This window comes from Tenacibaculum crassostreae (genome assembly GCF_964512405.1).
Lineage (GTDB): Bacteria > Bacteroidota > Bacteroidia > Flavobacteriales > Flavobacteriaceae > Polaribacter > Polaribacter crassostreae.
Genome location: NZ_CAZELE010000002.1, coordinates 1 through 57,671, shown reverse-complemented (window position 1 = coordinate 57,671; position 57,671 = coordinate 1). Strand labels below are relative to the sequence as shown.

The 57,671-nt window shown below is 32.8% G+C and carries 57 protein-coding genes and 2 tRNA genes (1 of these 59 running past the window's edge); 29 read left to right on the top strand and 30 right to left on the bottom strand.

The window, feature by feature from the left end; translation table 11 throughout:
• The 10 genes from ACKTST_RS01230 to ACKTST_RS01185 all read left to right on the top strand — a co-directional run.
• A protein-coding gene (locus ACKTST_RS01230) for a hypothetical protein (RefSeq protein WP_408045974.1) crosses the window boundary here: on the top strand, positions 1-194 show its 3' end. 1,135 nt of this gene lie to the left of the window's left edge; 194 of the gene's 1,329 nt are visible here — the last part of the coding sequence; its start codon lies beyond the left edge, outside the window; the stop codon is at positions 192-194.
• A 4-nt stretch (positions 195-198) separates the two neighbouring features.
• Positions 199-960 carry an MbnP family protein gene (locus ACKTST_RS01225; protein WP_408045973.1) on the top strand — a complete coding sequence of 254 codons (762 nt, stop codon included), beginning with the start codon at positions 199-201 and terminating at the stop codon, positions 958-960.
• A gap of 1 nt (position 961) precedes the next feature.
• The gene (locus ACKTST_RS01220) at positions 962-2,026 is read left to right on the top strand and encodes a cytochrome-c peroxidase (RefSeq protein ID WP_408045972.1); all 1,065 of its coding nucleotides are present in this window, start codon (positions 962-964) and stop codon (positions 2,024-2,026) included.
• 136 nt (positions 2,027-2,162) lie between these two features.
• Positions 2,163-2,492 carry a HesB/IscA family protein gene (locus ACKTST_RS01215; protein WP_115899898.1) on the top strand — a complete coding sequence of 110 codons (330 nt, stop codon included), beginning with the start codon at positions 2,163-2,165 and terminating at the stop codon, positions 2,490-2,492.
• A 33-nt stretch (positions 2,493-2,525) separates the two neighbouring features.
• A complete protein-coding gene (sufB, locus tag ACKTST_RS01210) occupies positions 2,526-3,974 on the top strand; it encodes a Fe-S cluster assembly protein SufB (protein WP_408045971.1) in 1,449 nt (482 codons plus the stop codon).
• 15 nt (positions 3,975-3,989) lie between these two features.
• Entirely contained in the window at positions 3,990-4,847 is an 858-nt protein-coding gene (locus ACKTST_RS01205) for an N-acyl homoserine lactonase family protein (RefSeq protein WP_408045970.1), read from the top strand.
• 10 nt (positions 4,848-4,857) lie between these two features.
• Positions 4,858-5,607: a Fe-S cluster assembly ATPase SufC gene (sufC, locus tag ACKTST_RS01200; protein WP_408045969.1), complete on the top strand. Its 750-nt coding sequence runs from the start codon at positions 4,858-4,860 to the stop codon at positions 5,605-5,607.
• Between the two features lie 47 nt (positions 5,608-5,654).
• Positions 5,655-6,968 carry a Fe-S cluster assembly protein SufD gene (gene sufD, locus ACKTST_RS01195; protein ID WP_408045968.1) on the top strand — a complete coding sequence of 438 codons (1,314 nt, stop codon included), beginning with the start codon at positions 5,655-5,657 and terminating at the stop codon, positions 6,966-6,968.
• A 38-nt stretch (positions 6,969-7,006) separates the two neighbouring features.
• Positions 7,007-7,210: a hypothetical protein gene (locus ACKTST_RS01190; RefSeq protein ID WP_408045967.1), complete on the top strand. Its 204-nt coding sequence runs from the start codon at positions 7,007-7,009 to the stop codon at positions 7,208-7,210.
• Positions 7,211-7,353: 143 nt separating this feature from the next.
• The gene (locus tag ACKTST_RS01185; protein WP_408045966.1) at positions 7,354-8,067 is read left to right on the top strand and encodes a DUF547 domain-containing protein; all 714 of its coding nucleotides are present in this window, start codon (positions 7,354-7,356) and stop codon (positions 8,065-8,067) included.
• A 60-nt stretch (positions 8,068-8,127) separates the two neighbouring features.
• Here the strand turns inward: ACKTST_RS01185 and ACKTST_RS01180 are convergent, their stop codons facing one another.
• From ACKTST_RS01180 to ACKTST_RS01165, 4 genes are all read right to left on the bottom strand, one after another.
• Positions 8,128-8,499, bottom strand: a complete 372-nt coding sequence (locus tag ACKTST_RS01180; RefSeq protein ID WP_408045965.1) for a VOC family protein — start codon at positions 8,497-8,499, stop codon at positions 8,128-8,130.
• 11 nt (positions 8,500-8,510) lie between these two features.
• A complete protein-coding gene (locus tag ACKTST_RS01175) occupies positions 8,511-8,957 on the bottom strand; it encodes an SRPBCC family protein (protein WP_408045964.1) in 447 nt (148 codons plus the stop codon).
• 167 nt (positions 8,958-9,124) lie between these two features.
• On the bottom strand, positions 9,125-10,333 hold the full coding sequence (gene odhB, locus ACKTST_RS01170; RefSeq protein ID WP_408045963.1) for a 2-oxoglutarate dehydrogenase complex dihydrolipoyllysine-residue succinyltransferase: 1,209 nt from the start codon (positions 10,331-10,333) through the stop codon (positions 9,125-9,127).
• 34 nt (positions 10,334-10,367) lie between these two features.
• Positions 10,368-13,094, bottom strand: coding sequence for a 2-oxoglutarate dehydrogenase E1 component (locus tag ACKTST_RS01165; protein ID WP_408045962.1), 2,727 nt, complete (start codon positions 13,092-13,094; stop codon positions 10,368-10,370).
• 257 nt (positions 13,095-13,351) lie between these two features.
• Between ACKTST_RS01165 and ACKTST_RS01160 the strand changes: the two genes are divergently transcribed.
• The 3 genes from ACKTST_RS01160 (at position 13,352) to ACKTST_RS01150 (ending at position 14,745) form a co-directional block, all read left to right on the top strand.
• A tRNA-Asn gene (locus ACKTST_RS01160) sits at positions 13,352-13,428 on the top strand.
• A gap of 58 nt (positions 13,429-13,486) precedes the next feature.
• Positions 13,487-13,560: transfer RNA gene (locus ACKTST_RS01155), tRNA-Asn, on the top strand.
• Between the two features lie 45 nt (positions 13,561-13,605).
• Positions 13,606-14,745: an aminotransferase class I/II-fold pyridoxal phosphate-dependent enzyme gene (locus ACKTST_RS01150; protein WP_408045961.1), complete on the top strand. Its 1,140-nt coding sequence runs from the start codon at positions 13,606-13,608 to the stop codon at positions 14,743-14,745.
• A 237-nt stretch (positions 14,746-14,982) separates the two neighbouring features.
• On the opposite strand, the gene ACKTST_RS01145 is transcribed toward ACKTST_RS01150, so the two are convergent.
• The gene (locus tag ACKTST_RS01145) at positions 14,983-15,387 is read right to left on the bottom strand and encodes a hypothetical protein (protein ID WP_408045960.1); all 405 of its coding nucleotides are present in this window, start codon (positions 15,385-15,387) and stop codon (positions 14,983-14,985) included.
• 308 nt (positions 15,388-15,695) lie between these two features.
• Here ACKTST_RS01145 and ACKTST_RS01140 point away from each other — a divergent pair, with 308 nt between their 5' ends.
• The 3 genes from ACKTST_RS01140 to bioA are packed head-to-tail and all read left to right on the top strand — an operon-like array spanning position 15,696 to position 17,943.
• The gene (locus tag ACKTST_RS01140; protein WP_408045959.1) at positions 15,696-16,076 is read left to right on the top strand and encodes a putative signal transducing protein; all 381 of its coding nucleotides are present in this window, start codon (positions 15,696-15,698) and stop codon (positions 16,074-16,076) included.
• Entirely contained in the window at positions 16,073-16,681 is a 609-nt protein-coding gene (gene bioD, locus ACKTST_RS01135) for a dethiobiotin synthase (protein WP_408045958.1), read from the top strand. The genes ACKTST_RS01140 and bioD overlap by 4 nt, the downstream gene beginning before the upstream one ends.
• Positions 16,678-17,943: an adenosylmethionine--8-amino-7-oxononanoate transaminase gene (gene bioA, locus ACKTST_RS01130; RefSeq protein WP_408045957.1), complete on the top strand. Its 1,266-nt coding sequence runs from the start codon at positions 16,678-16,680 to the stop codon at positions 17,941-17,943. The genes bioD and bioA overlap by 4 nt, the downstream gene beginning before the upstream one ends.
• Here the strand turns inward: bioA and ACKTST_RS01125 are convergent.
• Complete coding sequence (locus ACKTST_RS01125; protein ID WP_408045956.1) at positions 17,929-18,366, bottom strand: cytochrome c oxidase assembly factor Coa1 family protein; 438 nt, start codon at positions 18,364-18,366, stop codon at positions 17,929-17,931. The two genes, bioA and ACKTST_RS01125, sit on opposite strands and share 15 nt — an antisense overlap.
• Positions 18,367-18,448: 82 nt before the next feature.
• Between ACKTST_RS01125 and ACKTST_RS01120 the strand changes: the two genes are divergently transcribed.
• From ACKTST_RS01120 to bioB, 4 genes are all read left to right on the top strand, one after another.
• Positions 18,449-19,591 carry a beta-ketoacyl synthase N-terminal-like domain-containing protein gene (locus ACKTST_RS01120; RefSeq protein ID WP_408045955.1) on the top strand — a complete coding sequence of 381 codons (1,143 nt, stop codon included), beginning with the start codon at positions 18,449-18,451 and terminating at the stop codon, positions 19,589-19,591.
• Between the two features lie 59 nt (positions 19,592-19,650).
• Complete coding sequence (locus tag ACKTST_RS01115) at positions 19,651-20,223, top strand: hypothetical protein (protein WP_408045954.1); 573 nt, start codon at positions 19,651-19,653, stop codon at positions 20,221-20,223.
• Positions 20,224-20,244: 21 nt separating this feature from the next.
• The gene (locus ACKTST_RS01110; protein ID WP_408045953.1) at positions 20,245-21,660 is read left to right on the top strand and encodes a flotillin family protein; all 1,416 of its coding nucleotides are present in this window, start codon (positions 20,245-20,247) and stop codon (positions 21,658-21,660) included.
• A 65-nt stretch (positions 21,661-21,725) separates the two neighbouring features.
• Positions 21,726-22,823 (top strand): biotin synthase BioB, encoded by a 1,098-nt coding sequence (bioB, locus tag ACKTST_RS01105; protein WP_408045952.1) that lies wholly within the window; start codon positions 21,726-21,728, stop codon positions 22,821-22,823.
• 84 nt (positions 22,824-22,907) lie between these two features.
• Here bioB and ACKTST_RS01100 read toward each other — a convergent pair whose 3' ends face one another.
• Positions 22,908-23,522 carry a methyltransferase domain-containing protein gene (locus ACKTST_RS01100; RefSeq protein ID WP_408046164.1) on the bottom strand — a complete coding sequence of 205 codons (615 nt, stop codon included), beginning with the start codon at positions 23,520-23,522 and terminating at the stop codon, positions 22,908-22,910.
• A gap of 82 nt (positions 23,523-23,604) precedes the next feature.
• Between ACKTST_RS01100 and ACKTST_RS01095 the strand changes: the two genes are divergently transcribed.
• Positions 23,605-24,474 carry a cupin-like domain-containing protein gene (locus tag ACKTST_RS01095; protein ID WP_408045951.1) on the top strand — a complete coding sequence of 290 codons (870 nt, stop codon included), beginning with the start codon at positions 23,605-23,607 and terminating at the stop codon, positions 24,472-24,474.
• A gap of 44 nt (positions 24,475-24,518) precedes the next feature.
• Here the strand turns inward: ACKTST_RS01095 and ACKTST_RS01090 are convergent, their stop codons facing one another.
• From ACKTST_RS01090 to panB, 9 genes are all read right to left on the bottom strand, one after another.
• Complete coding sequence (locus ACKTST_RS01090; protein WP_408045950.1) at positions 24,519-24,896, bottom strand: hypothetical protein; 378 nt, start codon at positions 24,894-24,896, stop codon at positions 24,519-24,521.
• A gap of 12 nt (positions 24,897-24,908) precedes the next feature.
• Positions 24,909-25,214, bottom strand: a complete 306-nt coding sequence (locus ACKTST_RS01085; protein ID WP_408045949.1) for a TM2 domain-containing protein — start codon at positions 25,212-25,214, stop codon at positions 24,909-24,911.
• Positions 25,215-25,246: 32 nt separating this feature from the next.
• Positions 25,247-25,636 carry a VOC family protein gene (locus ACKTST_RS01080; protein WP_408045948.1) on the bottom strand — a complete coding sequence of 130 codons (390 nt, stop codon included), beginning with the start codon at positions 25,634-25,636 and terminating at the stop codon, positions 25,247-25,249.
• A 1-nt stretch (position 25,637) separates the two neighbouring features.
• Entirely contained in the window at positions 25,638-26,096 is a 459-nt protein-coding gene (locus ACKTST_RS01075) for a DUF1801 domain-containing protein (RefSeq protein WP_408045947.1), read from the bottom strand.
• A 3-nt stretch (positions 26,097-26,099) separates the two neighbouring features.
• Positions 26,100-26,606 (bottom strand): DUF4199 domain-containing protein, encoded by a 507-nt coding sequence (locus ACKTST_RS01070; protein WP_408045946.1) that lies wholly within the window; start codon positions 26,604-26,606, stop codon positions 26,100-26,102.
• Positions 26,607-26,700: 94 nt separating this feature from the next.
• Positions 26,701-26,829, bottom strand: coding sequence for a LuxR C-terminal-related transcriptional regulator (locus ACKTST_RS01065; protein ID WP_408046163.1), 129 nt, complete (start codon positions 26,827-26,829; stop codon positions 26,701-26,703).
• 32 nt (positions 26,830-26,861) lie between these two features.
• Positions 26,862-27,122 carry a hypothetical protein gene (locus ACKTST_RS01060; RefSeq protein ID WP_408045945.1) on the bottom strand — a complete coding sequence of 87 codons (261 nt, stop codon included), beginning with the start codon at positions 27,120-27,122 and terminating at the stop codon, positions 26,862-26,864.
• An 88-nt stretch (positions 27,123-27,210) separates the two neighbouring features.
• On the bottom strand, positions 27,211-28,161 hold the full coding sequence (locus ACKTST_RS01055; protein ID WP_408045944.1) for a 2-hydroxyacid dehydrogenase: 951 nt from the start codon (positions 28,159-28,161) through the stop codon (positions 27,211-27,213).
• Positions 28,162-28,212: 51 nt separating this feature from the next.
• Positions 28,213-29,031: a 3-methyl-2-oxobutanoate hydroxymethyltransferase gene (gene panB / locus ACKTST_RS01050; protein WP_408045943.1), complete on the bottom strand. Its 819-nt coding sequence runs from the start codon at positions 29,029-29,031 to the stop codon at positions 28,213-28,215.
• A 163-nt stretch (positions 29,032-29,194) separates the two neighbouring features.
• On the opposite strand from panB, the gene ACKTST_RS01045 reads away from it, so the two are divergent.
• From ACKTST_RS01045 to ACKTST_RS01030, 4 genes are all read left to right on the top strand, one after another.
• Positions 29,195-29,671 (top strand): nuclear transport factor 2 family protein, encoded by a 477-nt coding sequence (locus ACKTST_RS01045; RefSeq protein ID WP_408045942.1) that lies wholly within the window; start codon positions 29,195-29,197, stop codon positions 29,669-29,671.
• 1 nt (position 29,672) lies between these two features.
• Positions 29,673-30,596: a TolB family protein gene (locus ACKTST_RS01040; protein ID WP_408045941.1), complete on the top strand. Its 924-nt coding sequence runs from the start codon at positions 29,673-29,675 to the stop codon at positions 30,594-30,596.
• A gap of 15 nt (positions 30,597-30,611) precedes the next feature.
• Complete coding sequence (locus ACKTST_RS01035; protein WP_408045940.1) at positions 30,612-31,184, top strand: sigma-70 family RNA polymerase sigma factor; 573 nt, start codon at positions 30,612-30,614, stop codon at positions 31,182-31,184.
• Between the two features lie 370 nt (positions 31,185-31,554).
• Entirely contained in the window at positions 31,555-32,196 is a 642-nt protein-coding gene (locus ACKTST_RS01030; RefSeq protein WP_408045939.1) for an O-methyltransferase, read from the top strand.
• A 34-nt stretch (positions 32,197-32,230) separates the two neighbouring features.
• On the opposite strand, the gene ACKTST_RS01025 is transcribed toward ACKTST_RS01030, so the two are convergent.
• The 8 genes from ACKTST_RS01025 to ACKTST_RS00990 all read right to left on the bottom strand — a co-directional run bounded on the left by ACKTST_RS01025 (position 32,231) and on the right by ACKTST_RS00990 (position 42,088).
• Positions 32,231-32,512 (bottom strand): Sec-independent protein translocase subunit TatA/TatB, encoded by a 282-nt coding sequence (locus ACKTST_RS01025; protein WP_408046162.1) that lies wholly within the window; start codon positions 32,510-32,512, stop codon positions 32,231-32,233.
• Between the two features lie 93 nt (positions 32,513-32,605).
• Positions 32,606-32,899 (bottom strand): FoF1 ATP synthase subunit delta/epsilon, encoded by a 294-nt coding sequence (locus ACKTST_RS01020; protein ID WP_408045938.1) that lies wholly within the window; start codon positions 32,897-32,899, stop codon positions 32,606-32,608.
• A 12-nt stretch (positions 32,900-32,911) separates the two neighbouring features.
• Complete coding sequence (gene atpD, locus ACKTST_RS01015) at positions 32,912-34,423, bottom strand: F0F1 ATP synthase subunit beta (RefSeq protein WP_408045937.1); 1,512 nt, start codon at positions 34,421-34,423, stop codon at positions 32,912-32,914.
• A gap of 179 nt (positions 34,424-34,602) precedes the next feature.
• A complete protein-coding gene (locus tag ACKTST_RS01010; RefSeq protein WP_408045936.1) occupies positions 34,603-35,967 on the bottom strand; it encodes an OmpA family protein in 1,365 nt (454 codons plus the stop codon).
• 119 nt (positions 35,968-36,086) lie between these two features.
• Complete coding sequence (kbl, locus tag ACKTST_RS01005) at positions 36,087-37,280, bottom strand: glycine C-acetyltransferase (protein ID WP_408045935.1); 1,194 nt, start codon at positions 37,278-37,280, stop codon at positions 36,087-36,089.
• Between the two features lie 48 nt (positions 37,281-37,328).
• Positions 37,329-40,454: a UvrD-helicase domain-containing protein gene (locus tag ACKTST_RS01000; protein ID WP_408045934.1), complete on the bottom strand. Its 3,126-nt coding sequence runs from the start codon at positions 40,452-40,454 to the stop codon at positions 37,329-37,331.
• A 124-nt stretch (positions 40,455-40,578) separates the two neighbouring features.
• The gene (locus ACKTST_RS00995; RefSeq protein WP_408045933.1) at positions 40,579-41,415 is read right to left on the bottom strand and encodes a ZIP family metal transporter; all 837 of its coding nucleotides are present in this window, start codon (positions 41,413-41,415) and stop codon (positions 40,579-40,581) included.
• 13 nt (positions 41,416-41,428) lie between these two features.
• A complete protein-coding gene (locus ACKTST_RS00990; protein WP_408045932.1) occupies positions 41,429-42,088 on the bottom strand; it encodes a metal-dependent transcriptional regulator in 660 nt (219 codons plus the stop codon).
• 109 nt (positions 42,089-42,197) lie between these two features.
• Between ACKTST_RS00990 and ACKTST_RS00985 the strand changes: the two genes are divergently transcribed.
• From ACKTST_RS00985 to ACKTST_RS00975, 3 genes are all read left to right on the top strand, one after another.
• Complete coding sequence (locus ACKTST_RS00985; protein WP_408045931.1) at positions 42,198-44,528, top strand: TonB-dependent receptor; 2,331 nt, start codon at positions 42,198-42,200, stop codon at positions 44,526-44,528.
• A 134-nt stretch (positions 44,529-44,662) separates the two neighbouring features.
• Positions 44,663-47,479: a TonB-dependent receptor gene (locus ACKTST_RS00980; protein WP_408045930.1), complete on the top strand. Its 2,817-nt coding sequence runs from the start codon at positions 44,663-44,665 to the stop codon at positions 47,477-47,479.
• 41 nt (positions 47,480-47,520) lie between these two features.
• Entirely contained in the window at positions 47,521-48,708 is a 1,188-nt protein-coding gene (locus tag ACKTST_RS00975) for a multidrug transporter (RefSeq protein WP_408045929.1), read from the top strand.
• 48 nt (positions 48,709-48,756) lie between these two features.
• On the opposite strand, the gene ACKTST_RS00970 is transcribed toward ACKTST_RS00975, so the two are convergent.
• From ACKTST_RS00970 to rimP, 5 genes are all read right to left on the bottom strand, one after another.
• Positions 48,757-49,182, bottom strand: coding sequence for a hypothetical protein (locus ACKTST_RS00970; RefSeq protein WP_408045928.1), 426 nt, complete (start codon positions 49,180-49,182; stop codon positions 48,757-48,759).
• 85 nt (positions 49,183-49,267) lie between these two features.
• The gene (locus ACKTST_RS00965) at positions 49,268-50,239 is read right to left on the bottom strand and encodes a M43 family zinc metalloprotease (RefSeq protein WP_408045927.1); all 972 of its coding nucleotides are present in this window, start codon (positions 50,237-50,239) and stop codon (positions 49,268-49,270) included.
• A 359-nt stretch (positions 50,240-50,598) separates the two neighbouring features.
• The gene (gene infB, locus ACKTST_RS00960; RefSeq protein WP_408045926.1) at positions 50,599-53,451 is read right to left on the bottom strand and encodes a translation initiation factor IF-2; all 2,853 of its coding nucleotides are present in this window, start codon (positions 53,449-53,451) and stop codon (positions 50,599-50,601) included.
• Positions 53,452-53,581: 130 nt separating this feature from the next.
• On the bottom strand, positions 53,582-54,838 hold the full coding sequence (nusA, locus tag ACKTST_RS00955) for a transcription termination factor NusA (protein WP_408045925.1): 1,257 nt from the start codon (positions 54,836-54,838) through the stop codon (positions 53,582-53,584).
• A gap of 12 nt (positions 54,839-54,850) precedes the next feature.
• Positions 54,851-55,312: a ribosome assembly cofactor RimP gene (gene rimP / locus ACKTST_RS00950; protein WP_408045924.1), complete on the bottom strand. Its 462-nt coding sequence runs from the start codon at positions 55,310-55,312 to the stop codon at positions 54,851-54,853.
• A gap of 158 nt (positions 55,313-55,470) precedes the next feature.
• Between rimP and ACKTST_RS00945 the strand changes: the two genes are divergently transcribed.
• Positions 55,471-56,301, top strand: coding sequence for a universal stress protein (locus tag ACKTST_RS00945; RefSeq protein WP_408045923.1), 831 nt, complete (start codon positions 55,471-55,473; stop codon positions 56,299-56,301).
• 138 nt (positions 56,302-56,439) lie between these two features.
• On the opposite strand, the gene ACKTST_RS00940 is transcribed toward ACKTST_RS00945, so the two are convergent.
• A partial coding sequence (locus ACKTST_RS00940) for a T9SS type A sorting domain-containing protein (protein WP_408045922.1) occupies positions 56,440-57,671 on the bottom strand: 1,232 nt, incomplete at its 5' end.

Here is a 57,671-nt window from a genome sequence, read left to right as displayed (position 1 = left end):
TAATCATGAAAATTGATACAAACGGAAAATTGCTTTGGCAAAAAACGGTAGGTGGTTCAGAAATAGATTTTTGTTACGACGCAACAGAACTAACTAGCGGAAGCATTATCGCAGTTGGTGAAAGTAATAGCAACAATCAAGATATAACAACAAACAAAGGTTTTTCCGACCTTTTAATCATAAAATTAAAATAAACAGATGAAGCATTTTTTAGCTCTTTTTGTAAGTATCCTTCTTTTTTCATGCAGTTCAGATAATGATGAACCTATAAAAGAGGTTTCGGTAAAATTAAAATTTACTCAAAATTGGGATAATACCACTATTGAAAAATCTGACCTAAACAATACAGAATTCACTAATAAACTAGGAACAAAAGTTTCAATTACAAGACTACGTTATTTAGTTTCTAGAATAACATTAACCAATGGTGCAGATGAAAAAACTGTTTTTGATGGTTATAAGTTAGTAGATATTAGCAACCCTGAAAGCTTACTACATGAATTACCTCAAAAAGTATCTGAAGGCTCTTACAAACTTACTTTTACTTTCGGTTTTGTTAATGATGATAACCAAAGTAATATTTATCAAGATTTAAACACAGCTTCTTGGAGTGTTGGCGAAATGATGGGTGGTGGTTATCATTTTATGCAATTAGACGGAAATTATAAAGACAAAGATGGTAATAAACAACCATATAACTTTCATGTTATTCGAGCTTACGACGCAACAACTATGACATCTGAAGACACTTCAATAACTATAGAAGTCAGTAATACAATTACTTTAAAAAACAATGCTACTATTGAAATTAAAATGAATGTAGCAGGATGGTTTAAATCACCTAACGACTGGGATTTAAACGAAAAGAATATCGATTTAATGGAAGATTTCGAAGCTCAAAAATTAATGTTTGAAAACGGAAAAAGTGGCGTGTTTAGTATAGGCACAATCAACCAATAACATGAAACGACAAAGCATATACATTTTTCTATTCTTTTTTCTTTTGTTAAGCTGTTCTTCAAAAGAAGAAGTAGATGTATATACTCCTATTCCAGCGAGCTTAAAAGTTCCTGAGATTTTTCAACAGAGGCTGATTGCACCTTTAGTTCCAACAAATAATCCATTAATTGAAGAAGGCATTTCTTTAGGGAAGAAATTATTTTTTGATAAAATTTTATCAAAAGACAACACCCAATCGTGTGCTAGTTGTCACGACCCAAAAAGAGCATTTACCGATGAAACTCGTTTTAGCGACGGAGTAAATGGGCAGTTTGGAAATCGAAATTCTATGCCGCTTTTTAACCTTGCTTGGAATTTTGATGAGCGATTTATGTGGGATGGCAAAGAACTAAGTATCGAACGACAAGCTTTTGCACCTGTTCGCAACCCTATCGAAATGCATAGTGATTGGAAAAATGTTGCTAAAAAATTACAAGATCACGCTGAATACCCAACACTATTTAAAAAAGCATTTGGTACTACAAAAATAGATTCTGTTTTGGTTACTAAAGCCATCGCTCAATTCGAGCGAACATTAATTTCAGGAGATTCAAAATTTGATCAATATTTACTAAAAAAAGTTGATTTGACTCCTGAAGAACTCAACGGATTCAACATTTTTATGGATGAAACTCGTGGCGACTGCTTTCATTGTCACGGAAGTGATAGCAATCCACTTTGGACAGACAATAAATTCCACAACAACGGATTGGATGCAACTTTTACCGACTTAGGTTTAGGAAAAGTAACTGGAGACCCTAACGATAATGGGAAGTTTAAAACACCTTCTCTTCGAAATTTAAAATTCACAGCTCCGTTTATGCACGATGGGCGATTTGCAACTATTGAAGAAGTGATTAATCACTATTCTGAAGGATTGAAACAATCTTCAACCATAGATCCTTTGATGAAAAAAGTTGGTCAAGGTGGTGTACAACTTTCCGATAAAGACAAAGCCGATTTAAAAGCTTTTCTTTTAACACTTTCTGACAACAATTTTGTAAACAACCCTGATTTTCAAGAGTAATCTAGTAATAATAAACGTGGCTTTTTAAGATATAAACAAATCTTATAGCTCAATAGCTTTATTCATTTCAAAATACTATCTAAGTCATATTTTGTCATTATCTTTGCACTTCATTTAGATTTAATCTATTTAAACGATGATAAAAGTTTCAGACACAGCAAAAAAGAAAGTCATTGAATTAATGACAGATGATGGATTTGATACTACAACCGATTTTGTTCGTGTTGGAGTAAAAAGTGGCGGTTGTTCAGGATTATCATACGACTTAACTTTTGACAAAACCCAGCAAGAAAATGATAAAGTTTTTGAAGACAATAATGTAAAAATTGTAGTTGACAAAAAAAGCTTTTTATACTTAGTGGGAACTACTTTAGAATATTCTGGAGGCTTAAACGGTAAAGGGTTTGTATTTAACAATCCTAACGCTAACAGAACCTGTGGTTGCGGAGAAAGTTTTTCTCTATAACACCAATACACCAAAAAGAAGACTTAAAGACTGATGAGTAAATATACCGAGGACGATTTAAGAGAAGAATTAAAAACCAAAGAATACGAGTACGGTTTTTATACTGATATTGAAAGTGAAAAGTTTCCTAATGGAATAAACGAAGATATTGTTCGTGCCATTTCAAAAAAGAAAAATGAGCCAGAATGGATGACTGAATGGCGTTTAGAAGCTTTTAGAATATGGGAACAAATGGAAGAACCAGAGTGGGCAAATGTCACTTACAAAAAACCAAGCTTCCAAGAAATATCATACTACTCAGCTCCTAAACAAAAACCAAAATTAAATAGTTTAGATGAGGTTGATCCTGAATTATTAGCAACTTTTGAAAAACTAGGAATTTCTTTAGAAGAGCAAAAGAAATTAGCCAACGTAGCAGTAGATATTGTTATGGATTCTGTTTCGGTAGCAACTACCTTTAAAGAAACATTGGCTGAAAAAGGAATTATTTTTATGCCTATTTCAGAAGCTATTCAAGAGCATCCAGAATTGGTGAAAAAATACATTGGTTCTGTTGTACCACCAACCGATAATTTTTATGCAGCATTAAATTCGGCAGTATTTTCTGACGGATCTTTCTGTTACATTCCAAAAGGAGTTCGTTGCCCGATGGAATTATCAACATACTTCCGTATTAACGAAGGAGGTACTGGTCAGTTTGAGCGTACTTTAGTAGTTGCCGATGAAAGCAGTTATGTTTCTTATTTAGAAGGATGTACTGCACCGCAACGTGACGAAAACCAATTACATGCTGCTGTAGTTGAATTAATCGCTTTAGATGATGCTGAAATAAAATATTCAACAGTACAAAACTGGTTCCCTGGTGATTCTGAAGGAAAAGGTGGAGTTTTCAACTTTGTAACCAAAAGAGGATTGTGCGAAACCAACGCTAAAATTTCTTGGACACAAGTTGAAACAGGATCAGCAATTACTTGGAAATACCCAAGTTGTATCTTAAAAGGAAACAACTCAGTAGGTGAATTTTATTCAATTGCTGTAACCAACAACTTCCAACAAGCAGATACGGGTACTAAGATGATTCACTTAGGAAAAAATACGAAGTCGACTATTATTTCTAAAGGAATTTCAGCAGGAAAATCACAAAATAGCTACCGTGGATTAGTGCAAATAGGGTCGAGAGCTGAAAATGCGCGTAACTTCTCACAATGTGACTCTTTATTAATGGGTAACGAATGTGGGGCACACACATTTCCTTACATTGAAGCTAAAAACAAATCTGCACAAATAGAACACGAGGCAACAACTAGTAAAATTGGTGAAGACCAGTTATTTTACTGTAATCAACGTGGTATAGATACCGAAAAAGCAATTGCATTAATTGTAAACGGATTTAGTAAAGAAGTACTAAATAAATTACCAATGGAATTTGCTGTTGAAGCTCAAAAACTATTAGAAATTAGTTTAGAAGGTAGTGTAGGATAATACAAACGAAACACCATGAAAAAATTAGTATTCATACTTTTAGCAGTTATTAGTTTCAGCTGTAAAAACACTGAAAAGAAACCTTCTTCAGAAGAAAAAGTAACTGAAAAACCTCAAGTAAAACTTCATGTTTTAAACGGAGGGTCAATTTTAGTAAATAAATTAGAAGTTTTTTCACAAGACACAACATATACGGGTCAATCTAAACAATTTACCGATGCGTATTATGTGATTTCACATCCAAAAGGAAATTTAATGTGGGATGCTGGTTTACCTGAAGGGTTAGTTTTAGATGAGCCTTACACTGAACCTAGTGGTACATTTACCATTCAAAGACCAGACTCTTTACAAAATCAATTAAAATCTATCGGGTTTACAATTGATGACTTCAAATATATTGCGTTATCTCATTCACATTTTGATCATACAGGTCACGCTAATTATTTTAAAAACGCTACATGGTTAGTTCAAGAAAACGAATACGATTTTATCACTAACGATTCGGCAAAAGTTAAAAATGCTGATGTATACAACTCGGTTAGAGAGCTTACCAATGTTAAAAAATTAAACGGTGATTACGATGTTTTTGGTGACGGTACAGTTGTAATTAAGTACATGCCAGGACACACTATAGGTCATCAAGCTTTATATATAGAAGCTGGTTTAGAAAAACCTATTTTATTAACTGGTGATTTATACCACTTTGAAGAAAATAGAGAAACCAAAGGTATTCCTTCTTTCAATTATAATGTTGAGCAAACATTAGAAAGCATGGATAAATTCGAAGCTTTCGCTAAAGAAAAAAATGCTGAAGTAATTATTCAGCACTCACCAAAGGATTTCAAAAAATTAGAAAACTTATTAAAAAAGTAACCATACAGTAATGTTAAAAATAGAAAACTTACACGCACAGGTAGAAGATAAAGATATTCTTAAAGGAATTAATTTAGAAGTAAAAGCAGGAGAGGTTCATGCAATTATGGGACCTAATGGTGCAGGTAAAAGTACCTTATCATCGGTAATTGCTGGTAATGAAAACTATGAAGTAACTTCAGGAAACATTGAGTTAGATGGAGAAGACATTAGCGAATTAGCTCCTGAAGAAAGAGCGCACGCAGGTGTTTTTATGTCTTTCCAATATCCAGTAGAAATTCCTGGTGTTACTGTTACAAACTTTATAAAAACAGCTATTAACGAATCTCGTAAAGCAAAAGGTTTAGAAGAAATGCCTGCTAAAGACATGCTAAAAAAGATTCGTGAAAAATCTGAATTGTTAGAAATCGACCGTAAATTCTTATCACGTTCTTTAAACGAAGGTTTTTCTGGTGGAGAAAAGAAACGTAACGAGATTTTTCAAATGGCAATGTTAGAACCAAAATTAGCCATCTTAGATGAAACAGATTCTGGTTTAGATATCGACGCATTACGTATTGTTGCTAATGGTGTAAACAAGTTAAAATCTAAAGACAATGCTGTTGTAGTTATTACGCACTACCAACGTTTATTAGATTATATTGTACCTGATTATGTTCACGTTTTACACGACGGAAAAATCGTTAAAACTGGCGATGCTTCTTTAGCTTTAGAACTAGAAGAAAAAGGATACGATTGGATTAAAAACGAATTAGCTTAATTTGATATAAACTATCAACGCTGAGTAGTAATGACAGTAAGAATATAATGGAGTTAAAAGAAAAAATATTATCATCATACGTAGCCTTTGAAAACGGTGTAAACATTAATTCAGATTTACACGATATTAGAACCAAAGCGCTTCAAAATTTTGAAAAACTAGGTTTCCCTACAAAAAAACTTGAAGCTTGGAAATACACTTCTTTAAATTCAGTTTTAAAAGAAGATTATAGTATTTTTCCTAATCGAGAAGTAGCGGTAGAGTTGGCTGATGTAAAAAAGTATTTCATTCATGAAATAGACAGCTACAAAATTGTTTTTGTTGATGGAAAATACAGCTCATTTTTATCAAACACTACACACGATGGTAAAGATGTATGTTTATTATCTGCTGCTTTTTCGAAAGATAAATACAAACCAATAATTGAAAAGTATTTCAATAAAATAGCAAAACAAGATAATTTAACTTCTTTAAATACTGCTTTTGCTACTGAAGGTGCTTTTATTCATATTCCTAAAAATGTTGAGGTTGAAAAACCAATTCAAATCATCAATTTTAATACAGGAAAAGAAAATGCAGCAATGCTTCAACCCCGTAATTTAATTGTTGTTGAGCAAAATGCACATGTTCAAATTATAGAGCGTCATCAAAACCTTAACGACAATGCTGTATTAACCAATGCAGTAACAGAAATTTACACGGATACTCATGCTACGGTAGATTATTATAAAATCCAAAATGATAATGACAACGCTTCTTTAGTTGATAACACGTATATCGAGCAACAAAAAGAAAGTACTTGTTCTGTACACACGTTTTCATTTGGAGGAAATATTACACGTAACAACCTAAACTTTTATCAAAAAGGAGAACATATCAACTCTATTTTAAAAGGGATTACAATTATTGAAAGTAAACAGCATGTAGATCATCATACTTTAGTAAATCATATTGAACCTAACTGTGAAAGCCATCAAGATTATAAAGGTATTTATGCTGATCGTTCTACAGGTGTGTTTAACGGAAAAGTTATTGTTGAAAAAGAAGCTCAAAAAACCAATGCTTATCAACAAAACAACAACATTTTAATCAGCGATAAAGCAACGATTAACGCAAAACCTCAATTAGAAATTTTTGCAGACGATGTAAAATGTTCTCACGGTTGTACTATTGGGCAATTAGATGATCAAGCATTATTTTACATGCAGCAAAGAGGTATTCCTAAAAAAGAGGCAAGAGCATTATTAATGTATGCTTTTGCAAATACTGTTTTAGAGAGTGTTAAAATACCTGAAGTAAAAGGAAGAATCACTAAATTAATTGCTAACAAGCTTGGTGTAAATATCGGTTTTGACTTGTAATTCGTTTTTTTTCATATATTTATGAAAAACTATTAATTATGAATAAAAATATCAAAACTGTATTATTGGTTGCTGGAATAGTAATTTTAGGATACGGAATTTACACACTAATTCAACCAGAAGCGCAAGTTTCAATAGGTGATGTAGATTTAGTAAAAGCACAAGACAATACTAACTCTTATATTACTATGGCAATAGGTATTGTCGCAATTGCTTTGAGCTCGTTTGCAAGTAAAAAATAAATCAATTTATTATATACATTTTCAAGACCACTTTTTAAGTGGTCTTTCTTTTTTAGCTAAAATTTAAATGTTTTGTGTAATGTTTTAAAAAAGCATTCGTCAAAAGTTAGTAAATCAACCTATTTACTCAAAAACTTAAAAAAATGCGAAAAACAATTACAATACTTAGTTTAGTTTTATTTATTAGTTTTCAATCTCAAGCTCAGACTGACGTATACGACGCTTTATTAAAAACCTATGTAGGTACAGACGGAAGTATAGATTACAAAGGTTTGCATAAAAATCGCGCATTACTAGACATTTATTTAAAACACTTAGAAGAAACTATACCTGGTAAAAAATGGTCTTCAAATAAAGCAAAAGCTTTTTGGATAAATGCTTACAATGCATATTCTATTAAATTGATTTTAGATAGTTATCCATTAAAAAATATAACCGCAATAAAACGTCAAGGAAAAAATGCTTGGAAACTTCCAATAGCTAAAATTGGTAAAAAAACATACACTTTAGATTATATTGAACATAAAATCTTAAGGAGATGGCATGATGATGAAAGAATTCATGTCGGATTAAATGCTGCGTCTAAATCGGGTCCTTGCTTTCCAAATGTTGCCTTTACTGAAAAAAATATTGACACTAAACTTGAAGCTTTAATGAAGAAATTTATTAATGATAGTAACAAGAATAAAATAACTTTAAATAAAGTTGAAGTGTCTAAAGTTTTTGAATGGTATCAAGAAGACTTTACCTCAAAAAACAGCTTAGTTTACTATATAAATAAGTATTCTGATGTAAAAGCTAATGACAATGCTGAAGTAGTATATTTAGAATACGATTGGACGTTAAACGATAAATAACCCCTATATATTCCTCCCCTTACAGTTAAAAACGGAAAGTATTTCTACTTTCCGTTTTTTTTATACATGTTGATCTATCAATATTGTGTTCCCATCTGGATCAAAAAAAACAATGTTTTCTGGTCCTGAAGTATTCTCATCAGCTTCTCTTTCCAACTTTATGTGATTAGCTTTTAAATGTTGCTGAATTGTTCTTACATCATCATAATCATCAAGAGTATTTGCACTTTCATCCCAACCGGGGTTGAACGTTAAAATATTGTTTTCAAACATTCCTTGAAACAGTCCTATTAAAGAATTACCATTTTTCATTATTAAATAATTCTTTTCTAACTGACCTGCAAAAACAGTAAAACCTAAGGTTTCGTAGAACTCTTTTGATTTTTGGATGTTTTTAACCGCTAAACTAATTGAGAATGCTCCTAATTTCATATTATTTGTTTTTAATTTCTTTCTTCAAAAGGTATAATAATTCCTTTTTCAACATAATTTTTAAGTCCGTTTAACAACATTGCCCAACAAAATGATGAATGCTTAAAATGATCGTTTTGCTTTTTCCAACCTTTATGAAAAAAATGTACCCAAGTAACTCCATCTTCTTTTTCAAATAAATCAAAACCGAACGTCGTTGTATTCCAATCATCATCAGATTTCGTCATTTTTATATGAAAAGAACTATTCTCTTTACAAGTAACTACTTTACCATACCAATTATACGGTTCACCAAAAAACAAATTATATTCTTCTCCTAGTTTTGCAGATCCTGAACACTTTAAAGGCCACCAATGTTCTAAATCATCTGGGTTACTTATTGCTTTAAAAACTTTATTAGACAACGCTTTAATAGGAAAGTTATGATATACTGCGAATTCTTCTTCTGTAGTTTTCATTGGTATGGAATTAAACGGCTTTTAAAGTTAGTAAAAATTCTAAACAAAAAATCCCGTACAAATAGTACGGGATTTAAATATTTATTTGTCATTGCGAACTAAGTGAAGCAATCTATAAATTAAACAAAAGATTACTTCGTCATTCTCTTCCTCGTAATGACGAAGTTTTACATTTCTAATGCTTTCTTAGGATTGTTGTCCATTAACAATTCTACTGGATTTTCTAACGCTTCTTTAACTGCTACTAAGAATCCAACAGACTCACGACCATCAATAATTCTATGGTCATACGATAATGCAACATACATAATTGGTTGAATAACCACTTCACCATTTACAGCCATTGGACGATTAACAATGTTATGCATTCCTAATATTCCACTTTGCGGAGGGTTGATAATTGGAGTAGATAACATAGAACCAAACACACCACCGTTAGTGATTGTAAAAGTTCCACCTGTCATTTCATCAACAGTAATTTGTCCGTCACGAGCACGTAAAGCTAAACGCTTCACTTCGCTTTCAACACCTCTAAATGTTAAGTTTTCAGCATTTCTAATTACAGGAACCATTAATCCTTTAGGTCCTGAGACTGCAATAGAAATGTCTTGGAAGTCGTGACTTACTTTATAATCTCCATCAATCATAGAGTTCACATCTGGATACATTTTTAAGGCTCTTACTACTGCTAAAGTAAAGAAAGACATAAACCCTAAACCTACACCGTGTTTTGCTTTAAACGCTTCTTTATATTCGTTACGTAAGTCAAAAATTGGTTGCATATTAACTTCGTTAAATGTAGTTAACATTGCGGTTTCATTCTTAACAGAAACCAAACGCTCTGCCACCTTACGACGTAACATTGATAATTTTTTACGCTCAGAAGTACGAGACCCCATTCCTGGAGTTCCCATTGAAGGCACTGCATTTACAGCATCTTCTTTAGTAACACGACCATCTTTACCAGTTCCTTTAACATCAGCAGCATTCATTCCTTTTTCAGCTAATACTTTTTTAGCTGCTGGAGATGCTGTACCTGTTGCATACGTTTCTTTAGCTGGTTCAGCTTTTGGAGCTTCTTTTTTCTCCTCAACTTTTGGAGCTTCTGTTTTTTCTGAACCTCCTTCTGGTTTTGCAGCGCTCATATCAATATGACATACTACAGCACCTACAGCCACTGCATCACCTTCTTCAGCTTTTAAAGTGATAATTCCACTTTCTTCCGCAGGCAATTCTAACGTAGCTTTGTCAGAATCTACTTCAGCAATTGGTTGATCTTTTTCAACATAATCGCCATCCTCAACTAACCAAGTTGCGATTTCTACTTCTGTAATTGATTCCCCCGGAGAAGGAACTTTCATTTCTAAAACACTCATGTTTTTTATTTTTATTCTGAAATACTTTCTTTAATTAATCAAAAACTTTATCTAATACTCGTTGATGACGACGCTTGTAACGTGCACTTGAACCTGCTGCTGGTGCTGAGTGATAATCTCTCGAAGCACATTCTAATTTAGCCAATTCAAAACGCTCTAACATATACCCCCAAGAACCCATATTTTTTGGTTCTTCTTGCGCCCAAACATAACGTTCTACATTCGGGTACTTATCCATCACTTCTTTAATCTTATTATTATGTAATGGGAATAATTGCTCAATTCTTACTAAGGCTACGTCTTCTCTTCCTAAACGCTCGCGTTCTTCTAACATATCGTAGTAGAACTTACCTGTACAGAACACCATTTTCTTTACTTTAGAAGTATCAATCGTATCGTCTATTACTTCTTGGAAAGTTCCTGCTGCTAATTCTTCAATAGTATTTACAGCACGTGGTAAACGTAGTAAACTCTTAGGTGTAAATACAATTAATGGTTTTCTAAACTCACGCTTCATTTGACGACGCAAAATATGGTACATATTTGCTGGTGTAGAACAGTTAGCTACCGTCCAGTTATCAATAGCTGATGATTGTAAAAAACGTTCAATTCTTGCTGAAGAGTGCTCTGGACCTTGACCTTCGTAACCGTGAGGTAATAACATTACCAATCCGTTTTGCAATTTCCATTTATCTTCTGCTGAAGAAATATATTGGTCGAACATGATTTGTGCTCCGTTGGCAAAATCACCAAATTGTGCTTCCCAAATAGTTAAAGTGTTTGGAGCTGCCATCGCATATCCATAATCGAAACCTAACACACCGTACTCCGATAAATGAGAATTGTAAATCGTCATTTCTCCTTTATTCTTCGGATTTGTATTTAATAAGTTAACACGTTCTAACGTATTCTCATCACGCATAATTGCATGACGGTGAGAGAACGTTCCTCTTTCTACATCTTCACCTGAAATACGAATATTATAACCTTCTTCTAATAAGGTTCCGTATGCTAAATTTTCGGCAGTACCCCAATCTAAAGAGTTTTCTTCAAAAACCATCTTTTCACGTCCTTGTAAAATACGCTCTGCTTTACGAACAAACTTATGCCCTTGTGGTGTTTTTGAGATTACCTTAGCAATGTCTTTTAATGCTTCAACCGAATATGTAGTATCAGTTGGTTGCAACATGTGCTCTAACTGCTTACGAACAAAACCTTTCCAAACATCAGGCATAAAATCTTGAATCTTAGATGTTTCTTTTTTCTTAGACTCTGTGAATTCTACTTCTAAATGTGCTTTAAAGTCATCCGTAGCTTGCTTAACATATTCAGCAGTAACACTACCTTCAGCTATTAGTTTTTCAGCATAAATATCACTAGGATTCTTATGCTTTTTGATTAATTTATATAAATCTGGTTGCGTAAATGTAGGTTCATCTCCTTCATTATGTCCGTATTTACGGTAACCTAATAGATCAATAAAAATGTCTTTTTTGAATTTCATTCTATATTCAACAGCCATTTCCATTGCGTGACATACCGCCTCAGCATCATCTGCATTTACATGCAATACTGGTGACAATGTTACTTTAGCGACATCGGTACAATAAGTACTTGAACGAGCATCTAAATAGTTGGTTGTAAAACCTACTTGATTGTTCACCACCACGTGTAATGTACCCCCAGTTTTATATCCGTTTAATTGCGCCATTTGTACCACTTCGTACACAATTCCTTGACCTGCAATTGCTGCATCACCATGAACTAATATAGGAAGTATTTTACTATCGTCTCCGTTATAATCTAAATCTACCTTAGCACGGACAATACCTTCAGCAACTGCATCGACAGTTTCTAAGTGAGATGGATTTGGCACCAAATTCATCTTCATTTTTTGTCCGCCTTTATACTCTTTGCTTAACGTTAATCCTAAGTGATACTTAACATCTCCGTCAATATCTTGGTCTTCAAAATCTTTTCCTTCAAACTCACTAAATAAATCGCGAACTGGCTTTTTAAAGATATTTACCAATGTATTTAAACGACCACGGTGCGCCATACCAACCACACATTCTTCTACTCCGTATTTTTCAGCAGCATCTCTTAAAGCAACACTTACTCCAGGTATTAATGTTTCCCCTCCTTCAACAGAGAATCTTTTTTGACCAACATATTTTGTTTGTAAAAAACTCTCGAAGGTAGATGCTTGATTTAATTTTGTAAAAATGTATTTTTTTGCATCTACAGAATAATTAGGGTGATTATCGTTTTGATTTAAACGATTTTGCCACCATTTAATTTCTTCTGGGTTTCTAAGATACATATACTCTACCCCAATACTATCGCAATAGATAGATTTTAGGTGCTCTATAATTTCAGCTAAAGTTTTAGGTCCTATCCCTAAAAACTCTCCTGCATTAAAAACAGTATTTAAATCTTGTTGAGATAAACCAAAGTTTTCAATATCTAAGGTTGGAGAATATTTTCTACGCTCACGAACTGGGTTTGTTTTGGTAAACAAATGTCCTCGCGTACGATACCCGTTAATTAAATCGATTACTAAAAACTCCTTTTGAACTTCTCTAGGTATTTCTACTGAAACTTCTTCATCAGTTAGCGAATAATTCTCATTCGCTAAATCATACCCTTGAAAAAAGGCTCTCCAACTTGGTTCTACCGCATCAGGGTTGCTTTGATATTGTTCATACAAATCACTTATAAACTCTGCGTGCACTGCGTTTAAGAACGAAAACTTGTCCATATATTTTATGATACTTTTCTGTATAAGAATAATGACGACAAAAGTACAACTTTTAATAAAAACAGCTCTTTTTTTTACGCTATTTTTAACCCTATAAACACAAAAAAGGAGAATTGTTTTTATTTAAACATTCCTAATAACTTTTTGATTTTCAAACCCAACATGGTTTTTATTGATTTTTTTGCAAAAAATAATTTGTAGATATGAAAAAAGAACTTAAATTTGCACTCGCATTTTAAGACAAGTATGTTTTAAATTCCTCAATAGCTCAGTTGGTTAGAGCATCTGACTGTTAATCAGAGGGTCCCTGGTTCGAGTCCAGGTTGAGGAGCCAAAGGCAACGTAGAAGCCGATAATTTCTACAACATATATAGATTGTTCTACAAGAACATTCCTCAATAGCTCAGTTGGTTAGAGCATCTGACTGTTAATCAGAGGGTCCCTGGTTCGAGTCCAGGTTGAGGAGCAAAAAAGACTTACAATATTGTAAGTCTTTTTTTATTTTTACACCATGCAGTTTCCTAAAAAATTACATCAAAAACTACAGCAACGAATCGCTCAAAACTCTTTAAGAAGTCTTGGTGAAGAAAATTCACTTATCGATTTTTCTTCTAATGATTATTTAGGATTTGCTAAATCGGAAGTTATTTTTGATAAAACGCATGAGTATTTACTTGAAAATACGTTGAAAATTAACGGAGCAACAGGCTCCCGTTTACTTTCTGGAAATCACAACCTATATACTATCGTTGAAAAAGAGCTAAATACAGTTCACAAAACTGAAGCTTCGTTGCTATTTAATTCTGGCTACGACGCTAACCTTGGGTTTTTTTCATCTGTACCTCAACGTGGAGATATTATTTTATACGATGAGTTTATTCACGCCTCTATTCGAGATGGAATTCAACTTTCTAACGCTAAACCGTATAAGTTTAAACACAATAACATTGAGGAATTAGAAAAATTAATTACACGTCATTCTGAACTTGTTTCAGAATCTCACTCCTCAATATATGTAGTTACAGAAAGTGTTTTTTCTATGGATGGTAACTCGCCAGATTTGACAACGATGTCACAACTCATAAAAAAATACACAAATACATATTTAATCGTTGATGAAGCGCATGCTTTGGGTGTTTTTAACTATGGATTGATTCAAGAATTGAATTTAGAAAAAGAGATTTTTGCTCGTATTATGACTTTCGGAAAAGGTTTAGGCTGCCATGGTGCTGCAATTTTAGGCAGTCAACAACTTATAGATTATTTAGTGAATTTTGCAAGAAGCTTTATTTACACTACAGGTTTGTCTCCTCATGCCTTAACCACCATAAAAATTGCTTATGAGGAGTTAACCACTACTGATTCAAAAGAAAAACTTCAAGAAAATACTCAGCATTTTATCTTAGAATCAAAAAGACTGAAATTGAACTTTATAGAAAGTAATTCAGCAATTCAATGTTGTGTTATTCCAGGAAATGAAAAGGTAAAAAACATTGCTGCTCAATTACAAAAAGAAGGTTTTAACGTAAAACCTATTCTTTCTCCAACCGTTGCAGAAAACCATGAACGTTTGCGCTTTTGCTTACACTCTTATAATTCAAGAGAAGAGATTACTGATGTTTTAGAAAAATTAGTTTTTTATTCAAACTAATCGTCATTGCGAACGAAGTGAAGCAATCTTTTAAATAAGAACTCAAAAGTTAATTATAAACTACGAACAAACAGATTACTTCGTCGTATAGCTAACTCCTCGTAATGACGAATAAGAAGTTTGTTGTGTAAACTCATGTAACTTTTGTTATTCTTTTGTATCAAGACAAAAGAATAACAAAATCAAGACTTAGATTCTCTGCGGTCAAAGTATAATTTTGATGTTTAAACTTAAAAACTACCATGGTGGCTTTTCCCAATAACAATTAGTACAATTAGATAAACTATCTGGTACAGGCTTATCGAAATAAATTTCACTATAAATAGGCTTCTCTTTACTATACTTTACAAAAAAAATTTTACCAATATACTTTTCCTTTATGAATACATAAGGTTTTTTTGCGTCCTTTATATCAAAGAAAGTCCTAGCTTCAATTTTTTTGTTATCGTTAGCAAGAAAAAAATTATAATATATAGACAATCCTGAACGAGATGTAGATTTAAGTTGAGTAGTAGTCCCTAAAGTGTATACAGTTTCTCCTTTTTTTAACAACGTTTCTCTTCTATTATTGTTATAAAAAACATAAACTAACAACAGTATTGCGAATAATACAGGAAATAATTTTAGAATTTTATTTTTCATTATACTTTTCTTTTGTTTTATTCTAAAGTTCATTAGTTCAGAAAATGGATGCTTTATCTAAATTATGATTTAGATAACTCATAAGTCTTATTCTAAAACTTACTGTTACAAAAATAAATCTATTCATAAAATGTCCTAAGTTTATTCATTAATTTTGACATTCCTTAAAAGCAGAAACAATATTCTATACTTTAACTATTCTATAAAATCATAAACACACCTATTTTTTGCTTACACTCTTATAATTCTAAGAAGGAAATTACCGATGTTTTAGAGAACCTTGCTACTTTTGCTTAAAATCTAAGCAGATGAGAGATGACTTTACCATTTTAGCTCTTTTTGAATATTCTACTGAAGCCCAAGTAATCAAAGCTAAATTAGATTCGGAAGGAATAAACACCATGTTAATGGATGAAAAAACTGTTGATTCTGACCCATTAATTAGTCAAGCTATTGGAGGGGTAAAGCTACTTGTTCATAACTCAGATTTAGAAAGAGCAATCACCATTTATAACGACATTAGAAATTATCACAAAGACGAGAATGGAAACGATATTCATTGCCCTAAGTGTAATTCGACAAAAATACTCGTTGCTGATTTACAACGAAAAAATCTATTTTTTATGCTTTTCCCATTTTTTGAAAGCAGAAAATTTATATGTAACGATTGCAAAACAATCTTTAAATGAAAAAATATTTTATTACAGGAATCTCAACAGAAGTAGGCAAAACTATCGCTTCTGCCATTATAACGGAAGCTTTAGAGGCTGATTATTGGAAACCCATACAATCGGGTGATTTAGCCTATTCCGATACACATAAAGTAGAAAAACTAATTTCTAATCAAAAAACTATTTTCCATCCGAATGCATACGGGTTGCAAACACCTATGAGTCCGCATGCTTCCGCAGAAATAGATGGAATTAGAATTGAAATTGATAATATAAAAGAACCTTCAACAAAAAACAACTTAGTTATTGAAGGTGCTGGTGGATTGTTAGTCCCTTTAAATGATAAAAACACTTTATTAGATATTCTTAAACCAGATTATAAAATCATCGTGGTTTCTCGTCATTATTTGGGAAGTATCAACCATACTTTATTAACGGTAAATTACTTAAAAGAAAGAGGTTTTGATGTTGTAATACTTTTTTCAGGAAATGAACATCCAACAACAGAAGACATTATTAAAAAGATGACAAATGCTCCTGTTATTGGGCGTATTGATGAAGAACCATATTTTGATAAAAATGTAATTAAAGAGTATGCCAACCTTTTTAAAGACAAATTATGACCTTACAAGAAAGAGATAAAAAGCACTTGTGGCATCCTTTAAAACAACACCAAACCCACCCCAATAGTTTAGGAATTGTAAAAGCAAAAGGATGCATACTTACCGACGAACATGGCAACGAGTATATCGATGCTATTTCTTCTTGGTACACCAGTATGTTTGGGCATTGTAATGATTTTATTACAAGTCGTGTTTACAACCAAATGCAAACGTTAGATCAAATAATGTTTAGCGATTTTACACATGAACCTGCTGTAAAACTTTCTGAAGAACTGATTAAAATTCTTCCAGAAAATCAGAATAGAATCTTTTTTAACGACAATGGTTCTACTGCAGTTGAAGCTGCAATTAAAATGGCGTTACAATACCATTTTAACAAAGGCGAAAAAAGAAGTTTATTTATAGCTTTAGAAGACGGATTTCACGGTGACACCTTTGGCGCAATGTCTGTTTCAGGACTTTCGGTTTACAATGGTCCGTTTGAAGATTTTTTAATGCATGTAGAACGTGTTCCTGTTCCGAATGGAGAAAATAACCATGCTATTATAGAGCAGTTAAAAAAGATTATTACTAAAGAAAAAGTAGCAGGGTTTATATACGAACCTTTGGTTCAAGGAGCTGCGGGAATGAAAATTCATAATGCCAAAGATATAAACGAAATTCTTCAATTTTGTAAAGACAACGACATCTTAACTATTGCTGATGAAGTAATGACGGGGTTTGGAAAAACTGGAAACAATTTTGCTTCTGATGAAATTACTACCAAACCAGATATTATTTGTTTAAGTAAAGCCTTAACAGCAGGATTGGTTCCTATGGCAATTACCTCTTGTACCGAAGAAATTTATGCTGCTTTTTTAGGAGATTCAATTGCTGAAGGATTTATGCATTGTCATACCTATTCTGCAAATCCAATCGCGTGTCGTGCAGCTTTAGCAAGTATCGAACTACTACAGTCTGAAGAAATTCAACAAAACATCCAACGAATTTCGTCAGCTCATGTTAACTTTTTAAATAAAGTAAAAAACCATCCTAAAGTAACTGAAGTACGTTCAAAAGGGGTGATTTTAGCGATTGATTTAAAAACAAATTCTAGCAGATATGGTAGTTTAAGAGATCAACTCTTAGCATCTTTTATGAATGAAGGAGTATTTTTGCGTCCGTTAGGAAATACGATTTACATCCAACCTCCGTATGTAATTACCCAAGAACAACTGAACAAAATATATACAACTATTGAAAAGGTTCTAGATACTTTCTAGAATCTTTTCATTTGCTAACAAATTAATTTCTTCTTGAGTTTCTTTTACGCGAACATATAAGTCTTCATACACCCAAACACCATCCGTTTTAATTCCTCTTACCACTAAAATTCCTTCTCCTTTTTCTCCTCTAATTGGGATAGAAAAATCCACATCTCCATCATCATTACTCAAAGAAATATTCCCTGAAGGAATGCCATACTTTTCAATCTCAGCTCCTAAATTTTCAATAACATATTCATTCTTAGAAGCTTTTTCAATCGCATATTCTACAGGAGTTGAATTGGTTATCATTTTTGAAACCCCAAAAATTGCTGCACCTATTCCAAATACGAAAAGAAAAATAATTCCTAAACATCCTGTTAAAGGGATAAACCATAACCAATTTCTACGAAACCAACTTTTTTGATGCTGTTCACTCATAATTTTTTTATTAGCAAGATAACTAATTTATTTTCTTCTGAATCCCCTTAAGAAGCCTTATTTTTGCCAAAATTTTATCGTGTTGAACAAACCTATTTCAATAACATCTTTTGCATCTATTTCTGCTTTAGGAAGCAATCCAAATACTATTTGGAGTAACTATTTGTTACCTCAGCATTTTTTATCGAAAAAGAACAATGCTTGGGTTGCTCAGCTTTCATTAGAAGACAAAAAGAAGATTGAGAAAATAAGGCTTTCTGACAACAAGTATAAAAACCTAGACGAAACCGTTCTTTATGCACTTTTAGTGGCTCGAAAAGCAGTTCAAGAAGCAGGCTGGAATGGTAATGACAACTTCGGAATTAATATAGGTTCTTCTCGAGGAGCAACTTCTTTATTTGAAAAATACCATAAAGAATTTTTAGAAAAAGGTATTTCTTCTACTTTGAGTTCTCCTACCACAACTTTAGGAAATATCTCTTCATGGATTGCGCATGATTTACAAAGTAACGGACCAGAAATTTCACACTCAATTACCTGCTCAACAGGATTACATTCTTTACTAAACGGTGTTGCTTGGTTACAATCTGGATTAACCGACAAGTTTTTAGTTGGTGCCAGTGAAGCTTCTTTAACCGATTTTACCATTGCTCAAATGCAAGCATTGAAAGTATATTCAAATGAAAAAGATGAAATTCCTTGCAAAGCATTCGATTTAGAAAAGAAAAAAAACACGATGGTATTAGGTGAAGGCGCAGCTACTTTTTGTTTAGAAGCCGGAGCTAAAGAAGATGCCATAGCAAAAATTGAAGGTATTGGGTATGCAACCGAAATTTTAGAACACAACACATCCGTTTCCACCAATGCAGATTGTTTTCAAAAATCAATGAAAATGGCATTAGGTAATTATTCTCCTGATGAAATTGATGCTGTAATTATGCATGCACCTGGAACGATTAAAGGAGATATTTCTGAAGTAAATGCAATTAAAAACGTGTTTTGTAACAAACTCCCTTTTTTAACTACTAATAAATGGAAACTAGGGCACACCTTTGGGGCTTCTGGATTATTAAGTTTAGAATTGGCTGTTTTAATGTTGCAGCACCAACAAGCTATTGAAGTTCCTTTTGCTAAACCTCAAGAACATCCAAAAAAATTATCTAAAATATTGGTAAATGCTGTAGGTTTTGGTGGAAATGCGGTTTCTGTTCTAGTGACAAAATAAAAATTGTCGATTTCAGGCAATTTATATACTTTTAGTAACTCTTATTAAATAATTGCTTTATGATGGAATGGTTTTCTGAATTAACTTCGTTTCAAAAAATGTATTGGGTTGTTACACTAATTTCAACCTTAATTTTTCTATTTGTTTTAATTGGTAGTTTTATCGGTGCAGACACTGATGATATTGGTGATATAGACACTGAAATTGATGCAGATACTGGTGCTGGATTTCAATTCTTCACTTTTAAAAATATGGTGGCTTTCTTTGCTATTTTTGGGTGGAGTGGAATTGCAAGTATCGATGCTGGAAACTCTAAACTAATAACTATTATCATTTCTGTTATTTGCGGATTGATAATGATGACTATTATGGCTGCTCTTTTTTATTACATAAGTAAACTTACTGATAGCGGCACTTTAAAAATGAAAAACGCACTAAACGAAATTGGTGAAGTTTATTTAACGGTTGGCGCAAATCGCTCCAACATAGGAAAAGTACACATTAAAGTGCAAAATTCACTTCGCGAACTAGAAGCGCTAACTGATAATGATACTGATTTAACTCAAGGAACAGTAATAAAAGTTATCGAAGTAACCTCAAACGGAATATTAATTGTTGAACCTCAAAAATAAAAATTGACTATGTTAAAACTAATGCTATTACAAATTGATGGATTTGCAGGACCTATAGGTCTAATTGTTGCCATCCTATTTATCTTTATTTTATTTGCTACCTTAATAAAACGCTATAAAAGATGTCCTTCCGACAGAATTTTAGTAGTATATGGTAAAGTTGGTGGCGGGCAATCTGCTAAATGTATTCACGGAGGTGCTGCTTTTATTTTTCCAGTAATTCAAGATTATGAATTTTTAGATTTAACGCCTATTTCTATTGAAGTAAACTTGGTAAACGCACTTTCTAAACAAAACATTCGTGTAAATGTTCCTTCTCGTTTTACCATTGGAGTTTCTACCGAACCAGGAATCATGCAAAATGCTGCTGAGCGTTTATTAGGTCTTGGCTTACCAGAAATTCAAGAATTAGCGAAAGAAATTATTTTCGGTCAGTTACGTTTAGTTGTTGCTTCTATGGATATTGAAGAAATTAACGCTGATAGAGATAAATTTTTAGCCAATATTTCACAAAGTGTAGAATCAGAATTGAAAAAAGTTGGTTTAAAACTAATCAACGTAAACATTACTGATATTGTTGACGAATCAGGTTATATTGAAGCTTTAGGTAAAGAAGCTGCTGCACACGCAATTAATGCGGCTCGTAAATCGGTTGCTGAAAAAAACAGAGATGGTTCTATTGGTGAAGCTAACGCAGTACAAGACGAAAGAACACAAGTAGCTGCTGCTAATGCAAAAGCAGTAGATGGAGAAAACACTGCAAAAATTGAAGTTGCAAACTCAAATGCGTTAAGAAGACAGCGAGAAGCAGAAGCTGAACGCTCTGCTATTGCATCAGAAAAAGTGCAATCGGCAAAAGCATTAGAAGAAGCCTACGCTGCAGAACAAGAAGCTGAAAAAGCCAGAGCAGAAAGAGAAAGAGCTTCACAAATGGCAGATATTATTGTACCTGCTCAAATTGATAAAAATAAAGTTGAGATTGACGCAGAAGCGGAAGCAGAAAAAATTCGTAGAAAAGCAAAAGGAGAGGCAGATGCTATTTTATTCAAAGCTCAAGCAGAAGCACAAGGTTTATATGAAGTATTAACCAAACAAGCTGCTGGTTTAGATCAAATTGTTAAAGCTGCTGGTAACGATTCACAAAACGCTGCTTTATTATTAATTGCAGACAAATTACCTGAATTGGTAAAATTACAATCAGAAGCGATTAAAAATATTAAAATTGATAAAGTTACTGTTTGGGAAAATGGTGGAGGAAAAGACGGAAAAACCTCAACATCGAACTTTATTTCAGGGATGTACAATGCAGTACCACCACTACAAGAAATGTTTAATATGGCGGGTATGCAACTACCTGATTATTTAAAAGGAAAAGAGCTTCCGAATACAGATGCTAAAGTCATCGATAAAGACGATTCTCCTTCCGAAGAAAAATAAGACTCATAAAATTCCGCTTTCGTAGCGGAATTTTTTATTTTTACCACCACAAACAACTTGAATTTATGAGTGAAATAAGACATGATTGGACGAAAGAAGAAATTCTAGCAATATATAACAAACCTTTAATGGAGCTTTTATACGAAGCTTCAACACTACATAGAAAATATCACGACCCAAACACCGTACAAGTAAGTACCCTAATCTCGATTAAAACAGGCGGGTGTTCTGAAGATTGTGGGTATTGTCCACAAGCAGCACGTTACCACACCAATGTTGAAGGGAACGACTTAATGACCGTTAACCAAGTAAAAGCACAAGCGTTACGTGCCAAAGAAGGAGGTTCATCAAGAGTGTGTATGGGTGCTGCTTGGAGAAATGTAAAAGACGGACCAGAATTTGATCAAGTATTAGAAATGGTGCGTACTATTAACAAATTAGACATGGAAGTATGCTGTACCTTAGGTATGGTTACCGAAAACCAAGCACAGCGTTTAGCAGAGGCTGGTTTATATGCTTACAATCATAATATTGATACTTCAGAAGATTATTACGACGACGTTATTTCTACTCGTGCTTTTGACGATAGAATTGATACTATTGAAAACGTTCGTAAAACAAATGTAACCGTTTGTTCGGGTGGAATTATTGGTATGGGAGAATCGTTAGAAGACAGAGCAGGAATGTTAGAAACTTTAACTCGTTTTTCTCCGCACCCAGAGTCTGTACCTATTAACGCATTAGTTGCCGTAGAAGGTACTCCGTTAGAAGACCAACCACCTGTAAACATTTTTGAAATGGTACGTATGGTAGCTACTGCTCGTATTGTTTTACCAGACTCCCAAATACGTTTATCGGCAGGTAGAACACAAATGAGTAGAGAAGGACAAGCTATGTGTTTCTTTGCAGGAGCTAACTCTATCTTTGCAGGAGATAAATTATTAACGACTCCTAATCCTGATATTAACGAGGATATGAAAATGTTTGAAGAATTAGGATTGAATCCGCAAAAAGCATTTTATAAACACGAACAAAGAGAATCGGTAGAAGCTTGTGATTCTCAATATAAAGATTTAGGTGAAAAACCAAAATGGACAAGACCAGAACATAAAATTGAGCGAAACGAAGCTAAAAAGCAAGAAGCAAAAGTTTTAAGAAATTAATACTGGCTTACAATATTAAAATCGTCATTACGAGAAATTTTAATTTCGAAGTAATCTTTTTATTTAATGAGATTACTTCAGTCGTTAACTCCTTCGTAATGACGTTTTTTTTATGCACTCTTTTTTTATCATTTTCACAAACAATTCCATTCCTTGTCTGCTTCCAGTTGAGTTATAGCAGGACTCCATATTCTCAATAAAAAAGCTAGAATTAAAATAGGTGAGATATTCGTCTTTACTTCCACCAAAAGGTGGATGATCTTCATTTAATTTCGCATCAAATAGCAAACCTACTAGTTTACCTTTTTCTGAAAGTAGTTCATGAGTTTTTTGCGCATATTTTGGTCGTAACTCAGGGTTTATAGCACAGAAAAAAGTTTGTTCAATAATCAAATCAAAAGTGCCTTTTAGCTCAAAAAAATCAGCGTGAATTAAATTTTCAGAAGGAAAATCAGAAACTCTTTGCTGAATTCTTTTTAAAGGTTCTTCAGCAATATCAACCACAAAAACATTGGTAAACCCTTTGTTAAACAAATACTCTGCTTCGTAAGAATTCCCTCCTCCTGGTATTAAAATTTTTACTTTTTTATCTTCTAGTTGGTCAAAATAAACTTGTAGAGGATTCGATATTGCTCCTAAATCCCACCCTGTTTTATTATCAATATATTTCTTGTTCCAAAAGTCTTCAGATAAATTTATCATGCTCTAAATTTTATCTATCAAATTTAAGAATAAAGTATCATAACGATTTATTAACTTTGCTTCTTTAAAACACGTAGCTATGGCATTAAATCTTTCTCAAGTTGACAGAGTTGAAACCATTACCAAAGAAGAATTCATAAAAAATTATTTTAAACCGCAAAAACCTGTGGTTATTGAGCGTTTTATCGAAGATTGGCCTGCATATGATAAATGGTCTTTAGAATATATGAAGGAAGTTGCTGGTGACAAAACGGTTCCTCTATACGATGACAGACCTGTTGATTATAAAGATGGTTTTAACGAACCTCATGCTACCATGAAAATGAGTGAGTATGTAGATTTATTAAAACGTGAGCCTACTAAATTCAGAATTTTCTTATGGAATGTTTTAAAAGAAGTTCCGCAATTGCAAAAAGATTTTACGTTTCCTGATTTTGGTTTACGTTTAATGAAAGGGTTGCCAATGTTGTTTTTTGGTGGACGTGATTCGTATACCTTTATGCATTACGATATTGATTTAGCCAATATTTTTCATTTTCATTTTGAAGGAAAAAAGAAGTGTATTTTGTTTGACCAGAAGCAAAACAAATATTTATATAAAATTCCACATTCATTAATTACCCGAGAAGATATCGATTTTAACGATCCTGATTTTGAAAAGTGGCCTGCGCTTAAAAACGCGAAAGGTTATATTGCTGAATTGGAACATGGAAATGTATTGTACATGCCAGAAGGATATTGGCATTATATGCGTTATGTAACCCCTGGGTTTTCTATGAGTTTACGTGCTATTGCTCGTAACCCAAAAAACTTAGGAAAAGCTATTTACAATGTTTTTGTAATGCGTACTGTTGACAATGTAATGCGCCGCATTAAAGGTCAAAAATGGATAGATTGGAAGAACGAACAAGCAATTGTTAAAACAAATAAAGCTAATAATATAGCATAAAAAGAGCGCCAATTGGCGCTCTTTTCTTTATCGTATAAGTCGATTTATTTTCCAAATAATCGCTGAAAGAAGTTTTTACTTTTCTTTACTCCTTCTTGTATTTCTTCTTCTGCATCTTCGGCAAAATCAGCAAGATGTTCACTTGCTTCTCCCAAAACTTCAGACGCTTTTTCAGTCATATCTTCTAAGCTTTCTTTAGCTTCAGCAGCTATTTCAGTTGCTTTGTCTTTCGCCTTTTGAACAGACTCATCAGCTAGTAGTTCAGATACTTTTCCTTTAGTATCTTCAGCAAAATCAACTAAGTGTTCTGCAGTTTCTCCTGCCAATTCACTAGCTTTCTCGGTTACGTTATCCATAACCTCTTTTGCTTTGTCTAAGCCTTCGTTAAAGTTTTCTTTAAAATCTTGTTTTCCTTCTTCCATAATTGAAAAAAATTAAAACCAACCTCTTTGATTTACTTGATACGTTTGAATAAATTCTTCATCTGATTTTGTCAAATAAATAATTCCTTCTACTAAACCAATAATCCATGGAATGTAGATTAAAAATGCTCCAATTATTAAACACATTAATAACATAGATAACAAAGTTGCTCCTAACAGAACTAAACCTTCTTTAGTATACCCTAAAACAAATTTATGAACTCCAAAACCACCTAATATAATTGCTAAAATTCCTGCTAAGATTCTTTTACTTTCTTGTGTTGGAACTGGATTTCCATTTTCGTTTACTACTTCCATATGTTAATTTTTAAGTTGATAATGGGTTAAATTTATAAAAAAGCTTCGTCATTTGGCTCCCATAACTCAATTTTATTTCCATCTAAATCAACTATCCAACCAAATTTACCGTAATCGTACTCTTCTATCTTATCAATTACTGTAACGCCTTTTTCTTTCAACTCCTCTAACAACTCTACTAAATTTTCAACTCTATAGTTAAACATAAAGTCTTTTTTAGAAGGCTCAAAATAATTAGTGTCTTTTGCAAACGGACTCCATTGTGTTGAAGCTTTATTTCCTTTAGTATCTTTCCACCAAAACGTACAACCCCAATCATCGGTATTAAAACCTAAATTATTTTTATACCATTCTTTAGCCGCTTTTGGATCTTCTGTTTTAAAGAAAACCCCACCAATTCCTGTTACTTTACCTTTTTTCATTTTATTTCTTTTTTACATTAGTTTCATAAACATCAATCCATTCTTCAACAGTAATCTTTGAACACAGCTCCGCAATTAAATCGAACGGAATTTCATCAATCTTTTTAAAACGAATACAACTTTTACCCATATCTAACTTTCTTTTTGAGTGTTTTGGGTATTCATTTACAAACCAATCATGAATTTTTGGTATTGCATAAATTCCGCTATGATATAAATTGATTGAGTTTTTTTGAGAAGCAAAACTCATAAACGGTAATGGCTCGTTGGGCGCACAATGATATCCGTCTGGATACACACTAAGTGGAACATAATAACCAATCATTTCATATTGAATTCCTTCTTGAAAACCATCGGGTAAATTTTGTTTAATGGTTTCTCGTAGCTTTTCTAAAACTTCTTTTCGTTCTTCAGGAACTTGAGCAATATATTCTTCGGGTGTTGAGGCTTCGTATTTCATAGGTTACTTTCTGTTTAAAAATAATGCTGATAATAAAGATATAACAAATCCGATAATAACAACGGTAACAAACATGATAAAAGCCATAAAACCAGAACCTCCATAAGCTTCCATTTGTTGTCTTAACTTAACGCTTTCAACTTTAAATTCCTCAGGAGTTAACGACGTTTTCATTGTCTCCAATGTTTTGTTTAAATACTCAGTTGCAAAATCTGGATTGATAACTGTTATGTATAAATAATCGATAATTCCAAAACCTAAACCAGCAAAAAGAGAAATTAAAACACCTATTTGTAAGGCTTTTCCAAAACTAAGTTTTCCTTCGTTTTCATTATCTCTATAATATTTTATACCAAAAAACACAAAAGACAAGGATACAATCATAGATGCATATCCTATAATTTCTTGTGTAGAATAATCGAATGTTTTACCCAAAAAAAGAGATAATAAAAATAAAATAGCAGCTGTTAGTAAGCTATAAACTCCGTATTTAATTACTGTTTTTTTCATTATTGATAATTTTAAATTTGAATCACTCAAAAGTAATTTAGACGTGTAAAAAAAGCCTCATACTTTAGTACCAAAATACTCATACTTTAGTACTTTATTCAATAATCAACAGCTTTTTAGCAATTTGTATGGCTTGGGTTCTTCGTTTTGCATTTAACTTAACAAGTAAGCTAGAAACATGGGTTTTTATAGTACTTTCTGATAAAAATAAGTCTTCAGCAATTTCTTTATTAGAAAATCCTTTAGCAATTAGTTCTAAAACTTCATACTATACTCTCTTGAAGTAATTTCAAGTTCTTTAATTTTTTGAGTATTGATTTCTTTTGAAGTTTCTTTGTGAATGTTTTTATTTACTTTCTTGTTGTAGAAAACACCTACTGAAAAGAAAAAAACTGCTATAAGTGTAATTATAATTTCAATGCGGAAGTTACCTGTAGCAACAGAATATTTACTAACCTGAAAAAGTGTTAGCAAAGCAATTATTAATGCCGAAAAAACAAAGATTGTTTTCTTCATATAGGCAAGTTAGCAAAATTTCTCTCGATAATCGAGTATAGAAATAGTAAATAAATACCACTGAAGAATTTAAGATTCATTCTGAGATTTATAAGATTTTATCAAAGAATTTGGTTTTTATTTTATCAACTATGGTTTGCGCTAATTTTTGTTTACTTTCTATTGTCCAACCAGCAACGTGAGGTGATAAAATAACTTTATCTGATTGAATTAAATACTGAAATGCTTCAGGCATTTCTACGTCAGAAAATAAATTTTCAAACGATTTTTTTTCATATTCTAACACGTCTAATCCTGCGCCTAAAACCTTACCCGATTCTAATGCAGCAACCAAATCTTTAGTAACCACCGATTTTCCTCTGGCTGTATTTAATAACCAAAACGATTTTGAAAACGAATTGATGAAATTTTTGTTTACCATATTCATCGTACGTTGAGTTTGTGGTGTATGCAAACTCAATACATCAGCTTTTTGTTGTAGTTCTTCTAAAGAAACTTGTTTACAATTTTCATCACCAACATTAGGTTTTATATCATAACACAACACCTCTACATCAAAAGCTCGAAGTTTTTTAGCAAAGGCTTTTCCCATGTTACCATAACCTATAATTCCTACAGTTTTACCGTCAAGTTCAATTCCTCTATTTTCCTCGCGCAGCCATTTTCCTTCTCTTACTTCTTTGTCAGCTTTATTAAGCTTGTTAAAAAGAGAAAGTAACATTCCTAAAGCATGCTCGCCAACGGCGTTTCTGTTTCCTTCTGGAGCAGAAATAAGTTCTATTCCTTTAGAATGCGCATACTCACAATCAATATTTTCTAATCCAGCACCGACACGTCCGATGAATTTAAGATTTGTTGCTTTATCTAAAAACTGTTTATCAATAGTGAATCTACTTCTAATTATTATTCCGTCGTATTGATGAACTTTTGCTTCTATCTCGGTTTTTGAAGATGTATAATCTTCTTCGTTTATAAAACCCAGTTTATTGAGCTCCTTAAGCATTAAAAGATGATTGGTATCTAAATGAAGTACTTTCATTTTGAATGTGTTCTAAAATAAAAAAGTCTTCAATTAAGAAGACTTTTATAATTAATATTGTTCGTTTTCGTTTGGGAAGTCTTTACTTTTTACATCAGTAATATACTGTTCAAAAGCCTTAGTCATTTCAGTATACATATCTAAATAACGACGTAAAAAACGCGGATTAAACTCGTGTGTCATTCCTAACATATCGTGCATAACCAATACTTGTCCATCTACACCACCACCTGCACCAATTCCTATCACTGGAATCGTTAATGCTTCTGCTACTTTTTGCGCTAATTTAGCTGGTACTTTTTCTAACACAAGTGCAAAACAACCTAGTTTTTCTAACATTAAAGCGTCTTGCATTAATTTTTCTGCTTCTTCTTCCTCTTTAGCCCTAACGGTATAAGTTCCAAATTTATAAATTGATTGAGGAGTTAATCCTAAATGCCCCATAACAGGAATACCTGCATTTAAAATCCTTTTGATAGAATCTTTAATTTCTTTACCTCCTTCTAATTTTATAGAGTGTGCACCACTTTCTTTCATAATTCGAATTGCAGAACGTAATGCTTCTTTAGGATCTGACTGATAGCTACCAAAAGGCAAATCTACCACTACTAAACAACGATCGATTCCTCTTACTACTGAAGATGCATGGTAAATCATTTGATCTAATGTAATTGGCAACGTAGTTTCATGACCCGCCATTACATTTGACGCTGAATCACCTACCAAAAGTACGTCTATTCCTGCTCCATCAACAATTTTTGCCATGGTATAGTCGTAAGCTGTAAGCATAGAGATTTTTTCTCCGTTAGCTTTCATCTCAACAAGAGATTTTGTAGTGACTCTTTTATATTCTTTTTTTGCTACTGACATTTCTTTTATTTTACGGATTGTAAAAATACACAATTATTCAATGCTTTTATTTATTACAAGATTTTAAACAGTTTCTCTTTTATTTTAAAGCCGTTAATCTTCTGTTAATTAAAAGTAAGCGTTTTAATTTTTTAATAGCTTTACTCTTCAAAATCTAACTAACATGCAAAAAATAATCACAATGCTTATTGTGGTAGTTTTATCTACTGTAGTAAATGCACAAGAAAAACAAGAAGAAAAGGTAATTAAACAAACTATTGAAACTTTTTTCGAAGGACTGCATAAAGGTGACAGTGCTATTGTAAATTCTGTGCTTCATAAAGAACTTAAACTTCAAACAACTTTCACAAATAAACAAGGTAAAAAACAATTAAAGACAGAAACTAAAGAGCAACTTTTAACCAATATTGCTAGTAAAAAACCTGAACATACTTATTTAGAAAAACTATTGTCTTGGGATATAAAAATTGATGGAAACTTAGCTTCAGTATGGACACCTTACGAGTTTTATTTTAATGATAATTTTAGCCATTGTGGAGCAAATTCTTTTCAGCTTTTTAACAATAATGGAAAGTGGGAAATTATTTATTTAGTAGACATGAGACGTAGAAGTAGTTGTAAAGCTTTAGAGAATAAGTAAAATGAAAAAAGCATATTTTATACTTTTATTGGTTTCTAGTTTTAGTTTTGCACAACAACCAGAGTTATTTCTTCCTAAGTTGTTTTCTGGATTACCAAACGTGAGAGATTTTTCGATGAATAAAAATCAAGATGAGTTTTATTTTACAGTAGAAAGTTACTTAAAAGAATACTCTTTTATCGCCTATTCAAAAAAAGTAAATGGGAAATGGGAAAAACCTGAAGTTGTTTCATTTTCTGGAAAGTATAAAGATTTAGAACCTTTTTTATCTCCTGATGGATTGAAATTATTTTTTGCTTCTAACAGAAAAAACAATACTTCAGACGAAATAAAAAAGGATATGGATATTTGGTATGTTACAAGAAAATCTTTGTCAAGTAATTGGTCTGAACCTATCAATATTGGAAGTAATGTAAATACTAGTGTCGATGAATTTTATCCTTCGGTAACTGAAAAAGGTGATTTATTTTTTACTGCAGAATACAAAGAAAACACCACAGGAAAAGAAGATATTTATGTGAGTAGATTGGTGAATGGAGAATACACAAAACCTGTAACTTTAAATTCTGGTGTTAATTCTGAAAAATATGAATTCAATGCTTTTGTAGCTCCTGATGAAAGCTTTATTATTTTTACTTCTTACGGTAGAAAAGACGATTTGGGTAGAGGTGATTTATACATGAGTAAAAAAGGTGAAAATAACAATTGGTTACCTGCTACGCATTTAACAAATATCAACTCTAACAGGTTAGATTATTGTCCGTTTGTAGATACACAAACCAACACATTATATTTTACATCAAATCCTTCTGCTATCTCTAAAGTACTTCCTAAAAAAATGACATTAGAAGAATTTAACAGTTACCTAAATACGAATCCTAACGGATTAAGTAGAATTTATAAAACATCATTCATAAAAAAATAACTTATCTTTGGCTTGATGAACCAAACAAATCCTTCAAATACTTTAAGTCCCGATAAATGGGTTGACAATTACGCTGATTATTTATTTAATTACGCAATTGCTCGTGTAAATAACTCAAACACAGCAAAAGATTTGGTGCAAGAAACTTTTTTTGCAGGATTAAAATCAGCTAAAAATTTTGAGGGAAAGTCGACTGAAAGAACTTGGCTAGTTTCCATATTAAAAAGAAAGATTATTGATTATTATCGAAAAATAAATTCTAAAAAAGGACAAGCTGAAATTAGAATGAGTTTTTATGACAATGGCGATAATGAAGGAAATTGGATTGAAGAACGTGTTCCTCAATCTTGGGGAAATGATGCAGAAAAAAGTATAGAAACCGAAGAATTAAAAAGTCAATTAGACGATTGTATTGATAAATTACCAGAAAAATACGCTATGGTTTTTAAAATGAAAACCATACAACAATTTGAAACTGAAGATATTTGTAAGGAGTTAGATATTACTCCGTCAAATTTATGGGTTATTATCCACAGAGCAAGAACTCAACTGAGAAGCTGTATGGAACAAAACTGGTTTAATAAGTAAAATATGTTTAAAATATTTAATATTACATGCGACGAAGCAACCACTATTTGCGATAAAAGCCAATATGGTGAAGCAACATTGTATGAAAAAATACAACTTAATTGGCATTTACTAGTTTGCAAAGTTTGCGCTTTATACACAAAGCAAAATAAAAAAATGACAAACATTTTAAAATTTAAAGCAAACGATTGTAGTAAAGATAAAGTATGCTTATCTAGCACAGATAAAGAAGAACTTAAGAAACAATTAAATAATTTTAATTAGACAATTTTGGTTTTTTAACCAATTTTTGATTTTTTGTTAGATTGAAACGGAATTTACTGTATTGATAAATTCCGTTTTTTTAATTTTGCTTATCAAATTTAACCACATGCATTTTTTACCAGAAAAATTAGACGAATACGTTGTTCAACATTCTCAATCTGAACCTAAATTACTACAAGAATTAAGTAGAGAAACTTGGCAAAAAGTGTTAAATCCTCGTATGTTAAGTGGTGCTTTTCAAGGAAGAGTTCTCTCTATGATTTCTAAATTAGTTCAACCAAAATCTATTTTAGAAATAGGCACATACACAGGTTATTCTGCTTTGTGTTTGGCAGAAGGTTTATCTAAAGATGGAATGATTCATACCATTGATAAAAACGAAGAATTAGAAGAACTTCAATATAAATATTTTCAAAAATCAGAATATAGAGATCAAATAACTCAATATGTTGGTAATGCTTTGGATATAATCCCGTCAATAAACGACAAGTTTGATTTGGTTTTTATTGATGCTGATAAATCTAATTATGTGAATTATTTTCATCAAATAATTGAAAAAATGAATACAGGTGGAATTATTTTGTCTGACAATGTACTTTGGAGCGGTAAAGTAATTGAAGAAATAGACCCAAAAGATATAGACACCAAAATTCTTTTAGAGTACAATAGGCTTTTAAACGAAGATAGTCGCTTAGAAACCGTTTTATTACCTATTAGAGACGGATTAACGATAAGTAGAGTAAAATAAAAAACTCCCGATATTTAATCGGGAGTTTTTTATTTTACCTATTCCTTTTTATAGGTCCGGTAAAATCATCAATATTGTCTTTTACCTCGTTTACTTCTTTATTAATATCTCTTACAAAATCGGTATCAATCCCTTGATTTTTGGCACTTTCATTTATCTCTCTTTTAATATCATTCGTTGCATCTTTTATTTGACGCATACCCTTTCCTAGTCCTCTTGCTATTTCAGGAATTTTATCTGCTCCGAATAACATAACAACGATTAATAAGATTACAAAAATCTCAGGACCTCCAATAAATAAAAATATTCCATTCATTACTGCAAAGATAATTAAATTCAATCTGCTATTCTTTTTTAAAGAAAAAAAAGCAACCAAATTGGTTGCTTTTTATTTTATAATACTAACGAATTAATCTGCTAGAATAATCGCTTTATTATCTTTCATTTCAAGAGTTCCAGATTTAATAGCTAAAGTTAATACTTTATCGTCACCTGGTAATCTTTCAATACTACCGTGTAAATCATCAAAAACTAAATGATCTTGCGTGTGTACGTGTACCTTTACTTTTCCTTCATTTAAAATAGACACAACTGGTGCGTGATTGTTTAAAATTTGGAATTCTCCGTTTACACCTGGTACAACAACAGAATCAACTTCTGATGAAAATAAAATAGCTTCTGGAGTTACAATTTCTAAAAACATACTTTATAGTTTTTAAGCTTCAGCTAACATTTTCTCTCCAGCATCAATTGCTTCTTGAATTGATCCTTTTAAGTTGAATGCCGCTTCAGGATACTTATCTAACTCACCATCCATAATCATGTTAAATCCTTTGATAGTATCTTTAATATCTACTAATACTCCTGGGATACCTGTAAACTGCTCAGCTACGTGGAATGGTTGAGATAAGAAACGTTGTACACGACGTGCTCTGTGAACTACTAATTTATCTTCTTCAGATAATTCTTCCATACCTAAAATTGCGATAATATCTTGTAATTCTTTATAACGTTGTAAAATCTCTTTTACTCTTTGCGCACAGTTATAGTGTTCGTCTCCTAAAATATCAGCTGTTAAAATTCTTGAAGTAGAATCTAATGGATCTACCGCTGGATAAATACCTAATTCGGCAATTTTACGAGATAATACTGTAGTAGCATCTAAGTGAGCAAACGTTGTTGCTGGTGCTGGATCCGTTAAATCATCCGCAGGTACGTAAACCGCTTGTACAGATGTAATAGATCCTTTTTTAGTAGAAGTAATACGCTCTTGCATTGCTCCCATCTCTGTTGCTAATGTTGGTTGGTAACCTACCGCTGATGGCATACGACCTAATAATGCCGATACCTCAGAACCTGCTTGTGTAAAACGGAAGATATTATCTACGAAGAATAACACGTCTTTTCCTTGTGCTTCACCAGCTCCATCGCGGAAATACTCAGCGATTGTTAAACCTGATAATGCTACACGTGCACGTGCTCCTGGTGGCTCATTCATCTGACCGAATACGAAAGTAGCTTTAGAATCTCTCATTCCAGCTTTATCTACTTTAGATAAATCCCATCCTCCATCTTCCATAGAGTGCATGAAATCATCACCATACTTGATAATCCCAGATTCTAACATCTCACGTAATAAATCGTTTCCTTCACGAGTTCTTTCACCTACACCTGCAAATACAGATAAACCTCCGTGTCCTTTTGCGATGTTGTTAATTAACTCTTGAATTAATACAGTCTTTCCTACTCCTGCACCTCCAAATAATCCAATTTTACCTCCTTTTGCATAAGGCTCAATTAAATCGATTACTTTAATACCTGTAAATAATACTTCGGTAGAAGTTGATAATTCTTCAAATTTTGGAGCTGAACGGTGAATTGGTAAACCAGCATCACCTTCTTTTGGTAAATCTCCTAATCCATCAATTGCATCACCAGTTACGTTAAATAAACGACCGTAGATATCATTACCTATTGGCATTTGAATTGGGTTACCAGTAGCAATTACTTCTTGCCCTCTTTGTAAACCATCAGTTGCATCCATAGAGATAGTACGAACTGTATCTTCACCGATGTGTTGTTGAACCTCTAAAACTAAAGTTGAACCGTCTGCTTTTTTAATTTCTAACGAATCATAAATCTTTGGTAATTCAGCATTTTCCGTATTAAACTCAACATCGATTACTGGACCAATAATTTGAGAAACTTTACCTGTTATTGTAGACATTACTATATGTAATTAAAGTTATTTTATTTACTATATGAGCTTTAGCTCGTTTTTTCAAGGTGCAAAGGTAATTTTTTTGATTGAAACTAAAAAAAGTTTCAGGGTATTTTTACACAAAATATATGCAATAAAAAAAGTCCCGAAAAATCGGGACTTTAATTTATATATTAAGGAATAAATTACTTTACTAATTTAATCTCAACACGTCTGTTTTGAGCTCTACCGTCTCTAGTTTTGTTATCAGCGATTGGGTAATCTTCACCAAATCCTTTAGAAGATAATCTTGAAGAAGAAATTCCTGCTTGATTTACTAAATAAGTAACTACAGCTGCAGCTCTTCTTTCTGATAATTTTTGGTTATACGCTGCTGCACCTTGGCTATCAGTGTGTCCTTGAATACTAAAGTTAGCTTTAGGGTATTCTTTCATGATTCCAGCGATTAAATCTAATTTACCAGTAGTACCAGTTCTAAAAGTAGATTTACCTGAGTTAAAATAGATAGCTCTTGCAAACTCATTTAATTGCTTAACAGCTTCTTCTTTAATTACTACTTCTGGACATCCGTTGTTAGACGCTACACCAGCTTCGTTTGGACACTTATCATCTTTATCTAATACTCCGTCTCCGTCAGTATCTGGCCAAGGACAACCGTTGTTTTCAGCTGGACCAGCAGTGTTTGGACACTTATCTTTTCCATCTACAACACCGTCTCCGTCAGCATCAGGACATCCGTTATTAGCTTTAGTACCTGCTTCAGTAGGACAAGCATCATCTTTATCAGCGATACCATCTCCATCAGCATCAGGACATCCGTTTAAAGCAGCTAAACCTTTAACTTCTGGACATGCATCATCAGAATCTTTGATTCCGTCTCCGTCAGTATCAGGACATCCGTTGAATTCTTTTAATCCAGCAACTTCTGGACATGCGTCTTCTTTGTCATAGATTCCATCTCCGTCAGTATCTTTTCCTCCAAACTTAAACACTAACCCTAAAGAGTGTTGGAAGTGTACAGGAACTTTATCAGCAAATGTTTGCTTATACCCAGATTGGAAGTTTAACCCTAAGTTATCATTAAACCAAGTATTGAATCCAGCACCAGCATTTAACATACCTTCACCTTCGTCAGCAAAAGAAGTATAACCTCCACCAACATACACATAAGGATCCCACCAACCAGTGTTACCAATAATATTGTTTAAATCATACTTTACATTAGCGTCAACTGCCCAGTACAATTCATCAGTATCATTTTGTGTGTAAACAGTTTCAATTTTGTTAATAGACCCCGCTAATTGTAATGTAAAACCATCGTTTAAATAACGATCAACTGTTACTCTCGAAATAGATGGTAAAACATTCCAATCTGAAGTACCAATATAATCTTTACCTAAGGTTTCAATAGGCACATTTCCCCATGGGTATTGAACGTCAACAACGTTTACTCCGAAACCAACTGCCCAAGGATTGTCTGAATCCTGCGCACTAACGTTTACCGCAGCAAACGCAAATAAAGCCATCACAGCTAATTTTAATTGTTTCATTATTAAAAATTTAAATTAAAAGTTCGTTTATATATTACGCAAATGTAAGTTGTTAAAACTTATTTACAAAAACAAATCTACAAAAACTTACAAGAAATGCAAGTTTTTGAACAAGATATTTATATCACATTCAGCTCTTTCCCAACCTTAATAAATGCATTTATTGCTTTGTCTAAATGTTCTTTTTCATGTGCAGCTGAAAGTTGGACCCTAATTCTTGCTTGTTCTTTTGGAACAACAGGATAAAAGAAACCTATTACATAAATTCCTTCTTCTAATAACTTATTAGCCATTACCTGAGAAAGCTTTGCATCATAAAGCATTACAGGAACAATAGCAGCATCTGCTCCAACTAAATCAAAGCCTGCTTTTTCCATTTCTGAACGGAAATAGTTAGTATTCCACTCTAGTTTGTCTCTAAGAGAAGTGTCATTTGATAATAAATCAAACACCTTTAAAGAAGCTCCTACGATAGCTGGCGCTAATGAATTAGAGAATAAATACGGTCTTGAACGTTGACGTAAAATTTCAACAATTTCTTTTTTACCTGTGGTATATCCTCCCATTGCTCCACCTAGGGCTTTTCCTAAAGTACCTGTAACAATATCAACACGGTTCATTACATCTTTTAATTCTACAGTACCTCGTCCAGTTTCCCCGATAAACCCAGCTGCATGACATTCATCTACCATTACCATAGCATCGTATTTATCTGCTAAATCGCAAATTTTATCTAATTTGGCAACGATTCCATCCATAGAAAAAACTCCATCAGTAACAATAATTTTAAAACGATGGTTTTGCTTATTTGCTTCAATTAGTTGTTCTTCTAAAGATGCCATATCATTATTATCATAACGATAACGTGCTGCTTTACACAAACGAACTCCATCAATAATAGAAGCATGATTTAAACTATCGGAAATAATTGCATCTTCTTTTGTAAGTAATGGTTCAAAAACTCCACCGTTAGCATCAAAAGCTGCTGCGTACAATATCGTGTCTTCTGTCGTGTAAAATTCTGCGATTTTTGCTTCTAATTGCTTGTGAATATCTTGTGTACCACAGATGAAACGCACTGATGACATTCCGAAACCATGTGTATCCATGGTGTCTTTTGCTGCTTGAATTACTTCTGGATGATTAGACAATCCTAAGTAATTATTGGCACAAAAGTTAATTACTTCTTCACCTGTAGAAATTTTTATTACGGCATCTTGCGACGAGGTAATAATACGTTCTGATTTATATAACCCAGCATCTTTAATATCCTGAATTTCTTGTTGTAATTGTTCTTTTATTTTTCCGTACATGATTTATGTTTGAAAGTTGTTTGCTATATTAAAGGTCAAAGTTAATCGTTAAACTTCTTCAACCAAAATTTCTTCATCAATATATACCAATAGTTTTTTATCTACTTTAAAATTCATTGTTTGCAATACTTTTTCATAACGTAATAATTGTTGATGATATGCTTTGGATGGTTTTCCTGTTTTATAATCGATAATTACCATTTCATTTTCTTGATTAAACACCAAACGATCTGGAATAATCATTTGACCATCAATATCAACAATTTCTCTTTCATTATATACTATTACCTCATCAGAAAAATATTTCCCTAACTGCGGATGATTTACTATTTGCTTAATGTTATTTGTCACTTCAGATGTTTTTTCTTGCGGAAGTACTCCTTGTTGCGCATAACGCTGCACTATCTTTTCTACATCTTCTTTTACAATTATTTCAGCCATCATTTCGTGAATTAAATTACCAAACTCAATTGCTTTTCCTTGTTCGGTATCCCATAATTTAGAAGCGCTTGCAAGCATATGAATGTTGTGTTCTTGCCACGGAGTTGAAATAAAATCTTCTTGAATTTCGGTGTTGCTTTGCTGCTTTTTAAACTCACTTACTCTTTTTGAATCACCAATTACATACTCTAACTGACTCTCCTCCCACAGGTTTTGAGCTTTTAAATAATTGATGAAAACTCCCGAATAAAAATTCGTATTTTCTTCTCCTTTAGATGAAATTTTCTTCTCGGTAATAACATGTAATTGCTCTACTACCCTTGTTAATGCAACATATAATAAATTGAAATTATCAAGTTCTAACTCTTCTCGTTGCTGCTGATAAATTTCAGAACCGCGATCGTTTACATAATTCAAATCTTTATTAAAAGGAACTAGCAATTCTTTAAATCCGTTATAATTTTCAGGCAATTCATCTAACCAAACTTTCGGATTTACTTGTCGATACACATCTAAATCGTACGGAAAAATAACCACTGGAAATTCCAATCCTTTCGACTTGTGAATTGTCATAACCTGCACTGCATTTCCACTTTCTGGAGCCACAATACTTAACTTATCTTTTTTATCAGACCAAAAATCTAAAAACTCCTGAATACTTGTTCCTTTTCGTTGCTGTTCTAAAACCACATCTAAAAAGAATTGCACATAGGCATCAGAAGAGGTGATTAGTTGAAAACCTCTTATAATTTCTTCAATTTTTTCATAAAAAGGCAATTGATGAAAAGTAGATAATTCAAAAGAAGCTCCATAGTTTTTTAATTGTTGGAAAATATTTTCGTTTGATTGATGTATGAACTCAGCTATAAACGAATGTTTGTCTTTTGTAATGTTTAAATGTTCTTGTAAAAAATACAATAATTCCAAACAGGTTTCTTTATCATTCGGATGCTGAATTACTTGTAAAACATCGATAATAAACTTGACTTTTGAACTATTTTCTAACAATAAGGTTTCTGAAGAAATAATATCAACTCCGTTTTCTGACAAGTAATTTGCAACTGCAATTCCGTCTTTCTTTTTACGGACTAAAATGCAAATTTCATTCAATGAAAACTCATTTTCTAAACGTTTCACAAGTTCTAAAACTTTCTTCGGATATTTGATTTGTTCTTCCTCTTTATCTTCTTCTTTTTCTAAAAAAGTTAGCGACACACAACCTCCTTTTTTTGAATTTTCTAGTTGTTTATTTCCATCAACAAACAATTGCTTGTAGGATTCATTCTGCAAGAAATTTGCCGTATGTTGAAAAAATTGATTGTTAAAATTTATAACCTCAGCATAACTCCTAAAATTAGTTTCTAACGTTTTTACTTCTTTTTGAATATGAAACGGATTGTCTTTTTCTGACCCTAAACCAATAAATTGCTCCGATTTTCCTCCTCGCCAACGATAAATTGCTTGTTTACCATCACCCACCAACAACAAATTACTGTTTTCTTGCGCCAAGGCATTATCAATTAGCGGAATTAAATTTTGCCATTGTAATGTTGACGTGTCTTGCATTTCATCAATAAAATAATGCATAAATCGTTGCCCAATTCGCTCATAAATAAAAGGTGCTGGTTGGTCTTTTATATTATCAGAAATTAATTGATTGAACTCTGCGTTTAATCGTAAATTATTTTCTTCTTTTAAGTGTGTTAGTTCCTGATTAACATTGTTTAAAACAGCTAACGGGATAATGCTTTTCAACGCTAAATTATTCATTGAAAATTGCTGATACAATTGCTCCGATTCCATATACAACTGCAACAATTCAGGAAGAATTCCTTCAATAGCTGTTTTTACATCTTCAGATTTCGATTTTGAATAAAAGTTATTTTCTTCAATTCGTTCTCTAAGCTTGCTTTGGTCATAAAACTTAGCTTTATCAGGATTTTGAGCCAATGCAACAAAATGTTTTGGCAGTAGCGAGTAATAAAAATCGTTATGTGCCAATTGCATGGTTTCAATCATTTGCAAAGCTTCTTTACCAATTTCTTTCCAACGGCTTTTTATCAGCTTTTGATGTTTTGATAATTTTGATTTTAAATTGGTAAAATCTGTAAGTTGTTTGTTTGCTAGTTTTCTAAAATGTTTTGTATCGTCTTCATTTAATAAAATTTTAGAAAACTCATTCAATTCACGAGAAATATCCCACGATTTATCATCATCAGCTTTATCAAGAGAAAAATCAATTAACAATTTTGTTAAGGCTTCTTCTGTTCCTATTTTTGAAATAAGAATATCTACCGATTCGTTTAACAACGAAACTGCATCCATTTCAACTTCAAAATTTAAAGGCAACCCTAAATCGTACGCAAAACTTTTTATGATTTTATGCGTAAAACTATCAATGGTAGTAATTGAAAATGCAGCATAGTTACGAAGAATTTCATCTAATATTTTTTTACTTCGTTCTTTTACAGTTTGTCTATCAAGGGAAGTTTCTCCTAAAATTACTTCTAACAAATCGTTACTTTCTCCTTCTGAAAAAACTTGCAAATTATGCAACACGCGTTCTTTCATTTCTCCTGCAGCTTTATTGGTAAACGTAATCGCTAATATTTTTTGAAAGCGAAAAATATCTTCAGATTGTAATAAAACCTTCAGATATTCTTTAACCAATGTAAAAGTTTTACCACTACCCGCAGAAGCGTTATATACTTGAAAAGTTGATGGTTGTTGCAACTGATTTATTTTTGTTGCAAAATACTGCTTTTGGATTCAAGAGGCAAAAATCAAAGTAAAAAGAAAAGCAGAATTTCTATTATGAAATCCTGCTTTTAAAATATTTATGAGAACACATTGTGTTCTATCCTAAACCAACATCTAAAGACATCATTACGATAAATCCACCAATAAAACCTAAGGTAGCTACATCGGTATATTTATCTCGTTGTGTTTCTGGAATAACTTCTTCAACTACTACAAAAATCATTGCTCCTGCAGCAAAGGCTAAAGCATAAGGCAAAATAGGTGTAAAAAAAGATACTGCTACAGCACCTAAAACAGCCGCAACAGGTTCTACTATTGCAGATAATTGTCCGTACCAAAAGCTTTTTCTTCTGCTAACTCCTTGTCTTCGAAGTGGCATTGCTACCGCAAACCCTTCAGGGAAGTTTTGAATTCCGATACCAATCGCTAAGGAAATTGCTGCGATAATCATTTCAGTTTGCTCAACTCCTACCATAGTAGATGCAGCTCCAAACAGAACTCCAACCGCTAATCCTTCGGGAATATTATGCAAAGTAATCGCCAAAACCAACAACGTTGTTTTATGCCAGTTGGTCTTAACTCCTTCAGCTTCATTTTCTTTAAAGTTGATGTGTAAGTGAGGTAACCATTTATCCATACCAAACAATGCTAAAGCTCCTAATCCAAAACCTACTGCTGCCGGAATTACTTTTACAAATCCTTCTCCTGGACTGTTATCAATTGCTGGAGATAATAAACTCCAAAAACTTGCCGCTACCATTACTCCTCCAGTAAAACCTAACATCCCATCTAAAACAGCCCTATTTAATTTTTTAAAAAAGAACACTAAACTAGCTCCTAAGGCTGTTAATCCCCATGTAAATAGAGAAGCGTACAAAGCAGCTTGTATTGGATGTTCTTTCCCGAAAGCTACTAATTGATCAAATGTACTCATATATACTTATTATTTATCGTGATTTTTGCATGTATAAATTACTTGCAATTTTGTTTGAAATCGTCAATTCTTCTTGATTGATTTCTATTTGCAATGAACCATCAAAAGGTTCAATATTCAATACTTTTATTTGTTTTCCTAGTGCTATACCTTGTTTATCTAAAAATTGCAAAAATTCTGAAGAACTATCATCTACACCAACACAAACACCTTGTTCTCCTTTTTTGAAAGTTGACAACAAACTCTTTTCAATTACTTGTAAATTTCCTTCACTGTCTGGTATCGGATCGCCATGAGGATCTCTTTTGGGATATCCTAAAAAAGCATCTAGTTCATTAATTAATTTAGGCGACTTAATATGCTCTAACTGCTCTGCTACTTCATGTACTTCATCCCAAGAAAAATTTAACTTATCTACTAAAAAAACTTCCCATAAACGATGCTTTCTAATAATGCTTACCGCAGTTTTTTTACCAAACTCCGTTAAAGTTACACCTTGGTATTTCTTATATACCACCACCTCTTTTTCAGATAGTTTTTTTATCATATCAGTAACCGAAGATGCTTTTGTATCTAATTTATTCGCAATCGCATTTGTACTAATTCCTTTTTTAGAATTGGCAGCTAAATGATACATCGCTTTGATATAGTTTTCTTCGGATTGACTAAACATGATAATTTTTTAGAGATACAAATATATAAATTTTGCTTCATTTAAACATATTTTTAGCCTTGTCTAAAAATTAATTTATATTTGCATAAATTTACAAGTACAACTTACCATGAAAAATTACATTGCGATTGCAATTCTATTTATATCAAGCATTAGTAACGGACAAACTGTTAAAGGTAGCATCACAACATCTAAAAGAGAACCAATTCCTTTCGCCTCAGTTTATATTAAAGGAGCAGAAACTGGTACAACTACGGACGAGTTTGGTAACTACGAACTAAAAACTTCAAAAAATAAATTTGTTTTGGTAGCTTCATCAATAGCTTATTTATCAGAAAGAAAAACAGTTCTTATAAATGCATCTGAAGAAAAAACTATAAATTTTACATTAACTGAAACTGCTGAAATATTAGATCAAGTAACTATTACTGGTACTCGAACTGATAAACGCCGAACAAACAGCCCCGTTATTGTTAATGTGATTAATAGTCAAACATTAGCTGATGTGCAAGCGTGTAATTTATCTGAAGGATTAAAATTTCAAACGGGTTTACGTGTAGAAACTGATTGCCAAACCTGTAACTACACCCAACTTCGTATGAACGGTTTAGCCGGAGGATATTCACAAATTTTAATAAATGGTCGTCCAATTTTTAGTCCGTTAACTGGTTTGTACGGTTTAGAGCAAGTTCCAACAAATATGATTGAACGCATAGAAGTTGTTCGTGGTGGTGGTTCTGCACTTTACGGTTCAAGCGCTATTGGAGGTACAGTAAACGTGATTACTAAAATTCCGAAGAAAAATAATTACAGCATAGGGTACACTTACCAAAATACGAAAGGAATTTCTGACCACATCATTGCAGGAAATGCAACCATTGTAAACGAAAACAGAAATGCAGGAGCTTCATTTTTTATAAATAATAGAAAAAGAGCGATGTTTGATGCAAACGATGACAACTTTTCTGAACTTCCCGAGTTAAAAAACAGTTCTTTCGGCACCAATTTGTTCTTTCTTCCAACGGATAATCAAAAAGTAGAAATCAATTTTAGTAAAATGAACGAGTATCGTTATGGTGGAGAAATGGTTGATAAAGCTCCTCATTTTGCGTTACAATCAGAAGAAAGAGTACATGATGTGTATGTTGGGAATATTGATTACCAAATCAACTTTAATAATGACAAAAGTTCTATCATTACTTATTTTGCAACTCAATATACCGACAGAGAACATTATACAGGAATTCGTCCAGATGTTGGCACTCCTGAAGACACAGCACACTTAACAAATCCACCTTACGGAAACTCAACTACCACAACTTTTCAAGGAGGATTACAATTTAATCATAAACTTGAAAATTTTTTAGACGGAAATAATGTGTTTACGATTGGTGGAGAATTTGTTCAAGATGATGTTAACGATTTTATTGAAGCTTATAATTATAGAGTAGATCAACTCACCAAAAATTTCGGCTTCTTTTTTCAAAGCGATTGGGAAATCTCAAAAAAATGGAACTTACTAACTGGTGTACGTTACGATAATCATCAATTAAATGCTTTAAAACAAGACGGAAACCAGAAAACAATAATAAATAATGTAGCAAGTCCGAGAATATCATTATTGTTTAAACCTTTTGAAAACACTCAAATTAGAGGAACTTGGGGAACAGGTTTTAGAGCTCCGCAAGCTTTTGATACCGATTTACACATTGCTTTCGCAGGTGGTGGAGTATCTCGAGTTGTATTAGCAGACAATTTAAAAAGAGAGCGCTCTAACAGTTATACGCTTTCCTTCAACTACGATAAACCAACTGAACATTATATTTATGGTTTTACTGTTGAAAGTTTTTACACCAATTTAAAAGATGCTTTTTACTTAGAGTCTATTGGTGAAGATTCTTTTGGAGAAGTTTTTGAAAAAAGAAATGGTGACGGGGCAGTAGTGCAAGGAATCACTTTAGAAACTCGTTTAAATTATGATGGAGTTTTACAGCTAGATGCAGGTTTCACTTATCAATCGAGCAAATACAACTCAGCAGTAAACAACTCAGATGAACTTCCTTTAAAAAGAGAATTTTTACGCACGCCTAATACTTACGGTTACGCTACAGCGACCTATACTCCAAATCAAAAATTTAAAACAGCGTTGAATTTAGTTTATACCGGTAGTATGGATGTGTTACACTTAGCTTCTCCAAATAATTTGTCTTCAGATGAATATTTTACTTCTCCTTCCTTTTTTAATTTAGGGATTAACAGTAGTTATACTTTTGAATTAGAAAAACTTAACACCAATCTTGAACTTACCGCTGGTATTAAAAACATTTTTGATACATATCAACAAACTTTTGATGTAGGTAAAGAGCGTGACAGCAATTTCATCTACGGTCCTGCAACGCCAAGAACCCTATCTATTGGGCTGAAATTTACAAGTAATTAATATTAAGGTAACATATACTATTTCTATTAACATTAAGTAAACATTCTAATAATAGAACAATAATTTCTAACTAACATTTGATTTACAATACCGCTCCACTTTTGCAGGGTATTTAAGAACACAAGTTAGTTAGAATGAAAAAATTAATAGTTATTACTCTTTTAAGCCTTTGTAGTTTTGCATTTTCACAAGACAAAGGTACTGTTACTGGAATAGTTACAGATAAAGAGATGAATGGAGAGGCATTACCTTTTGCTAATGTTTTTATTAAAGGAACATCTATTGGAGGAACAACCGAAATGGATGGTAAGTACACACTAAATGTACCTGCAGGTAACCAAACCATTGTTTTTAGTTTTGTTGGATATCAAACAATAGAAAAACCTATCACCGTTGTCGCAAATCAAAGTTTAACTGTAAATATTCAGTTAGGTGCTAACGAAGGTGTTACTTTAGATGAAGTAGAAATTAAAGCTTCAACAAGTAAAGATAAAGCTAGTGCTTTATTATTAGAGCAAAAGAAAGCTACAGTAATTAAAGAAAGTATTGGTGCAGAAGAATTATCTTCAAAAGGTATTTCAGATGCAGCGGGTGCAGTATCTAAAATTTCTGGAGTATCAAAACAAGAAGGTTCAAGTAATGTATATGTTCGTGGTTTAGGTGATAGATATTTAAACACTACCATGAACGGTCTTTCATTACCTTCAAATGATATTGCTAAGAAAAATATTGACTTAAACTTATTTCCATCAGACATCATACAAAACGTATCAATAAGTAAAGCTTACTCTTCTAATTTTTACGGAGACTTTGCTGCTGGTAATATTGATGTATCTTCTAAAGAATATAAAGGAAATGGTTTCTTTGAAGTAAACTTAGGATCTGGAGTTAATTCAAGAGCAATGGGAGAAAACTTCAAGAAAAGTGAAGGAACCGGTTATTTTGGATACTATAACAGATTTGAACACAATCCTTTTGCTGTAGTTCTTTCTCACGGAGTAGACCCAGTTGATGGTGGCAACCCAATAAACAATTCTATCGCTGCTAACGCAGGAAAATCTTTCGATTTTAGAGACGGATCAAGATTAAGCTTATTTGGTACTGCTTCTTTCAGTAGAGATTTTGAATACAGAGAAGGACCTGTCGTTGATTTTTCTAACGTATTTAAAAAAGAATATCCTAACGCTAAAGAATATCAATATTCAACAGCTACAACAGCTATGTTAAGTGCTTTATATAGCATCAATAGCAATCACAAATTAAAGTACACTTCATTGTTCTTAAACAGTTCTAGTGATGAAGTTGGTTATTACGGTTACAGAGGTTTAGGTAAAAACAGAGACGCTTTAAAAAATACTGATGAAGGTTTTTACCAAATGAATGTTCAATACAATCAAGATTTAGTTTTTGTAAATCAGTTAACTGGTGATCATAAGTTTGAAGATGGTAAATTAAAATTAACTTGGGGAATTGGTTACAACAACGTTTTTGCTCACGAACCAGACAGAAAAAGAATTAGTTTAGAAAACTTTCAAAACACTTTAGATAACGATCCAAATACAAATGCTGTTTTTTACACAAATAACTCATTTGACAACCAACGCTATTTCCAAAAAATTATTGACGAAGAGTTAAACAGTAGAGTAAACTTAGCATATAATTTTACTGAAAATTTAACTTTCAATTTCGGATATAACGGAAGAACAAAAGAAAGAGATTTTAAAAACATCAGGTATGGTTACGACATTTTAGATTCTCAATTCCAAGTTTCTAACGTACATAATTTTAATAGCATTTTCAACCTAGAAAACGCACAGATTTATAAAAATCAAACAGATAAAATCTACCGATTAGATGTTTTCAGAAAACTTCCAGGTTTTGAAAACAGTAATATTGCAAGCTTACCAGGTTTAGACGAAAACACCTATAACGGTCAATTAAACATTCACGCTGGTTATGTTTCTGCTGAAATCAAATCTGGAGAAAAATGGGTTTTTGTACCAGGAATCAGAGTTGAAGCTTTTAAACAAGATATTGTTTACGATGTAATTAACATCAACCCAAAAGACCCTGGTTTTAGAAATGCTTCTGAAACATTTTTCTTACCAAGTTTAAATGTAAAATATGCTGTTACCGATGACCAAAACTTACGTTTTAACTTTAGTCAAACTATATCTGTACCAGAATTTAAAGAAGTAGCTCCATTTATTTATGAAGGAATTGGGCAAAGAGTAGGTGGTAACCCCGATTTATTAGACAATCCATCATTCTCAAAAATCTTCAATTTAGACTTAAAATATGAGTGGTTTATTTCAAGAGATGAATTACTTTCTGTTGGAGCTTTTGGCAAACAAATTAACAATCCAGTAAACTTGGTAATTGCTAATAGTGCAGCCGGTGACCAACGTTATTTTAGAACTGGAGATAAAGCAACAGTGGCTGGAATTGAAATTGAGGCGCGTAAAAATTTAGTAAAAGATGAAGATGACGAAACAGTCTTATCTGCTGGATTCAACTTTACGTACATGTACACAAATCAAGATTTAAAGAAAGATATTACTGGAGTTTCTGGGTATAGCACAACATTTAACAGGGATAACGACGAATTACAAGGAGCCTCACCTTTCTTAATCAACGCTAACTTAAACTACACCCCTACTCAGTTTAAAAATTACAAACCTATAACTTCTTTAGTGTTCTCTTATTTCTCTGACAGAATTGACGCTTTAGGTGCTGGAGAATTAGGAAATATTATTGAAAAAGGAATTCCAACTGTTGATTTTATTTGGAAAAATAAATTCGGAGAAAAATGGGAAGTAAACTTAAAAGCTAAAAACTTATTAGATCCTTCAATTAAAAGAGTAAGAGAAAATACTTCTATTGGTGATGTAATTTTATCTGAATACAAAAGAGGAACAAACATAAGCTTAGGTCTTAAATACAAACTTTAACTAAAATAAAAACTCAAAAAAATAATTAAACTTTAAAGGAAATGAAAAACAATTTTTTATTAGGATTGGCTATCACAGCTACTTTATTAACTTCATGTGGAGCTGATGATACAGCTGATATAGTAATCAATGACAACAGTGTTACCAATAACAACGGTGGAGGTTCTTCGTCTTGTGAGGTAGAATTAAAAGGAAACTACACTTCAGATTTAACTCTAGATCCTACTAAATGTTACATTATTACTGGTGCAACAATTTTTGAAAGCGGAACAACCTTAACAATTCCTGCTGGTACAACAATTAAAGCTGCTGCTACAGGTTCTGATGTATATTTAGCAATTTCTCAAGGAGCAAAAATTATGGCAGAAGGTACTTCAAGCCAACCAATTATTTTTACTTCTGCAGCTAGTACTCCTAACGCAGGAGACTGGGGAGGATTAATTTTATTAGGTAAAGCACCTATTAATTCTGTTTCTGGTGGTACTGCTACTTCTACTTCAGAAATTGCAAGTTTACCTTACGGAGGAGATGTTCCTAATGACAATTCAGGTGTATTAAGCTATGTAAGAGTAGAGTATTCTGGAGGAAAAGCAGATGGACAATCAGAAAACAACGGATTCTCTTTCTACGGAGTTGGAAACGCTACAAAAGTAGAGTATATTCAAATGTTTGAAGGAAAAGACGATGGAGTTGAATTCTTTGGTGGAACTGTTAATGTAAACAACGTTTCAGTTGTAAATGCTCAAGACGATTCTATCGACTGGACTGAAGGTTATTCTGGTACAATTACAGATGCTTATGTAAAACATGGAACTGACCACGATAAAGGAATTGAAGCTGATGGTTACAATACTGATATAGGAAACTTATCAAGCCCTAAATATTTCTCTAAACCAACCGTTACTAATTTAACAATTGTAGGATTAGGTTCTGGTACAGGAAATGAAGCTATCCGTTTAAGAGCAGGTACACAAGGTATCTTTAACAATGTTGTATTAAGGGGCTTTGCTGAAGGATTTGACCTTGATGGTGATGTTACAGACAACCCTACAGGAAACGGAGTTACTTCAGGAGATTTAAAAGCTACTGATGTTAAGTTTGATGACGTAACAGTTAAAGTAAAAAATGATACAGGAGTTGCTTTTGCTGACTCAGATTTCATGACTGAAAACACAGCTGCAACTGGTACTGATTATGCTACATGGGGAGCAGGTTGGACTAGACAATAATTTTCTTTACACCTCTAAATAAAAAAACCGAGCAAATGCTCGGTTTTTTTATTCTTTTAAATCAGACAAGCTATATAAAAAATCTTCTAATTTTTTTAATTCTGTTGGCGGATTTCCAGCATCAAATGTACTTGATTTGTATTCTTCATCTCCAACTTTTATTACAAATTCAGCATGTAACGCTCCATCAGTAATACGTTTTTCGCTTGGTGCTTTTAGGTCTGATATTCCTTTTAAATTCAGTTCATCAACTATTTTTTTTAATTCTTCTAACTGTTCTTTTGAAATTTCTTTGGTTTCTTCTTCTTGATATGTTTTATAAGACAATTTATTTCCTTCAACAGTAATTTGCACTAAGCTTCCTCTAGTTTGAGCTTCGTAAGCAATTTTATCAAATCCTTTAGAAGTGTTTTGTGCAGCACAGTTCATCATTAATAAAAACACTAAAGGACTCATCATTTTTAAATATTTCATTTATTAAAAGTTTACAGATTATAAATAATAAAAAGACGTTCTTTTATAAAAGAACGTCTTTAGGTATAAATTCGTATAGACTAAATTAATCTGCCATAGTAGCTCTAAATCCACCTGGAGCAAAAACTGCATCCATTCTAGCTTTTTGACCTTCAGTAAACATATACATACAGTTATCACTTGAATAATCCATGAAGTTCATAGTCATGTTAGCACTTCCACACTCAACAGTTGGGTAAGAAGGACATCCTCTACTAGCTCCGTCTGCATCTGGAGTATCAGCAACGAAATCGCTAGCTCCACATCCACCGTCACCCCAAATGTGACGTAAGTTTAACCAGTGACCAACTTCGTGTGTTGCTGTTCTATTACCAGCTCCAACAAACTGATGTGCTAAAACTACACCATCAGTAGACCAACTACCTCCTGGGAATTGTGCATATCCTAAGATTTGACCACCTCTATAAGGCATAACGTTAACAATCCAGATATTTAAAAATTCTTGTGGATTAACAACATCACTACCTCCTGAAGAAGTAAACTTCATAGAATCATCTGGTCTCCAGCTTCTCTTCTTAGAATTTTGAACTCTAATTACATCTTCGATTACGAAATCGATATTCACATTAGCTTCAACTCCTGCAAATTCAGCTGGCATTGCACCTCTATTTGGGTTTTGCATGTTAAAATCTTCATTTAACGCATCAATCTGATCTTGTAAAACAGATAATGATAAGTTTTCACTAGCTTGACGATAAATTACGTGATAAACAACTGGAATTTGGATTTTACCATTTACCAATCTTGCTTGAACCTCACCCTTTTGTACTTTTTCAATGTAATTAGCTGTAAAACTTTCAATGTTTTCCATACTTGCTTTTAAGCTAGGGTCGTTAGCCATATTAGCTTCTAAAACATCATTAGCAAAACATTGTTTTTCTGCTTTTTGTAAAGTTGCTAACTCCTTGTCGTTTTCAGAGTCAGGAGTTTGTTCATTAGTTTGACAACCTACTAAAATTCCAGCAGCAATTGCCATTGTAAGAAAAATTCTTTTCATGTTGTGAAAATTTAAAAATTAGTTATTTTGTTTTGTTAAAAAACGGGTAACAAAACTCTTAAAGAAGAAGTTGTTAAATTTTTGCTATTTTAATAACAAATTGAAGGGTTTTTTAACGATATGCAATATATAGTATTCAGAAGAAAATCAAAAAATATTTTTTACCGTTGAAAATCAATGGTTTTATTAGAAAACTTCACTAGCGAGCGCACTTTGATTTTTCACGTTCATTTTAAAATTTCTGAAAATAAATGCTAAAAAACGTCAATTAAAGAAATCATCTTAACTTATTTTTATTTTATAAAACAAAAAAGACGTCTTTAAAAGACGTCCTTTTTACTGTTTATAAGTTATTTAGCTTATTTAAGCTTTTTCTTAACTGCTACTTCAATGTAAGCTTCAATAACATCACCTTCTTTAATGTCGTTATATCCTTTAATTTGAAGACCACAATCGTATCCTTTAGTTACTTCTTTAACATCGTCTTTAAAACGTTTTAACGAAGTTAATTCACCATCATGAACCACAATTCCTTCTCTAATAATACGAACTTTAGAATCTCTAGTAATTTTACCAGACATTACCATACACCCTGCAATGTTACCAATCTTAGAAATTTTATAAACTTCTCTAATTTCAACGTTACCAAGAACTTCTTCTTTCATTTCAGGAGATAACATTCCTTCCATTGCATCTTTCAAGTCATTGATAGCATCATAAATGATTGAGTATGTTCTGATATCTACTTCTTCTCTATCAGCTACAGCACGTGCATTTCCTTGCGGACGCACATTAAATCCAACAATAATAGCATCAGATGCTGTTGCTAATAACACATCAGATTCGGTGATTGCACCAACTCCTTTATGAATAATATTAACTTGAATTTCTTCAGTAGATAATTTTTGGAATGAATCTGTTAAAGCTTCTACCGAACCATCTACATCTCCTTTTAAGATAATGTTTAATTCTTTGAAGTCTCCTAATGCGATACGACGACCAATTTCTGCAAGTGTTAATGTTTTTTGAGTTCTTACAGATTGCTCACGTTGTAATTGAGAACGTTTTGCAGCGATTTGTTTTGCTTCACGTTCATCATCAAATACATTAAACTTATCACCTGCTTGTGGCGCACCGTCTAAACCTAAGATAGATACTGGTGTAGAAGGTCCTGCTACTTTTACTTTCTTACCTTTATCATCAAACATAGCTCTTACTTTACCACTATGCTTTCCTGCTAAAATATAATCTCCAATTTTTAACGTACCTGCCTGTACTAAAATTGTAGATACATATCCTCTACCTTTATCTAATAAAGCTTCTACAACTGCTCCGTTAGCATTTTTATCAGGGTTTGCTTTTAACTCTAATACTTCAGCTTCTAATAATACTTTTTCAAGTAACTCGTCAACCCCTTGTCCTGTTTTAGCAGAAATCTCTTGAGATTGAATACTACCACCCCAATCTTCTACTAATAAGTTCATAGCAGATAATTGTGTTTTAATATTATCTGGATTCGCGTTAGGCTTATCTATTTTGTTAATTGCAAATACAATAGGAACTCCAGCTGCTTGTGCGTGAGCAATTGCCTCTTTTGTTTGTGGCATTACATCATCATCGGCAGCTACTACAATAATTACCAAATCGGTAACTTGCGCTCCACGAGCACGCATTGCTGTAAAGGCCTCGTGACCTGGTGTATCTAAGAATGTAATTCTTTGATCTCCTACTTTTACTGAATACGCACCAATGTGCTGAGTAATTCCTCCTGATTCTCCTTCAATTACGTTGGCATTACGAACATAATCTAATAACGAAGTTTTACCGTGATCTACGTGACCCATTACCGTAACAATTGGTGCACGAGTAATTAAATCTTCAGGGTTATCTTCAACCTCTTCAATTGCTTCTTCTACTTCAGCACCAACAAACTCAACTGTGTAGTTAAATTCTTCTGCAACAATTGATAAAGTTTCAGCGTCTAAACGTTGGTTCATTGTTACCATCATTCCTAACATCATACAGGTAGAAATAATTTGTGTAACAGGAACATCCATCATCGTAGCAACCTCACTTACTGTAACAAACTCTGTTACTTTTAACACTTTGCTTTCTGCTTGTGCTGCTTGTAATTCTGCTTCGTTTTGTTGACGGTGAGCATCTCTCTTATCACGACGATATTTTGCTCCTTTTCCTTTTTTAGATTTTCCTTGAAGTTTTTCTAAGGTTTCTCTAACTTGTTTTTGGATTTGTGCTTCTGTTAACTCTTCTTTTGGAGCCACATTTTGTCTTCCTCTTCCTCCACGTTGTCCACCACGGTTATTACCTCCACGATTTTGACCTCCTTTGTTTTGACCTTGATTAGGTCTTGCTGCATTTCCTGCGCCTCCAGCAGCTCCTGCTGGCTTGCTTATTCTCTTACGCTTCTTCTTATCGTTATCGTTAGCAGCAGCACCTTTATTTTCTGGTTTCTTCTTTTTAGGTCTTTCAAATTGTTTTAAATCAATTTTTTGACCTGTAAAGTTAGGACCGTCTAATTTTTTATACTGAGTTTTAATTTTCTCAGCATTTTCAGGAGTTACTTCAACTGCTTTTTCTGCTTCTTTAACTTCCTGAGGCTTGTTTTCAACTGGTTTCTTAACCTCTTTAGGCTTTTCTGCCTTTACTTCTGGTTTAGAAACTTCTGCAGCTTTTTCAACCTTTTTAGGTTCTTCAGCTTTTTTAGGCTCTGGCTTTTCTTCAGTTTTTACAGGCTCTTCAACCTTAGGAGTTTCTTTAACCGTTTCTTCTTTTTTAGAAACTTCTACTTCTTCTTTAACTTTAGGCTCTTCTTTTTCTTCAACTGCTTTACCAGTTTCAACATCAATTTTACCTACAGTTTTTAACTCTAATTTTTCAGCTTTGGCTTTTAAAACTTCCTGCTTTTTAGCTTCGTCTTCTATACGCTTCTTTTCTTGCTCTTCTTCTAATTGCTGACGAATTGCCTCTTTTTCTTTTCTCTTTTCTTCGCTAACTTCTTTAGAGGCTACCTTTTTAGATTTATCAGTCTGAAAACCATCAAATAAAATTTGATATTCTTTGTCTGATATTTTGGTAGTAGGGCGCGCTTCGATTTCAAAGCCATTTTTAGCTAAGTGTTCTACAGCTCTATCTAAAGAAATGTTTAATTCTCTTAAAACCTTATTTAGTCTTAATTTGTTGCCTTCAGCCATATATTGTTTTGTACTTTTTATTGAAAAAACACACTTTACACGAACTACGCATAGTTATGCTTTTTTTCTTCTTTGTGCTAGATTTTATATGGTTCTCATAGTAGGAAACTAGCTTCCTTTTGGTTTTATATTAGTCTTCGAATTCTTCTCTTAAAATTCGTTGAACATCTAAGATTGTTTCTTCTTCTAAATCGGTTCTTTGTACTAACATTGATACGTCTTTTTCTAAAACGCTCTTCGCAGTGTCTAAACCAATTTTCTTGAATTCTTCAATTACCCAAGCTTCGATTTCGTCAGAGAATTCTGTTAACTCTACATCTTCTTCTTCAATTCCTTCTCTTTGAACATCTATTTCGTAACCTGTTAATTCACTTGCTAAACGAATGTTAACACCCGCTCTACCAATTGCTTTTGATACTTCTTCTGGCTTTAATAAAACGTTTACACGTCCTTTTTTACCATTTTTCTCTTCATCAAACATTTCAATTTCTACAGAAGTAACTTTAGCAGGACTTAATGCTCTTGCTACAAATAATTGTTCGTTCTTAGTATAATTAATTACATCAATGTTTTCGTTACCTAATTCGCGAACAATACCGTGAATACGTGAACCTTTAACACCAACACAAGCTCCAACAGGATCAATTCTATCATCGTAAGAATCTACAGCGATTTTTGCTTTATCACCTGGTATTCTTGCTACTCCTTCAATAGTAATTAAACCATCAAATACTTCAGGAATTTCTTGCTCGAATAACTTTACTAAGAAAGCTGGTGAAGTTCTTGATAAAATAATTGCTGGTTTGTTACCTCTTAATTCTACTGATTTGATAACTCCACGTACAGCATCTCCTTTTCTAAAGAAGTCTGAACGAATTTGCTCACTCTTTGGTAATACAATCTCGTTTCCTTCATCATCTAACAAAATTACTGCATTATGACGAATATGGTGTACTTCTGCACTATAAATTTCACCTTCTAAGTCTTTAAATTGCTTAAAAACATTAGTACTATCGTGCTCGTGAATTTTAGATATTAAGTTTTGACGTAATGCTAAGATAGCACGTCTTCCTAAATCGATTAACTTAACTTCTTCAGATACATCTTCACCGATTTCAAAATCTGGCTCAATTTTTCTTGCTTCTGAAAGTTCAATTTCCTCATTATCGTCTTCAGACATACCATCTGCAACTACCACTCGGTTTCTCCAAATCTCTAAATCTCCTTTGTCTGGGTTGATAATGATATCGAAGTTATCGTCTGACCCAAATCTACGTTTTAAGGCAGCACGAAATACTTCTTCTAAGATAGACATTAGGGTTACCCTATCTATACTCTTATTATCTTTAAACTCCGAAAATGATTCAATTAATGCAATATTTTCCATTTCATTCTCTAATTAAAATATGATCTTCACTTTTGCTTCTTTAATATCTTGATACGCTAGTGTTTGTGTTTTTTCTACCGTATGCTTTCCTTTACCTACTGGCTTTGGCTCTCTAGTTTTCCATTGTAACGTAATACTATCTTCGGTTACTTCGGTTAAAGTTCCTTCAAATTCTTCAGTTGCTGTTTTAACTTTTAGAATTCTGTTTATGTTCTTTTTATACTGTCGCTTTACAGTTAATGGTTGCGCAATATCTGGCGTGGTAACTTCTAAAGAAAAATCTTCTTCTTCTCTATCTAAGTTATGCTCGATATTTCTGCTAATACGAATACATTCGCTTAAAGCCACACCCGAATCTCCATCTACTATTACTTTTATTTTATTGTCTGCCAAAAACTGTAAGTCGATTAAAAACAACGACTCGTTTTCTTGTAAGGCTTCTTGTAATAATTCTTTTACTCGCTCTTGATTCATACTAGGTATAAAAAGAGGGGACTCACGTCCCCTTCATCTATCTGATTAATAAATTTGCTGCAAATATAGTAAGTTATTCATTAACACACAAATATCTTTCTTCCTTACAATCATTTTTTGTATATTTAGAAGACTATCTCTCTTTAAATCTTCTTATTATGAAAAAAATCCTTGTACCAACCGATTTTTCGAAGCCCTCAGAATACGCTTCGAAATTAGCCTCGAAACTAGCTGAAAAAGCTAATAGTGAAGTTCATTTACTACACATGGTTGAACTTCCTACTGGAATAATTGACATGGGAGCTGGAACAAATTTTAGTATTCCTGAAAGCATGTTGTATATTAGAAAAGTTCGTGATAGACTCATTGATTATAAGAAAGAATTCTTTCCGAAAAACGAAAATGTAAAGCATGCTATTCGTTTTCAAACTCCTTTTGATGGAATTCGTGACTATGCGAAAAAAAACAATCCTGACCTTATCGTTATGGGAGCAAAAGGTCATACCGACCTTGAAGAGATGCTTATTGGTTCTAACACCGAAAAGGTGGTGAGAAATTCAGAAATACCTGTTATGGTAACCAAAAAAGATGGTGATAACTTCACTCCAAAAAACCTTGTTTTTGCTTCTAGTTTTAAACCTAATAAAAATGAAGCTTTTGAACGTTTTTTAACCTTTGCTAAAAATTTTGAGAATAGTAATATTCATTTACTAAAAATTAATACTCCGCAAAAATTTGAAAACACCCAAGAAACCAATGCTCGAATTCAAAACTTTATCAATGCGTATGATTTACAAAACTACTCTATAAATGTTTACAACGATTCTTCAATCGAAAAAGGAATTTTAAACTTTTCTAACAAAGTTAATGCTGATGTTATTGCCCTTGCTACTCATGGTAGAAGTGGGTTGTCTCATATTTTTAATGGAAGTATTACTAAAAGCTTATCTAAAAGTTCAATTAAACCAATGCTTACCTTTAAAGTATAGTATAGTTTAATTTAACTTGTAACAAAATAAAAACGCTAAGATTTAATCTTAGCGTTTTTTATGGTTTTTAATTTCTAATTTTTTAGAATAAGCTTGGAGGAATTTAAATTCCTCCAAACCATTCAGTTATAATTCAGATTACTTTCTTTTCTTCGGACGCATTGCTACAATTTTCTTGTTAACAACACCTCTGTCAGTAATCAATCTTACAATTAAAGCTTGATTTTGAACAGTTGATAAATCTATTCTCATTTCTTCTTTAGTACCTTTGATATAAGAGTTGTTTTCAATTCTCTTAATCAATACTCCATTCATGTTGTAAATTTCAATAGCAACATCTGTATCAAATTCATATTTGTACTCAATTGTTATATCATTTTCAAACGGAACAGGATACGCTTTAAAGTCAACTACTTGCTGTTCAACAACTGTTTCTGTTGTTTCTTCTTTACAATCAACAGAATCTTCTGGTGTGAATGTTCCATTATCATCAACAGATTCATTACATCTACAAACCTCTTCACAAGTTACAGCATGTGCTATTACATAAATTGGTCCGCTGGCTTCAATAGGTCCTACTGTATAATTCGATACATGATCTAAAGTAGCTGTGTTGAAATTGTATTGACCTGGTGCTACTGTTTCCTTACCATTTTTAGTAGGATACTTTTCACATCCAATATACACATGTGCTACACTCATTACATATCCTTCGAATAAATCATATTCTACTGAAACATAACCTCCTTCATAAGTAATTGTAACTTCACCTGATTGAACCCCATTTGAAGGATCACAATGTGCTGCTCCGGTATACAATGGTATTGTATATGTACCTTCTTCAGCAAAGTAATTTGTCCAACCCCAACGATTAAATCCATCGTCTAAGAAACATGTGTTATTATCTGCTCTAGCAAACGCAGTTCCACAGTTTTCAAATAAATCGGTTTTACTAGACATTGTAACTGTTTCAACAACAGTATTTCCACAAGCATCTGTTGCAGTAAATACATAATCTGCATATTTAGTACAATTATCTTCTCTTAAGTTTGATGGATAAGCTACCAGATCACCTCCAACAGAACAATTATCTATCCATTTTGCAGTTAACATTTCTGGTAATTCTTCATCACATAACTCAAGGCTCTCTGGTAAATCAACTATTACTGGTGCTGTCATGTCGTAGTCTCTCGATACTAAAGTAGTCTCGGTATCGCTATTACCACAATCATCCGTGATCGTGAACGTATACAATCTGTATTGTGTACAGCCGTCTGCGCTGTCTGGTTGGTCTACTCCGCCATCTGACTGGATACCTTGTCCGCCTGCTGAACAGTTGTCTGTCCAATCAGTCGTTAAGTTTACTGGCC

Bases quoted from the DNA above. Each gene is read 5' to 3' on its own strand.
- ACKTST_RS01225 (WP_408045973.1), top strand. From the start codon at position 199: ATGAAGCATTTTTTAGCTCTTTTTGTAAGTATCCTTCTTTTTTCATGC.
- ACKTST_RS01220 (WP_408045972.1), top strand. From the start codon at position 962: ATGAAACGACAAAGCATATACATTTTTCTATTCTTTTTTCTTTTGTTA.
- ACKTST_RS01215 (WP_115899898.1), top strand. From the start codon at position 2,163: ATGATAAAAGTTTCAGACACAGCAAAAAAGAAAGTCATTGAATTAATG.
- sufB (WP_408045971.1), top strand. From the start codon at position 2,526: ATGAGTAAATATACCGAGGACGATTTAAGAGAAGAATTAAAAACCAAA.
- ACKTST_RS01205 (WP_408045970.1), top strand. From the start codon at position 3,990: ATGAAAAAATTAGTATTCATACTTTTAGCAGTTATTAGTTTCAGCTGT.
- sufC (WP_408045969.1), top strand. From the start codon at position 4,858: ATGTTAAAAATAGAAAACTTACACGCACAGGTAGAAGATAAAGATATT.
- sufD (WP_408045968.1), top strand. From the start codon at position 5,655: ATGGAGTTAAAAGAAAAAATATTATCATCATACGTAGCCTTTGAAAAC.
- ACKTST_RS01190 (WP_408045967.1), top strand. From the start codon at position 7,007: ATGAATAAAAATATCAAAACTGTATTATTGGTTGCTGGAATAGTAATT.
- ACKTST_RS01185 (WP_408045966.1), top strand. From the start codon at position 7,354: ATGCGAAAAACAATTACAATACTTAGTTTAGTTTTATTTATTAGTTTT.
- ACKTST_RS01180 (WP_408045965.1), bottom strand. From the start codon at position 8,499: ATGAAATTAGGAGCATTCTCAATTAGTTTAGCGGTTAAAAACATCCAA.
- ACKTST_RS01175 (WP_408045964.1), bottom strand. From the start codon at position 8,957: ATGAAAACTACAGAAGAAGAATTCGCAGTATATCATAACTTTCCTATT.
- odhB (WP_408045963.1), bottom strand. From the start codon at position 10,333: ATGAGTGTTTTAGAAATGAAAGTTCCTTCTCCGGGGGAATCAATTACA.
- ACKTST_RS01165 (WP_408045962.1), bottom strand. From the start codon at position 13,094: ATGGACAAGTTTTCGTTCTTAAACGCAGTGCACGCAGAGTTTATAAGT.
- ACKTST_RS01150 (WP_408045961.1), top strand. From the start codon at position 13,606: ATGCAGTTTCCTAAAAAATTACATCAAAAACTACAGCAACGAATCGCT.
- ACKTST_RS01145 (WP_408045960.1), bottom strand. From the start codon at position 15,387: ATGAAAAATAAAATTCTAAAATTATTTCCTGTATTATTCGCAATACTG.
- ACKTST_RS01140 (WP_408045959.1), top strand. From the start codon at position 15,696: ATGAGAGATGACTTTACCATTTTAGCTCTTTTTGAATATTCTACTGAA.
- bioD (WP_408045958.1), top strand. From the start codon at position 16,073: ATGAAAAAATATTTTATTACAGGAATCTCAACAGAAGTAGGCAAAACT.
- bioA (WP_408045957.1), top strand. From the start codon at position 16,678: ATGACCTTACAAGAAAGAGATAAAAAGCACTTGTGGCATCCTTTAAAA.
- ACKTST_RS01125 (WP_408045956.1), bottom strand. From the start codon at position 18,366: ATGAGTGAACAGCATCAAAAAAGTTGGTTTCGTAGAAATTGGTTATGG.
- ACKTST_RS01115 (WP_408045954.1), top strand. From the start codon at position 19,651: ATGATGGAATGGTTTTCTGAATTAACTTCGTTTCAAAAAATGTATTGG.
- ACKTST_RS01110 (WP_408045953.1), top strand. From the start codon at position 20,245: ATGCTATTACAAATTGATGGATTTGCAGGACCTATAGGTCTAATTGTT.
- bioB (WP_408045952.1), top strand. From the start codon at position 21,726: ATGAGTGAAATAAGACATGATTGGACGAAAGAAGAAATTCTAGCAATA.
- ACKTST_RS01095 (WP_408045951.1), top strand. From the start codon at position 23,605: ATGGCATTAAATCTTTCTCAAGTTGACAGAGTTGAAACCATTACCAAA.
- ACKTST_RS01090 (WP_408045950.1), bottom strand. From the start codon at position 24,896: ATGGAAGAAGGAAAACAAGATTTTAAAGAAAACTTTAACGAAGGCTTA.
- ACKTST_RS01085 (WP_408045949.1), bottom strand. From the start codon at position 25,214: ATGGAAGTAGTAAACGAAAATGGAAATCCAGTTCCAACACAAGAAAGT.
- ACKTST_RS01080 (WP_408045948.1), bottom strand. From the start codon at position 25,636: ATGAAAAAAGGTAAAGTAACAGGAATTGGTGGGGTTTTCTTTAAAACA.
- ACKTST_RS01075 (WP_408045947.1), bottom strand. From the start codon at position 26,096: ATGAAATACGAAGCCTCAACACCCGAAGAATATATTGCTCAAGTTCCT.
- ACKTST_RS01070 (WP_408045946.1), bottom strand. From the start codon at position 26,606: ATGAAAAAAACAGTAATTAAATACGGAGTTTATAGCTTACTAACAGCT.
- ACKTST_RS01060 (WP_408045945.1), bottom strand. From the start codon at position 27,122: ATGAAGAAAACAATCTTTGTTTTTTCGGCATTAATAATTGCTTTGCTA.
- ACKTST_RS01055 (WP_408045944.1), bottom strand. From the start codon at position 28,161: ATGAAAGTACTTCATTTAGATACCAATCATCTTTTAATGCTTAAGGAG.
- panB (WP_408045943.1), bottom strand. From the start codon at position 29,031: ATGTCAGTAGCAAAAAAAGAATATAAAAGAGTCACTACAAAATCTCTT.
- ACKTST_RS01045 (WP_408045942.1), top strand. From the start codon at position 29,195: ATGCAAAAAATAATCACAATGCTTATTGTGGTAGTTTTATCTACTGTA.
- ACKTST_RS01040 (WP_408045941.1), top strand. From the start codon at position 29,673: ATGAAAAAAGCATATTTTATACTTTTATTGGTTTCTAGTTTTAGTTTT.
- ACKTST_RS01035 (WP_408045940.1), top strand. From the start codon at position 30,612: ATGAACCAAACAAATCCTTCAAATACTTTAAGTCCCGATAAATGGGTT.
- ACKTST_RS01030 (WP_408045939.1), top strand. From the start codon at position 31,555: ATGCATTTTTTACCAGAAAAATTAGACGAATACGTTGTTCAACATTCT.
- ACKTST_RS01025 (WP_408046162.1), bottom strand. From the start codon at position 32,512: ATGAATGGAATATTTTTATTTATTGGAGGTCCTGAGATTTTTGTAATC.
- ACKTST_RS01020 (WP_408045938.1), bottom strand. From the start codon at position 32,899: ATGTTTTTAGAAATTGTAACTCCAGAAGCTATTTTATTTTCATCAGAA.
- atpD (WP_408045937.1), bottom strand. From the start codon at position 34,423: ATGTCTACAATAACAGGTAAAGTTTCTCAAATTATTGGTCCAGTAATC.
- ACKTST_RS01010 (WP_408045936.1), bottom strand. From the start codon at position 35,967: ATGAAACAATTAAAATTAGCTGTGATGGCTTTATTTGCGTTTGCTGCG.
- kbl (WP_408045935.1), bottom strand. From the start codon at position 37,280: ATGTACGGAAAAATAAAAGAACAATTACAACAAGAAATTCAGGATATT.
- ACKTST_RS00995 (WP_408045933.1), bottom strand. From the start codon at position 41,415: ATGAGTACATTTGATCAATTAGTAGCTTTCGGGAAAGAACATCCAATA.
- ACKTST_RS00990 (WP_408045932.1), bottom strand. From the start codon at position 42,088: ATGTTTAGTCAATCCGAAGAAAACTATATCAAAGCGATGTATCATTTA.
- ACKTST_RS00985 (WP_408045931.1), top strand. From the start codon at position 42,198: ATGAAAAATTACATTGCGATTGCAATTCTATTTATATCAAGCATTAGT.
- ACKTST_RS00980 (WP_408045930.1), top strand. From the start codon at position 44,663: ATGAAAAAATTAATAGTTATTACTCTTTTAAGCCTTTGTAGTTTTGCA.
- ACKTST_RS00975 (WP_408045929.1), top strand. From the start codon at position 47,521: ATGAAAAACAATTTTTTATTAGGATTGGCTATCACAGCTACTTTATTA.
- ACKTST_RS00970 (WP_408045928.1), bottom strand. From the start codon at position 49,182: ATGAAATATTTAAAAATGATGAGTCCTTTAGTGTTTTTATTAATGATG.
- ACKTST_RS00965 (WP_408045927.1), bottom strand. From the start codon at position 50,239: ATGAAAAGAATTTTTCTTACAATGGCAATTGCTGCTGGAATTTTAGTA.
- infB (WP_408045926.1), bottom strand. From the start codon at position 53,451: ATGGCTGAAGGCAACAAATTAAGACTAAATAAGGTTTTAAGAGAATTA.
- nusA (WP_408045925.1), bottom strand. From the start codon at position 54,838: ATGGAAAATATTGCATTAATTGAATCATTTTCGGAGTTTAAAGATAAT.
- rimP (WP_408045924.1), bottom strand. From the start codon at position 55,312: ATGAATCAAGAGCGAGTAAAAGAATTATTACAAGAAGCCTTACAAGAA.
- ACKTST_RS00945 (WP_408045923.1), top strand. From the start codon at position 55,471: ATGAAAAAAATCCTTGTACCAACCGATTTTTCGAAGCCCTCAGAATAC.